58 protein-coding genes, 1 rRNA gene and 1 pseudogene (1 of these 60 only partly in view) are annotated in these 57,090 nt (G+C 52.2%); 24 read left to right on the forward strand and 36 right to left on the reverse strand.

Going from position 1 to position 57,090, the window contains the following annotated elements; all coding sequences use genetic code 11:
* The first annotated feature begins 86 nt into the window (after positions 1–86).
* A 5S ribosomal RNA gene (gene rrf / locus B4923_RS07435) occupies positions 87–202 on the forward strand.
* A gap of 180 nt (positions 203–382) precedes the next feature.
* On the opposite strand, the gene B4923_RS07440 is transcribed toward rrf, so the two are convergent.
* The 12 genes from B4923_RS07440 to B4923_RS07495 all read right to left on the reverse strand — a co-directional run bounded on the left by B4923_RS07440 (position 383) and on the right by B4923_RS07495 (position 11,680).
* Positions 383–1,144, reverse strand: coding sequence for an amino acid ABC transporter ATP-binding protein (locus B4923_RS07440; protein ID WP_109053726.1), 762 nt, complete (start codon positions 1,142–1,144; stop codon positions 383–385).
* Positions 1,145–1,152: 8 nt separating this feature from the next.
* Positions 1,153–2,247 carry an amino acid ABC transporter permease gene (locus tag B4923_RS07445; protein ID WP_170116031.1) on the reverse strand — a complete coding sequence of 365 codons (1,095 nt, stop codon included), beginning with the start codon at positions 2,245–2,247 and terminating at the stop codon, positions 1,153–1,155.
* Positions 2,248–2,255: 8 nt separating this feature from the next.
* Entirely contained in the window at positions 2,256–3,434 is a 1,179-nt protein-coding gene (locus B4923_RS07450; protein WP_109053728.1) for an amino acid ABC transporter permease, read from the reverse strand.
* A 69-nt stretch (positions 3,435–3,503) separates the two neighbouring features.
* On the reverse strand, positions 3,504–4,529 hold the full coding sequence (locus tag B4923_RS07455) for an amino acid ABC transporter substrate-binding protein (protein WP_109053729.1): 1,026 nt from the start codon (positions 4,527–4,529) through the stop codon (positions 3,504–3,506).
* Between the two features lie 406 nt (positions 4,530–4,935).
* Complete coding sequence (locus B4923_RS07460) at positions 4,936–5,601, reverse strand: amino acid ABC transporter permease (RefSeq protein WP_109053730.1); 666 nt, start codon at positions 5,599–5,601, stop codon at positions 4,936–4,938.
* Positions 5,602–5,627: 26 nt separating this feature from the next.
* On the reverse strand, positions 5,628–6,398 hold the full coding sequence (locus B4923_RS07465) for an amino acid ABC transporter substrate-binding protein (protein WP_109053731.1): 771 nt from the start codon (positions 6,396–6,398) through the stop codon (positions 5,628–5,630).
* Positions 6,399–6,693: 295 nt separating this feature from the next.
* Positions 6,694–6,990 carry a DNA-binding transcriptional regulator Fis gene (gene fis, locus B4923_RS07470; protein WP_012883002.1) on the reverse strand — a complete coding sequence of 99 codons (297 nt, stop codon included), beginning with the start codon at positions 6,988–6,990 and terminating at the stop codon, positions 6,694–6,696.
* A 23-nt stretch (positions 6,991–7,013) separates the two neighbouring features.
* Positions 7,014–7,979: a tRNA dihydrouridine synthase DusB gene (gene dusB, locus B4923_RS07475; RefSeq protein WP_109053732.1), complete on the reverse strand. Its 966-nt coding sequence runs from the start codon at positions 7,977–7,979 to the stop codon at positions 7,014–7,016.
* Between the two features lie 439 nt (positions 7,980–8,418).
* The gene (gene prmA / locus B4923_RS07480; RefSeq protein ID WP_109053733.1) at positions 8,419–9,300 is read right to left on the reverse strand and encodes a 50S ribosomal protein L11 methyltransferase; all 882 of its coding nucleotides are present in this window, start codon (positions 9,298–9,300) and stop codon (positions 8,419–8,421) included.
* A gap of 17 nt (positions 9,301–9,317) precedes the next feature.
* On the reverse strand, positions 9,318–10,769 hold the full coding sequence (gene panF / locus B4923_RS07485; protein WP_109053734.1) for a sodium/pantothenate symporter: 1,452 nt from the start codon (positions 10,767–10,769) through the stop codon (positions 9,318–9,320).
* Complete coding sequence (locus tag B4923_RS07490; protein ID WP_109053735.1) at positions 10,759–11,001, reverse strand: YhdT family protein; 243 nt, start codon at positions 10,999–11,001, stop codon at positions 10,759–10,761. The genes panF and B4923_RS07490 overlap by 11 nt, the downstream gene beginning before the upstream one ends.
* Before the next feature lie 100 nt (positions 11,002–11,101).
* Positions 11,102–11,680 (reverse strand): TetR/AcrR family transcriptional regulator, encoded by a 579-nt coding sequence (locus tag B4923_RS07495; RefSeq protein ID WP_170116032.1) that lies wholly within the window; start codon positions 11,678–11,680, stop codon positions 11,102–11,104.
* Between the two features lie 129 nt (positions 11,681–11,809).
* On the opposite strand from B4923_RS07495, the gene B4923_RS07500 reads away from it, so the two are divergent.
* A complete protein-coding gene (locus B4923_RS07500; protein WP_109053737.1) occupies positions 11,810–12,196 on the forward strand; it encodes a hypothetical protein in 387 nt (128 codons plus the stop codon).
* On the forward strand, positions 12,193–12,654 hold the full coding sequence (locus B4923_RS07505; protein ID WP_109053738.1) for a hypothetical protein: 462 nt from the start codon (positions 12,193–12,195) through the stop codon (positions 12,652–12,654). The genes B4923_RS07500 and B4923_RS07505 overlap by 4 nt, the downstream gene beginning before the upstream one ends.
* Positions 12,655–12,774: 120 nt before the next feature.
* Here B4923_RS07505 and accC read toward each other — a convergent pair whose 3' ends face one another.
* The 5 genes from accC to msrP all read right to left on the reverse strand — a co-directional run bounded on the left by accC (position 12,775) and on the right by msrP (position 17,019).
* A complete protein-coding gene (gene accC, locus B4923_RS07510; RefSeq protein ID WP_109053739.1) occupies positions 12,775–14,118 on the reverse strand; it encodes an acetyl-CoA carboxylase biotin carboxylase subunit in 1,344 nt (447 codons plus the stop codon).
* A gap of 11 nt (positions 14,119–14,129) precedes the next feature.
* Positions 14,130–14,600, reverse strand: coding sequence for an acetyl-CoA carboxylase biotin carboxyl carrier protein (gene accB / locus B4923_RS07515; protein WP_109053740.1), 471 nt, complete (start codon positions 14,598–14,600; stop codon positions 14,130–14,132).
* A 25-nt stretch (positions 14,601–14,625) separates the two neighbouring features.
* Positions 14,626–15,078, reverse strand: coding sequence for a type II 3-dehydroquinate dehydratase (gene aroQ / locus B4923_RS07520; protein WP_109053741.1), 453 nt, complete (start codon positions 15,076–15,078; stop codon positions 14,626–14,628).
* 252 nt (positions 15,079–15,330) lie between these two features.
* Complete coding sequence (gene msrQ / locus B4923_RS07525; protein ID WP_109053742.1) at positions 15,331–15,930, reverse strand: protein-methionine-sulfoxide reductase heme-binding subunit MsrQ; 600 nt, start codon at positions 15,928–15,930, stop codon at positions 15,331–15,333.
* An 87-nt stretch (positions 15,931–16,017) separates the two neighbouring features.
* A complete protein-coding gene (gene msrP, locus B4923_RS07530) occupies positions 16,018–17,019 on the reverse strand; it encodes a protein-methionine-sulfoxide reductase catalytic subunit MsrP (RefSeq protein ID WP_109053743.1) in 1,002 nt (333 codons plus the stop codon).
* Between the two features lie 483 nt (positions 17,020–17,502).
* Between msrP and csrD the strand changes: the two genes are divergently transcribed.
* The 8 genes from csrD to tldD all read left to right on the forward strand — a co-directional run bounded on the left by csrD (position 17,503) and on the right by tldD (position 30,013).
* Complete coding sequence (csrD, locus tag B4923_RS07535) at positions 17,503–19,440, forward strand: RNase E specificity factor CsrD (protein ID WP_109053744.1); 1,938 nt, start codon at positions 17,503–17,505, stop codon at positions 19,438–19,440.
* Positions 19,441–19,758: 318 nt separating this feature from the next.
* Positions 19,759–20,802: a rod shape-determining protein MreB gene (gene mreB / locus B4923_RS07540; RefSeq protein ID WP_009114770.1), complete on the forward strand. Its 1,044-nt coding sequence runs from the start codon at positions 19,759–19,761 to the stop codon at positions 20,800–20,802.
* Positions 20,803–21,126: 324 nt separating this feature from the next.
* A complete protein-coding gene (gene mreC / locus B4923_RS07545) occupies positions 21,127–22,092 on the forward strand; it encodes a rod shape-determining protein MreC (RefSeq protein WP_109053745.1) in 966 nt (321 codons plus the stop codon).
* Positions 22,089–22,577 carry a rod shape-determining protein MreD gene (gene mreD, locus B4923_RS07550; protein WP_109053746.1) on the forward strand — a complete coding sequence of 163 codons (489 nt, stop codon included), beginning with the start codon at positions 22,089–22,091 and terminating at the stop codon, positions 22,575–22,577. The genes mreC and mreD overlap by 4 nt, the downstream gene beginning before the upstream one ends.
* Before the next feature lie 10 nt (positions 22,578–22,587).
* Positions 22,588–23,181 carry a Maf family protein gene (locus B4923_RS07555; protein ID WP_109053747.1) on the forward strand — a complete coding sequence of 198 codons (594 nt, stop codon included), beginning with the start codon at positions 22,588–22,590 and terminating at the stop codon, positions 23,179–23,181.
* Positions 23,171–24,640 (forward strand): ribonuclease G, encoded by a 1,470-nt coding sequence (gene rng, locus B4923_RS07560; protein ID WP_109053748.1) that lies wholly within the window; start codon positions 23,171–23,173, stop codon positions 24,638–24,640. The genes B4923_RS07555 and rng overlap by 11 nt, the downstream gene beginning before the upstream one ends.
* Positions 24,641–24,697: 57 nt before the next feature.
* Positions 24,698–28,522: an AsmA2 domain-containing protein YhdP gene (gene yhdP, locus B4923_RS07565; protein WP_109053749.1), complete on the forward strand. Its 3,825-nt coding sequence runs from the start codon at positions 24,698–24,700 to the stop codon at positions 28,520–28,522.
* A gap of 45 nt (positions 28,523–28,567) precedes the next feature.
* The gene (tldD, locus tag B4923_RS07570; protein WP_109053750.1) at positions 28,568–30,013 is read left to right on the forward strand and encodes a metalloprotease TldD; all 1,446 of its coding nucleotides are present in this window, start codon (positions 28,568–28,570) and stop codon (positions 30,011–30,013) included.
* Between the two features lie 63 nt (positions 30,014–30,076).
* Here the strand turns inward: tldD and B4923_RS07575 are convergent, their stop codons facing one another.
* The 3 genes from B4923_RS07575 to aaeR form a co-directional block, all read right to left on the reverse strand.
* Positions 30,077–30,670, reverse strand: coding sequence for a hypothetical protein (locus B4923_RS07575; protein WP_109053751.1), 594 nt, complete (start codon positions 30,668–30,670; stop codon positions 30,077–30,079).
* Between the two features lie 9 nt (positions 30,671–30,679).
* The gene (locus B4923_RS07580) at positions 30,680–30,976 is read right to left on the reverse strand and encodes a hypothetical protein (protein WP_109053752.1); all 297 of its coding nucleotides are present in this window, start codon (positions 30,974–30,976) and stop codon (positions 30,680–30,682) included.
* 197 nt (positions 30,977–31,173) lie between these two features.
* The gene (gene aaeR / locus B4923_RS07585) at positions 31,174–32,109 is read right to left on the reverse strand and encodes an HTH-type transcriptional activator AaeR (protein ID WP_109053753.1); all 936 of its coding nucleotides are present in this window, start codon (positions 32,107–32,109) and stop codon (positions 31,174–31,176) included.
* A 354-nt stretch (positions 32,110–32,463) separates the two neighbouring features.
* Between aaeR and aaeX the strand changes: the two genes are divergently transcribed.
* Genes aaeX through aaeB form a run of 3 tightly spaced genes read left to right on the forward strand, consistent with a single transcriptional unit; the run spans position 32,464 to position 35,586 of the window.
* Positions 32,464–32,667 carry a p-hydroxybenzoic acid efflux pump operon protein AaeX gene (gene aaeX, locus B4923_RS07590; RefSeq protein ID WP_109053754.1) on the forward strand — a complete coding sequence of 68 codons (204 nt, stop codon included), beginning with the start codon at positions 32,464–32,466 and terminating at the stop codon, positions 32,665–32,667.
* A gap of 35 nt (positions 32,668–32,702) precedes the next feature.
* Entirely contained in the window at positions 32,703–33,623 is a 921-nt protein-coding gene (aaeA, locus tag B4923_RS07595; protein WP_425428604.1) for a p-hydroxybenzoic acid efflux pump subunit AaeA, read from the forward strand.
* A gap of 4 nt (positions 33,624–33,627) precedes the next feature.
* Positions 33,628–35,586, forward strand: a complete 1,959-nt coding sequence (gene aaeB, locus B4923_RS07600; protein ID WP_109053756.1) for a p-hydroxybenzoic acid efflux pump subunit AaeB — start codon at positions 33,628–33,630, stop codon at positions 35,584–35,586.
* Positions 35,587–35,628: 42 nt separating this feature from the next.
* Here aaeB and yjgA read toward each other — a convergent pair whose 3' ends face one another.
* The gene (yjgA, locus tag B4923_RS07605) at positions 35,629–36,177 is read right to left on the reverse strand and encodes a ribosome biogenesis factor YjgA (RefSeq protein WP_109053757.1); all 549 of its coding nucleotides are present in this window, start codon (positions 36,175–36,177) and stop codon (positions 35,629–35,631) included.
* A 324-nt stretch (positions 36,178–36,501) separates the two neighbouring features.
* On the opposite strand from yjgA, the gene pmbA reads away from it, so the two are divergent.
* Positions 36,502–37,842, forward strand: coding sequence for a metalloprotease PmbA (gene pmbA / locus B4923_RS07610; RefSeq protein ID WP_109053987.1), 1,341 nt, complete (start codon positions 36,502–36,504; stop codon positions 37,840–37,842).
* Between the two features lie 81 nt (positions 37,843–37,923).
* Here pmbA and rnk read toward each other — a convergent pair whose 3' ends face one another.
* From rnk to B4923_RS07670, 12 genes are all read right to left on the reverse strand, one after another.
* Entirely contained in the window at positions 37,924–38,334 is a 411-nt protein-coding gene (gene rnk / locus B4923_RS07615; protein WP_109053758.1) for a nucleoside diphosphate kinase regulator, read from the reverse strand.
* Between the two features lie 163 nt (positions 38,335–38,497).
* Entirely contained in the window at positions 38,498–38,770 is a 273-nt protein-coding gene (npr, locus tag B4923_RS07620; RefSeq protein ID WP_109053759.1) for a PTS phosphocarrier protein NPr, read from the reverse strand.
* Between the two features lie 15 nt (positions 38,771–38,785).
* Positions 38,786–39,640: an RNase adapter RapZ gene (rapZ, locus tag B4923_RS07625; protein ID WP_109053760.1), complete on the reverse strand. Its 855-nt coding sequence runs from the start codon at positions 39,638–39,640 to the stop codon at positions 38,786–38,788.
* A gap of 153 nt (positions 39,641–39,793) precedes the next feature.
* Positions 39,794–40,267, reverse strand: coding sequence for a PTS IIA-like nitrogen regulatory protein PtsN (ptsN, locus tag B4923_RS07630; protein WP_109053761.1), 474 nt, complete (start codon positions 40,265–40,267; stop codon positions 39,794–39,796).
* A 95-nt stretch (positions 40,268–40,362) separates the two neighbouring features.
* Complete coding sequence (gene hpf, locus B4923_RS07635) at positions 40,363–40,650, reverse strand: ribosome hibernation promoting factor (RefSeq protein ID WP_109053762.1); 288 nt, start codon at positions 40,648–40,650, stop codon at positions 40,363–40,365.
* Between the two features lie 23 nt (positions 40,651–40,673).
* Positions 40,674–42,107, reverse strand: a complete 1,434-nt coding sequence (gene rpoN / locus B4923_RS07640; RefSeq protein ID WP_109053763.1) for an RNA polymerase factor sigma-54 — start codon at positions 42,105–42,107, stop codon at positions 40,674–40,676.
* Between the two features lie 48 nt (positions 42,108–42,155).
* Entirely contained in the window at positions 42,156–42,881 is a 726-nt protein-coding gene (lptB, locus tag B4923_RS07645; RefSeq protein WP_109053764.1) for an LPS export ABC transporter ATP-binding protein, read from the reverse strand.
* A gap of 3 nt (positions 42,882–42,884) precedes the next feature.
* Positions 42,885–43,457, reverse strand: coding sequence for a lipopolysaccharide ABC transporter substrate-binding protein LptA (gene lptA / locus B4923_RS07650; protein ID WP_109053765.1), 573 nt, complete (start codon positions 43,455–43,457; stop codon positions 42,885–42,887).
* Positions 43,438–44,004, reverse strand: coding sequence for an LPS export ABC transporter periplasmic protein LptC (gene lptC, locus B4923_RS07655; protein WP_109053766.1), 567 nt, complete (start codon positions 44,002–44,004; stop codon positions 43,438–43,440). Before lptC ends, lptA begins: the two co-directional genes overlap by 20 nt.
* Entirely contained in the window at positions 44,001–44,567 is a 567-nt protein-coding gene (kdsC, locus tag B4923_RS07660; protein ID WP_109053767.1) for a 3-deoxy-manno-octulosonate-8-phosphatase KdsC, read from the reverse strand. Before kdsC ends, lptC begins: the two co-directional genes overlap by 4 nt.
* A 91-nt stretch (positions 44,568–44,658) precedes the next feature.
* Positions 44,659–45,645 (reverse strand): arabinose-5-phosphate isomerase KdsD, encoded by a 987-nt coding sequence (kdsD, locus tag B4923_RS07665; protein ID WP_109053768.1) that lies wholly within the window; start codon positions 45,643–45,645, stop codon positions 44,659–44,661.
* 89 nt (positions 45,646–45,734) lie between these two features.
* Positions 45,735–46,697, reverse strand: coding sequence for a calcium/sodium antiporter (locus B4923_RS07670; RefSeq protein ID WP_109053769.1), 963 nt, complete (start codon positions 46,695–46,697; stop codon positions 45,735–45,737).
* Between the two features lie 303 nt (positions 46,698–47,000).
* Between B4923_RS07670 and mlaF the strand changes: the two genes are divergently transcribed.
* The 7 genes from mlaF (at position 47,001) to murA (ending at position 51,902) form a co-directional block, all read left to right on the forward strand.
* Complete coding sequence (gene mlaF, locus B4923_RS07675; protein WP_109053770.1) at positions 47,001–47,813, forward strand: phospholipid ABC transporter ATP-binding protein MlaF; 813 nt, start codon at positions 47,001–47,003, stop codon at positions 47,811–47,813.
* A 7-nt stretch (positions 47,814–47,820) separates the two neighbouring features.
* Positions 47,821–48,603 carry a lipid asymmetry maintenance ABC transporter permease subunit MlaE gene (mlaE, locus tag B4923_RS07680; RefSeq protein ID WP_109053771.1) on the forward strand — a complete coding sequence of 261 codons (783 nt, stop codon included), beginning with the start codon at positions 47,821–47,823 and terminating at the stop codon, positions 48,601–48,603.
* Positions 48,604–48,607: 4 nt separating this feature from the next.
* Positions 48,608–49,180 carry an outer membrane lipid asymmetry maintenance protein MlaD gene (gene mlaD, locus B4923_RS07685; protein WP_109053772.1) on the forward strand — a complete coding sequence of 191 codons (573 nt, stop codon included), beginning with the start codon at positions 48,608–48,610 and terminating at the stop codon, positions 49,178–49,180.
* Between the two features lie 12 nt (positions 49,181–49,192).
* The gene (gene mlaC, locus B4923_RS07690) at positions 49,193–49,825 is read left to right on the forward strand and encodes a phospholipid-binding protein MlaC (RefSeq protein WP_109053773.1); all 633 of its coding nucleotides are present in this window, start codon (positions 49,193–49,195) and stop codon (positions 49,823–49,825) included.
* Between the two features lie 13 nt (positions 49,826–49,838).
* A complete protein-coding gene (gene mlaB / locus B4923_RS07695) occupies positions 49,839–50,141 on the forward strand; it encodes a lipid asymmetry maintenance protein MlaB (RefSeq protein WP_109053774.1) in 303 nt (100 codons plus the stop codon).
* A gap of 191 nt (positions 50,142–50,332) precedes the next feature.
* Positions 50,333–50,587 (forward strand): BolA family iron metabolism protein IbaG, encoded by a 255-nt coding sequence (gene ibaG / locus B4923_RS07700; protein WP_109053775.1) that lies wholly within the window; start codon positions 50,333–50,335, stop codon positions 50,585–50,587.
* Between the two features lie 52 nt (positions 50,588–50,639).
* Entirely contained in the window at positions 50,640–51,902 is a 1,263-nt protein-coding gene (gene murA / locus B4923_RS07705) for a UDP-N-acetylglucosamine 1-carboxyvinyltransferase (RefSeq protein WP_109053776.1), read from the forward strand.
* 89 nt (positions 51,903–51,991) lie between these two features.
* Here murA and degS read toward each other — a convergent pair whose 3' ends face one another.
* From degS to zapG, 3 genes are all read right to left on the reverse strand, one after another.
* The gene (gene degS, locus B4923_RS07710) at positions 51,992–53,077 is read right to left on the reverse strand and encodes an outer membrane-stress sensor serine endopeptidase DegS (RefSeq protein ID WP_109053777.1); all 1,086 of its coding nucleotides are present in this window, start codon (positions 53,075–53,077) and stop codon (positions 51,992–51,994) included.
* Between the two features lie 144 nt (positions 53,078–53,221).
* Entirely contained in the window at positions 53,222–54,592 is a 1,371-nt protein-coding gene (gene degQ, locus B4923_RS07715) for a serine endoprotease DegQ (protein ID WP_109053778.1), read from the reverse strand.
* A gap of 223 nt (positions 54,593–54,815) precedes the next feature.
* The gene (gene zapG, locus B4923_RS07720) at positions 54,816–55,220 is read right to left on the reverse strand and encodes a Z-ring associated protein ZapG (protein WP_109053779.1); all 405 of its coding nucleotides are present in this window, start codon (positions 55,218–55,220) and stop codon (positions 54,816–54,818) included.
* Between the two features lie 224 nt (positions 55,221–55,444).
* Here zapG and zapE point away from each other — a divergent pair.
* Both zapE and rplM read left to right on the forward strand, forming a co-directional pair.
* Positions 55,445–56,574, forward strand: a pseudogene (gene zapE, locus B4923_RS07725) (cell division protein ZapE).
* Positions 56,575–56,913: 339 nt separating this feature from the next.
* Positions 56,914–57,090: the 5' end (the start) of a 50S ribosomal protein L13 gene (gene rplM / locus B4923_RS07730; protein WP_109053780.1), read on the forward strand. Its footprint extends 252 nt past the window's final position; 177 of the gene's 429 nt are visible here — the first part of the coding sequence; it begins with the start codon at positions 56,914–56,916; its stop codon lies beyond the right edge, outside the window.

Raw genomic sequence — 57,090 nt, forward strand, 5'->3', positions numbered from 1 at the left:
AGACGGAAAGAGAAGTTCAGCTTGTTCAAAGATTGGTTCCGGTGGTTGCAGAGAAAAGTGCGACGGTTGGAATGAAACAGAATTTGCCTGGCGGCGATAGCGCGGTGGTCGCACCTGACCCCATGCCGAACTCAGCAGTGAAACGCCGTAGCGCCGAGGGTAGTGTGGGGTCTCCCCATGTGAGAGTAGGGAACTGCCAGGCATCAAATAGTGAGAAGCCCTCGTTGAAAGACGGGGGCTTTTTGCGTTGTAGCGCTACTCGGGAGCGGGGGGCTTTGTTAGATAAGCAGTCAGGTACTTATCGGACCCAGCTACAGAAACGGGCAGCTAAAAGCCTGCTCTCTGGCAGGCTTTTGCGGAACGTTGCTTGGTATCTTTTCTATTAGTGAAGGATTTGTGCCAGGAACATTTGGGTGCGTTCAGAACGCGGACTGGAGAAGAAGATATCAGGCGAGGCCTGCTCAACGATTTCTCCTTGATCCATGAAGATCACCCGATCGGCAACAGTTTTTGCAAAACCCATTTCATGAGTTACACACAGCATGGTCATTCCGTCCTCGGCAAGCCCAAGCATGGTATCCAGCACTTCTTTTACCATTTCAGGATCCAGTGCCGAGGTTGGTTCATCAAACAGCATGATTTTGGGTTTCATACACAGTGAACGCGCAATCGCGACACGTTGCTGTTGTCCTCCGGACAGCTGACCTGGGAACTTGTGTGCGTGGGCTGCGATGCGAACACGCTCCAGGTAATGCATTGCCAGTTCTTCAGCCTCTTTTTTCGGCGTGTGGCGTACCCAGCAAGGGGCCAGCGTGCAATTCTGCAATACGGTTAAGTGTGGGAACAGATTAAAGTGTTGGAATACCATACCCACTTCTGTTCTTATTTTTTCGATGTTCCGCAAGTCACCATTTAACTCCACACCATCAACGACAATACGTCCTTGCTGATGCTCCTCCAGATGGTTGATACAACGTATGGTCGTGGATTTCCCTGAGCCTGACGGGCCGCAAAGTACAATCCGCTCACCCTGTTTGACCTGCAGGTTGATGTCTTTCAGTACGTGGAATTGCCCAAACCACTTATTTACATTCTCTAGTGTGATCATGTGATCGGCTGATTGCGTTAAAGAATTCTGATTCATGGATGGCCTCAGTGCGACTTATGTCCGGTGTTAAAACGATTTTCCAGATGTTGGCTATAGCGCGACATGCTGAAACAAAAGATCCAATAGATCATGGCGGCAAAAACATAGCCTTCGGTCGACATACCAAGCCAGGTCGGATCGACAGTTGCCTGCTGAATACTGCTGAAGAGATCGAATAAACCAATGATGATCACCAGACTGGTATCCTTAAACAGAGCGATAATGGTGTTCACCAATCCAGGGATCACCATTTTCAGCGCCTGTGGCAGAATGACCAATCCCTGCATACGCCAATAGCCTAATCCCAGTGACTCCGCTGCTTCATATTGGCCTTTCGGTAATGCCTGTAAGCCACCGCGGACAACCTCGGCAACATAGGCAGACTGAAAAAGAATGACCCCCACCAACGCTCTCAGTAGCTTATCGATACTGGTTCCTTCCGTTAAAAATAACGGGAGCATGACCGAGGACATGAACAATACGGTAATTAACGGCACACCGCGCCAGAACTCGATGAACACAACGGAGAGCATACGAACGATAGGCAATGTGGAACGACGTCCCAACGCCAGCAGAATACCAAGCGGTAAAGCGCCAGCTATACCAACCGCAGCAATGATTAATGTCAGCGTCAGCCCGCCCCATTGACGGGTTTCCACGCGAGGAAGCCCGCCGAAGCCACCGTAGAGCAGCCACCAGGCGATCAATGGATAGGCAACAGCCCAGATTGCAATGTAGCGTCCACGATGCGGAAGATGGCGCAAAAACATTGGCAGGATGCTGAGCAGACCAATGACCAATGCAAAATTAATGCGCCAGATTTCCTCTACCGGATAAAGCCCATACATGAAATGACCGAATCTGGCATGGATAAAGACCCAGCATGCGCCGTCTCGTGTACAGTCGTTACGGGTAGTGCCAATCCAGTTTGCCTGGAATATTGCCCAGTTTAATAACGGAGGAATGGCAATCCATAGCAGCCACAGGCAAAGCAGTGTGAGCAGGCTATTGGTTACGTTGGAAAAAAGATTTTGTCGTGCCCAATGGATCGCTCTGAAAAGAGGGGCCTGACGGTTCTGAATAGGTTGAATCATCGTCATGAGTCCTCTTAACGTTCAACGAGAGCAATCTTGCGGTTATAGATGTTCATCAACAGGGATATCAGCAGGCTGATGATGAGGTAGACCGACATCGTAATAGCGATAGTTTCGATTGCCTGACCCGTTTGGTTCAGCACCGATCCGGCGAACAGTGAGACCATGTCTGGATAACCGATAGCGGCTGCCAACGAAGAGTTTTTGACGATATTAAGATACTGACTGGTCAACGGAGGAATAATCACACGCAGTGCCTGTGGGAGGATAACTTTGCGTAAGGTTACCGGGTTTGGCAGGCCAAGAGAGCGTGCGGCCTCATGTTGACCATGAGAAACGGACTGGATCCCCGAGCGAATGATTTCGGCAATAAACGATGAGGTATAAACCGAAAGGGCCAGCGTCAAAGCCGCCAGTTCAGGAATTAATACCATCCCGCCGCGGAAGTTGAACCCTTTTAATTCAGGTACATCCCAATGAATCGCCCGTCCAAAAACCACGTGACTCAATGCGAGCAGTACGACCAATACGCCCAAAACGACGGGCCAGGTCTTGCGTTGCTGACCTGTTAGGGTGTGGTAGCGTTTATTGGCACGAAAGACAACAATCGCCGTGGCTAACGTAATCATAATGGAAAGGAAAAATGCTATTGCTCCCGGTCCTGCTTCTGGGGAAGGCAGGTAAAAACCACGGTTACTGAGAAAGGCGATATCAAAAGCATTAATGGATTGCCGTGGTCCTGGTAAGTTACGCAGTACGGCAAAATACCAGAAAAAGATCTGCAATAACGGCGGAATATTACGGAAGATTTCGATGTAGATGGTGGAGATTTTCCGCAATAGCCAGTTATCCGATAAGCGTGCCAGTCCAATGATAAAACCAAGGATAGAGGCGAAAACAATACACAAAGCTGACACCAGCAGCGTATTGAATAATCCGACGAGAAAAACGCGTGCGTAGGTATCGCCCTGTTGATAATCAATCAGATGCTGGACAATCCCAAAGCCCGCGGTGTTGTTTAAAAAGGCGAATCCGGACGTGATTCCCCTCTGGGCCAGGTTAGTAACGGTGTTGTGTAACAGGTAACCAGCGGTAGCTAATACGGCGATAACAACAATGATTTGATACAGCCAGGCGCGCACCGCTGGATTAGTTAGTGATAAATCACTTTTCACGGTTGGGCGTTGTAGCATGTTGAAGCCTCGATAACGGGGATACAGAGGGTGCAACCTGTTGTGGCTGCACCCGGTGTCTGCAGGTAATTAGCGTACGGCTGGCGCGTACTGGATCCCGCCATTGTTCCACAGCTCGTTCAGGCCGCGTTTGATTTTCAACTCGCTGCCCATACCGACGTTGCGTTCGAAGATTTCACCGTAGTTGCCGACTTGTTTGATGATTTTGAAAGCCCAATCGTTAGGTAATTTAAGATCTTTACCGTAGTTGCCTTCGTGGCCAAGCAGATGAGACATATCTGGCGTTGTTGGTTTTGCTGCCAGTTGATCGACGTTCTGGGATGTTACGCCCATTTCTTCGGCGTTCAACATTGCAAACAGCGTCCAGCGAACGATAGAGAACCATTCTTCATCACCGCGACGGACAACAGGTCCCAGCGGTTCTTTAGAGATCACTTCTGGTAATACGATGAATTCGCTCGGATTGCTCAGTTTGATACGCAGCGCATACAACTGGGACTGGTCAGAAGCCAGCGTATCGCAGCGGCCGGACTCCAACGCTTTGGCGCTTTCGTCAGAGCGGTCGAAGGTCACCGGGGTGTACTGCATTTTGTGTGTTTTGAAATAGTCAGCAACGTTCAGTTCGGTATCCGTACCAGCCTGGATACAAACGGTTGCGCCATCCAGCTCTTTCGCACTGGTTAACCCAGCTTTATTGTGGGTCAGAAAACCGATGCCATCATAATAGGTTACGCCAGTAAAGAGCATACCCATGCCGCTATCGCGAGAAGAAGTCCAGGTTGTATTACGAGACAGGATATCGACTTCACCGGATTGCAGGGCGGTAAAACGTTCTTTAGCGGTCAGCGGGGTATATTTTACTTTATTTGCATCGCCAAATACCGCTGCAGCTACACCCTTGCATACGTCAACATCAATACCAGAGTATTTGCCGCTGGCATCTGCGTAAGAAAAGCCGGGTAACCCGTCGCTGATACCACATTGTACGAAGCCTTTTTTCTGAATCGCATCCAAGGTTGCGCCAGCATGAGCCTGATTAATCGCGGCAAATAATGAAGCGCCGGCAACCAGAGTAGAAATAATCACTTTTTTCATAATCATCCTAGTAGCTAGATAGTTATATGCTGTTGTGTTGCGGCGCACAATTTTAGGTGCACCATTCCTGTCAGTCGGCTTACTGCCGTGGCAAGAGCTAAGCAAACAAGATGCCAACTATTTATCTATTTGATAATTAATGTAAATGTTATAAATAATCTGTTTTTGGGTGCAATATTCAGGAAATATTGATGCACCAAAATAAATGCAAGGTAGTTACCTTGCCCTGTTTTAGTGCGCAAAAAATGATGGTTTGGGAACTATTGATTCGCGGCGGCGTTGAGTAAAGCGATAGCTAAAGGCAGTGTGATGCCTTTCAGCGCCGCAAGAAAAAAGGATTGTCTTCAGGATATTGAAAATGGGGATAGGCCAGCCAGAACATCGGCGCAGGCTGGCGAACAGAAAATCAATGCACAATATGACGCTGGTAATATTTCTCCAGCTTCACCTGTAACTGACTGAGCACGGTGCTGAACATCAGGTAAATCAAGGCGGCTTCGATGTAGAGAATCAGCGGCTCATAGGTGACGGAAACAATCCGCTGTGCGGACAGGAACATTTCTGGAACGGTAATGACGGCGGCCAGCGATGTGTCTTTAATTAACGAGATGAACGTGTTGGATAAAGGCGGCAACGATACAAAAACGGATTGCGGAAAGATGACCCAGCGGATTGCCTGTGTGCCATTCATGCCAAGAGAGTAAGCGGCGCTCCATTGGCCCTTGGGAACCGACAGGATGGCTCCCCGGACGATTTCAGAGCTGTAGGCGCCGACGCTGATAGTAAAGCCGATTAATGCAGCGGGAAATGCATCAAGCGTGATACCGGCGCTGGGAAGCCCATAAAAGATGAGGAAAAGCTGCACCAACAGCGGTGTTCCACGGATAACCCAAACGTAGAAGTCACCCAGCCACTTCAGCGGTTTTGGACCATAGAGACGAATCAACGCAACGGTCACGCCAACGGCCAATCCAAATATAAAGGAAAGAATGGCGAGGGGAACGGTGAATTTAAGTCCCGCAGACAGCAGACTCCAAAAGGAGTCTGCCATAAGTTGTAGCCAAGGCGGCATGAAAAATAACTCCGATAACAATGCGATTATTGAGATACATCCTGACCGAAGTATCGCACAGCTATCGTTTTATAGGTGCCATCCGCTTTAATTTCATCCAATGCTTTATTCAACGCATCGACCAGCTGTGGCTGGTTTTTGCGGACTAAAATAGCAGAGGGTTCGCCGGTAGGGGAGGTCGCAATGATTTTAACATTGGCATCCGGCTTTTGTTTTTTGAAATCGAGGAAGGACAGATTATCGTTTAACGTGGCGTCGGCACGACCGCTGAGTACCAGATCCAGTGACTGGTTAAAGCCATCTGTCGGGACAATTTCCGCACCGTGGCTGGTTGCCAGCTTGGCGTAATTACTGGTCAAACTTTGCGCGGACTTCTTCCCTTTCAGATCGCCGAAATCCTTGATAGAAGTATTGTCACCACGGGTAATCAAGACGGCTTTTGAATCAATATACGGCTTAGAGAAGTCGTATTTGGCCTGACGCTCTTTGGTCACGCCGACTTGGTTAATCACGGCGTCATAGCGTTTGGCATCAATACCGGCAATCAGGCCATCCCAGCGGCCTTCAATAAACTGGGCTTTGACGCCCAGTTTTTCAGCGACGGCGCGGCCAATTTCCACATCAAAACCAACCAGTTCACCTGATTTGTCATGATAGGTATAAGGCGCGTAGGTGCCCTCTGTTCCGATTTTAATGACACCCGCAGATTTGATAGCGCTGAGGTCATCTTGTGCCTGCGCGAATACACTGGTTGCGAACAATGCGCCAGCCAGTAAAGCAAAACTGATTTTCTTCATTACGGAAACCTCATCAGGACGGCAATCTGCCATTATTAGCTTTAAACCAAGCGAATCTACGTTATGTCATATGGTTTTGCTAATCATATAAAGCGATGGTTTATATCAACAATGAATATAGTTTTCATCCGCTGTTTTGACCATGATTCCGCGGTGGATTAACCAGAGAAAAGCGCGGTGCAGCTGAAAGTGAGAGTGGAGGTGATTAAGGTGGCAACAATCCGTCAGGCACAAGAAAAAGGCGCTTAACCAAAGAGATGGAAGCGCCTTTTTTCAAACAGTTAACTGATTAGTATCAGTTCATGCCGTATTTTTTCAGTTTCTTACGCAGGGTGCCGCGGTTGATACCCATCATCAGCGCTGCGCGGGTTTGGTTGCCGCGGGTGTATTGCATCACCATGTCCAACAGCGGCTGTTCAACTTCAGCCAATACCAACTCATACAGGTCATTAACGTCCTGACCGTTCAGTTGAGCAAAATAGTTCTTCAGTGCCTGTTTAACCGAGTCGCGCAGGGGTTTTTGGGTTACCTGAGCCTGAGAGTTTACGGTGGAAACGGTCAGTACGTCAGAATTCACGCGTTGTTCGAACATAGTTCTGTCAGCTCTTTTTCTGTTTACGCAAGATTTTCAAAATATGCCTTCAACGCCTCCAGCTGCTCGCCGGCATCCTCAATGGCGTTGAACGTGCGCCTAAACTGGTCGTTTGGAGCGTGCTCCTGGAGATACCAGGATACGTGCTTACGAGCAATACGAAATCCCTTGCCTGGACCATAAAAGTCGTGCAATTCCCGTATATGCTCGATCAACAAGCGCTTGACCTCTGCCAACGGCATTGGTGCCAGCAACTCCCCTGTGTCCAGATAATGCTGGATTTCCCGAAAGATCCAGGGTCTTCCCTGAGCGGCTCGTCCTATCATCAGGGCATCAGCCCCAGTGTAATCAAGAACCGCTCTGGCTTTATGCGGGTCAGTAATGTCGCCATTCGCAATGATGGGAATGGAAACGGCCTGCTTAACTGTCCGAATACTGTCGTATTCCGCCGAACCATTGAACAGGCACGCACGGGTGCGTCCATGAACGGTCAGGGCCTGGATACCACAATCTTCGGCCAATCTGGCAATCTCTACGCAGTTACGGTGCTCTGGCGCCCAGCCGGTACGGATTTTCAGTGTCACCGGTACGTCTACCGCTTTCACTACCGCTGAGAGGATCTGTTTAACCAAATCCGGATACTGCAATAATGCAGATCCTGCCATCTTGCGGTTCACCTTCTTTGCCGGACAGCCCATATTGATGTCGATGATCTGTGCGCCGAAATCAGTATTGATTCTGGCCGCCACAGCCATTTCATCCGGATCACAACCCGCAATCTGCACGGCTCGGATACCCGGTTCATCGCTATGTACCATGCGCAAACGTGACTTATCTGAACGCCACACTTCCGGATTGGAAGAGAGCATTTCAGACACGGTCATTCCAGCGCCCATTGTATGGCAGAGTGCTCTGAACGGGCGATCGCTAATACCCGCCATCGGGGCTGCTACCAGGCGATTGGTAAGCTGAAATTGTCCAATGCGCATAGACAAAGAAGTGACCATACTGTGTCTGCAAGGGCGCGTATATTACGCATTTTTTACGTCAGATGAAAGGCCAAACTTTGACCAATTTGCCGCTATCGATCAATGAAAATGCAGTTTGTGAAGTTATAGGGAAATATTATATATATTTAACAATAAGTTGAATGATCATGCTTGTTTTTTGCTCTAAAAAATATTCCTCTGGCAACAGAATTTTATCTGCGCACGGTGCCATTTTTAGCCGGCATTCGTCATCTGAAGTCGGATTTTCCAGAGCAATCCTTTGATGATGCGGCAAAAAAACCACGGTAAATCTTATCCGATTTATTGGCTGTCATCGCAAACTGATCCGACAACAGGCTATGACAGGGTAAAAAGGTGGTAATCAGCGGGCACAGAATCCACTGTAACGCCGGTTACAGTGGATTGCCGGTCTGCGCGATTACTTGCGCCGGCCCGTGATACGACACCATTCTTCACGTTCGGCAACAGGGTCGAGGGTGAATTTCTCTTCGTAGGCTTCTGCCACTCCCTCGGCCTGTGTGGCCAGGACGCCTGACAGGCCGAGATAGCCGCCTGACTTAGGCAGATCACTGATAAGCGGCGCCAGTTCACGCAGGGGGCCGGCCAGAATATTGGCCACGACAACATCTGCCGACAGGTTAGCGGGCTGGTCTTTCGGCAGGTAGAGTTCAAGGCGGTCAGAGACGTTATTTCGTTGCGCGTTATCACGGCTTGCCTGAATCGCCTGAGGGTCGATATCAATGCCGATAGCACGGGAAGCGCCCAGTTTCAGCGCGGCGATCGCCAGAATGCCAGAGCCACAGCCGAAATCGATAATGGTTTTACCCTGTAGGTCCAGTCCATCCAGCCATTGCAAACAAAGTGCGGTTGTCGGGTGCGTCCCGGTGCCAAAAGCCAGTCCGGGATCGAGCATAACATTGACGGCGGTCGGATCGGGGATGTCGCGCCAGCTTGGGCAAATCCATAAACGCTTGCCGAAACGCATCGGATGGAAATTGTCCATCCATTCGCGTTCCCAGTCTTTGTCTTCCAACTGCTCGATTTTGTGTTTAAAACCGACGCCCAGCAACGGTTCCTGTTCCAGCGTGGCGACAACATCGACCATCTCGGTTTCCGCGTCATATAAGCCAATGACGTCGGTATCACCCCATAAACGGGTTTCCCCAGGCAGTGGCTCAAACACCGGCGTATCGTGAGTATCCTGAAACGTAACGGATACCGCACCGCTCTCGATTAGCGCATCACCCAGTTGTTCCGCATGGCTACCAGAGGTATTAATTTTCAGTTGAATCCACGGCATGGCAGTCTCTATTACATTTAAAGTGAAGTTGAAGCGGCAACCGGCTGAGCGGCCTGATGACCGAACCGGTTGCCAACCATAAACGCCATCAGGCTCAGCAGCAGCGATGGCACAATGGGGTGAAAACCGGCCAGTTGGAGATTGAAGCTGGCCAGTAAGGCATAGCAAATGGCGCCGCTGAACATGGCGCTCAGCGCACCTGCGGCATTGGCACGTTCCCAGTAAAGACCCAGCACCAGCGGCCACAGGAACACGGCTTCCAGACCGCCAAACGCCAGCAGATTGAGCCAGATGATCATTTCCGGTGGTCGCCAGGATGCGACCAGTACGAGTAATCCCAGCAACAGCGTCGTCATGCTGGAAAGGCGCTTAATGTGTCGCTCATTGTGTGCCTGCCGCGGTCGTACATTGAGATAGAGATCTTTGATGATTGTGGCCGCGGCCTGAAGCAGATGCGCATTTATGTTGGACATGATAGCCGCCATTGGCGCGGCGAGAAAGATGCCTGCCGCCAGAGGAGGCAAGACGGTCACCATCAGGGCTGGCAGCACCCGATCGGGAATGGTCAGATCTGGCATGACAGCCCGGCCCAGTGCGCCGGCCAAATGCATACCCAGCATAAGAATACCGATCACGATGGTACCGATGATAATCCCCCGGTGCAGCGCTTTGCTGTCACGGTAGGAGATACAGCGTACGGCCGTATTGGGCAGGCCGATCACCCCGAAGCAGACCAGCACCCAGAACGACGCCATAAAGGGCATGGACAGGATCTGACCGCTGCCCTGCGGCGTCACCAGCGCGGGATCGATCTGCTGTAGCTTATCCACGGCGCTGTGTAAGCCGCCTGCGGCATGGATAACGCCCACCAGCAGTATCACCGTGCCTAACAGCATGACGATGCCCTGCATGGCATCGTTTAGTACGCTGGCGCGAAAGCCGCCAAAAGCGGTGTACAGGGCGATAGTGACGCCAAAAATCAACAGGCCGATATCGTAGGGAATATTGGCGGCGGTCTCCAGCAGGCGAGCGCCGCCAATGAATTGTACTGCCATGGCGCCGATAAAAGCGACGAGCAGGCTGAGGCTGGCAAACCATACCAGCAGGCGGCTGCCGTAGCGGGCATACAGCATGTCATTGAGCGTGATGGCATTGTAACGTCTGGCCAGAATGGCGAATTTTTTCCCCAGAATGCCCAGTGACAACAGCATCGTGGGCAACTGAATCATTGAGAGCAGTACCCAGCCCAACCCATACTTATAGGCCGCGCCCGGTCCGCCGATAAACGAGCTGGCGCTGACATAGGTGCCGATAAGCGTCATTGCCAGGACAAAACCGCCCATTGAACGCCCGCCGAGGAAATACTCATTGAGAAAGTTACCGGCCTGACGACGGCGGTAAGCGTATACCGAGAGCCCGAAAACCAGCAGCAGATAGCCTAGCAATGGTAAAAGCACTTCATTTTGCATCGTCATTCTCCAGGGAGATGTCGCGGAAAATGAATCGCACCATCATCCAGCACAATAGCGTAAAAATAAGTGGCAGCAGCAGGCATGCCATTTCAAACCAGTGGGGCAGCCCCGTGATGCCCTGTGCGCTGTCGGGCAGGTAAGCCGCCAGAATCCAGGCGAACAGGTAGGCCAGCGTCAGGAAAAAAGCCCAGCGGGCTTCCCTATGCGCTTGCATGAAACGTGTATCCATTTTTTCCCTATAATAAGCTGGAGTAAGGAGGGTGATAGAAAATTCCCTTTGTTTTTCTCTCTTCCCTGTAGATGAGTTCAAGATTAATCATTGTCGGCCTTCACGCGCTGTCCGTCAGGAGCAGCGCGTCCAATAATCCGGTTAATCCTGTTTGCGTAGTTGCAAGCTGTTGCAGTTCCAGATACTCAAACCCGATCACTGCCGCATACATAGCCTGCCCGAACAAGGTCGCGCGCTCGTCGGAAAAACCGGCGCGCACAAATTGTTTGGTCAGGTAATCCAGTCTTGCAGCGTCGACCTCAAGCAGGGCCTCAGCGACGCAATGGTTGGTGACCGCCCATTGTCTGATGGCGCTTTCGGAGCGTAATCCTCCATTGCTCTCATCACGCAGGTCGGTAATGATGCGCACGAGCGTCCGCAGATCTTCCTGTGGGGATGCTTTTGCCTGTTCTACCGCAGCAATCACCCCTTCGTTCGCCCGTAATCTCCAATAGGCCAGCATGGCCGTTTCAAAGTCAGCGACATCTTTGAAATGCCAGTAAAACGACCCCTTGGTTGTTTTAAGTTCACGTGCCAACGCCTCGGCTTTGAGCGCAGACGAACCCGCTCGGGAAAGCGCGCGAAAGCCGGACAATATCCAATCCTCACGTGACAGTCTGTTTTTCTTTTTTTGCGTCATGTCCGCAACCATACGTTAGCGTATTGACATTTTCAAGAAGATAGGCAATACATACGCATCCGTATGGTTTTGAGTAACCACCGCAATGAAACCTCACTCTGCTCAGAAAGGTTTATAAAAGGCAATGCTATGAATAAACCACTTTTGGTCGCATGCGGCCTGTCGTTCCTCACTTTTTTTATTCATGTATTCAAAGGCGGGCCGAAAATTCATGATGCTATTATCGCAGGCAACGTATCTGACTATGTAAGCGCGGTCGGCTCTGTTGTCTGGCACGCTACCTCCGCCATCTTGTTCATTAATTCAATCGCACTGTGTTACGCAGCCCAAAAACACGTATGGAGAAAGCCGGTTACCCTGCTGGTATTCGCTCAGTACCTCGCTTTTACCGTGCTTTTTCTCGGCTATGGTTTTGCCCGCTTTGGCTCAATCCTCGTCGTGCCGCACTGGATGGCATTTGCCGTTATATTATTTTTAGCGCTTTGGGGACTGAGTTCCTCAAGGGAGAAAACATGACGGGTTCTCATAAAAATTCAGCGCAGGCGCCTGTCAAATATAATGTCTTACTCATTGTCGCTGCGGGGCTGAATGCCATTGCCGCGTTACTCCACATTGCCGTTATGCTTGGCGGAGCGCCGTGGTATCGTTTCTTCGGCGCGGGAGAACGAATGGCATCGGCCGCTGCTGCGGGACAGTGGTATCCGCTGATCGTCACCGCAGGTATCACATTGATCCTCTTACTGTGGAGCGTCTATGCGCTTTCAGGAAGCGGCGTCCTTCGAAAGCTGCCAATGCTTAAACCTGCTCTGTGCGTCATCACAGCTGTTTATTTGCTGCGTGGACTTGCGGTAATTCCGCTTCTTATTACCGCAGGCAGCCAGATCGCTCCCTTCGATACGTGGAGTTCGCTTATTTGCCTCGGCTATGGGGGTGTTCATCTGTTTGGTCTGATGCAGACCTGGCGGCAGCTTTAAGCGCGCAGACATGGCTTAGTGGAGTTATACGGACAATTACCCGCTTTGAATTGACCGAACAGCAAAAAGGTCGGTTTTCACCGACCTTTGACCTTCTTAACGATAGAACACCGGTGATATTTACTGCAAACCGAGTTTCTTCTCCAGATAGTGGATGTTTGTGCCACCTTTCTGGAAGTTTTCATCGTTCATGATCTTCATCTGTAGCTCAACGTTGGTTTTGATGCCATCGATAATCAGCTCTGCCAACGCATTTTTCATCCGGGAAATGGCGACTTCACGGGTTTCACCATAAGTGATCAGCTTGCCGATCATGGAATCATAGTACGGCGGGACGGTATACCCGGCGTAGATATGCGACTCCCAGCGAACGCCGAAACCGCCCGGCGCGTGGAAGCGGGTGATTTTACCCGGACTTGGCAGGAAGGTGTTCGGGTCTTCGGCGTTGATACGGCATTCCACCGCGTGACCACGAACGTGAACGTCTTTCTGCTTGATGGACAAGGGCTGACCGGCAGCAATACGCAATTGCTCCTTGATCAAATCCACGCCGGTAATCATCTCGGTAACCGGGTGTTCCACCTGAATACGGGTGTTCATTTCAATGAAATAGAACTCGCCGTTTTCATACAGGAATTCAAATGTGCCGGCGCCGCGATAGTTGATATCAATACAGGCTTTCGCACAGCGGTCGCCGATAAACTGGCGCAGTTCACTGGTGATGCCCGGCGCTGGCGCTTCTTCCACCACTTTCTGGTGGCGGCGCTGCATGGAGCAGTCGCGTTCCGCCAGATAAATGGCATTGCCCTGACCGTCAGCCAGTACCTGGATTTCCACGTGACGTGGGTTTTCCAGATATTTTTCCATGTAGACCATATCGTTGTTGAAAGCGGCTTTGGCTTCCGCACGGGTCATATTGATGGATTGTTCCAGTTCTTTATCGCTGCGTACAACACGCATCCCGCGACCGCCGCCGCCGCCGGACGCTTTGATAATTACCGGATAGCCAATACGCTTGGCAAAGGCGCGGTTCTTATCCATATCGCTGTCTAACGGGCCGTCGGAACCCGGAACGCAAGGTACACCGGCTTTTTTCATGGCGCTGATAGCGGAGACTTTATCGCCCATCAGGCGAATGGTATCGGCACGCGGACCGATGAAAATGAAGCCTGAACGCTCAACCTGCTCGGCAAAGTCGGCATTTTCTGACAGAAAGCCATAACCGGGATGAATCGCCGCCGACCCGGTAATTTCCGCGGCAGAAATGATTGCCGGGATGTTCAGATAGCTTTTGGTGGACGGCGCCGGGCCGATACACACGGTTTCATCCGCCAGTAATACGTGTTTCAGATCGCGGTCTGCGCTGGAGTGAACGGCAACGGTTTTGATGCCCAGCTCTTTGCAGGCACGCAAAATGCGCAACGCAATCTCTCCGCGATTAGCGATAACGATTTTATCTAGCATGGTAAGCCTCGTTATTCGATGACAACTAATGGCTCGTCAAATTCAACCGGTTGACCGTTGTCGACAAGAATCGCTTTGACCACGCCTGCTTTGTCGGCTTCGATTTGGTTCATCATTTTCATGGCTTCAACGATGCAAAGCGTGTCACCGACATTCACTTGCTGACCCACTTCGACAAACGCTTTAGCGTCAGGGCTTGGGGTGCGGTAGAACGTACCAACCATTGGAGAACGAACGATGTGACCACTGATTGCAGCCGGTGCAGCCGCTGCCGTATCCACGGCTGGCGCTGGCGCAACGGCGGCAGCCAGAGCAGGCTGCTGCTGCATCATCGGCGCATAGGCCTGCTGCATTACTGGATAGCTTGGTGCTGCCGGGGCACGACTGATACGTACTGATTCTTCACCTTCAGAAATTTCCAGTTCGGCGATGCCGGACTCTTCAACCAGTTCGATCAGTTTTTTGATTTTACGAATATCCATGGATGTGGTTCCGTACTCTTCTTGTTTAATTGGAAGTTGACAAGCGTTTTACCGCTGTCTGTAAAGCATGGTTATAACCATCTGCCCCGAGTCCGCAAATCACGCCTACCGCGATATCTGAAAGGTAGGAATGATGACGGAAAGCTTCTCGTGCATGCACGTTGGACAAATGAATTTCGATAAACGGGATGGCTACTGCCAGCAGAGCATCACGCAGAGCGACGCTGGTGTGAGTAAATGCCGCCGGATTAATCAAAATAAAATCCGTGTTTCCTCTGGCCTGATGGATTCGATCGATCAAGACATGTTCCGCATTGGACTGCAGATGGGAAAAACTCACATCCAGCGCCTGTGCCTGTGTTTCCAGGTTACTGACAATCTCGGCCAGCGTCGTACTGCCGTACTTATCCGGCTCGCGGGTACCCAGCAGATTGAGGTTTGGACCATTCAAAAGCAAAATGTGAAACTTTTCTGCCATTGTGCTGCTATCTCCCGCGATTCGCCCAGATTGCAAAAATGGTGTCGCACAAAATAGCGCGAAGCTATTCGTTTGTCACCTTTCGCGTGAAAATTGTCCGGCGTTGAAAAATTAAAGTCGTGCATTATAACCATATCGTAGCAATTAGCAGCTAAATACTGGTCTTATCTGCGGAGATATTCCCGCAGTAGCCCGATATGATCGGCGAAAAGAGCGTGGATTTAACAGCGAGCATGAACGTCGTTGCGCCATTTAGCGCCACCACTGGCGAAACTTTTTATAACGAAATAACAATAAAGCCAACACCGCCAGCGAGTACAAAATGGGTTGTGGTGATAGCGTTTTGACTGACCAAAGATAGTGTATCGGGGCGAGAATGGCGACCAGATAGACGAAGTTATGCAGTTTTTGCCAGCGAGATCCCAACTTGCGCATCATCACCCGTGGCGAAGTCAGGGCCAGCGCCAGTAAAATCAGCCAACTGATGATACCGATCGTTAAATAGGGGCGAGAGATCAACTCTGCTCCCAGCAAGGCCAGATGGTTCAGACCCAGTTCCAACACCGAATAACTGATCAGATGCAACGTGGCCCATGTGAAACACCAGAGGCCGATCATACGCCGACAGCGAATCAGCAGCGGTTGTTTGGCATAGCGGGCCAGTGGGGTAACCAGCAAGGTGGCGATCAACAGCTTAAGCGCCATTCTGCCGGTAAAATGCTGGATATCTTTGGCCGGATCGGCGCTCAGCCATGATTGATCGACGGCTAGGATTAACCATAAAAGCGGTAACGCGGCGGCTATATGGATAATGACCTTGAGCCACTTAATCTGTTGAAGCGTCAGTCGCATGCTCTTTTCCCTGAGATCGTTCGTCTTGATGACAGACGCCTGGGGGCGTAAGGCTGCGTCGGGATCTGTACATCGCACCAGAGCAAGTTAAAAGTTCTCCCGCAGATCCATGCCCCGATACAGTGATGCAACCTGTTCGGCGTAACCATTGAATAGCCGTGTCGGCTGGCGCTGTACATCAAGCAGACCGCCGGCACCAATGACGCGCTCTGTCGCCTGCGACCAGCGAGGATGGTCCACATGCGGATTCACATTGGCGTAGAAACCATATTCATCGGGTGCGGCAAGGTTCCAGGTCGAAGGGGGGCGATCGCGGGTGAGGCTTATCTTCACGATGGATTTGATGTTTTTAAAACCGTATTTCCACGGTGTAATCAACCTGATCGGCGCGCCGTTCTGGGGAGGCAGCGTTTTGCCATACACGCCAACGGTGAGAAGAGAAAGCGGATGCATGGCTTCATCCAGCCTCAATCCTTCGACATAGGGATAACTGAGTCCGCCGCCGATAAAACGATCTTTTTGTCCCGGCATTTGTTCCGGGTCGTGGAGTGTCTGAAATGCAATATAGCGCGCGTTGCCGGTGGGATCGGCAAACTTGATCAGTTTTGCCAGTTCAAAACCAACCCAGGGGACAACCATCGACCAGGCTTCGACACAACGGAAACGGTAAATTCTTTCTTCCAACGGGAAACGTTTAATCAGATCGTCAATATCCAGCGTGATGGGTTTGGCGACTTCCCCGTCGATCTGGATTGTCCAACCTTCGGTTTTCAGTCCTCCCGCATTGGCGGCCGGATCGGCTTTGTCCAGACCGAATTCATAGAAGTTGTTGTAACCCGTGACTTTATCTTCTGGCGTGAGCGGCAAATTGAGCCGCCAGTCGGCTGGCTGAGCAAAGGATAACGGTTTTCCTGGCGGCGCTTTGGGACGATCGTTGCCCTTGAACCAGGCGAACAGATCCGCTTTCGCGGTTAGAGGCAATGACAGCGCTGCCGCTGTTATCCCCAGCGTTTTCAACAGGCGTCGTCGGTCATGAAAAACAGATTCCGGGGTGACATCGGCTTCGGTCAATTTGCGATGTTTATGCATGGTGTACTCCCGCCAGTTTTTATTATTACTGACGTAATGTGGTGTCTTTTACATAGCGGCTTACTTAATTTATAGATGAATTATGTGGGGAACACCGCGCGGGCAAACGAAATACTTCTTTGCAGGGTGTAACAACCCACCTGATTGCGTGATCGGGCGTTTGCGGGCGACGCGGGCCGCGTCTGTTCCGGAGCAATATCCATCCATGAACGCGGCGCAGGATAAAAAAGATGTGGAATTATTTAACGACTATATTTGTAACAGGTAGTATATCCGTCAGGTTGCAGGTGAGCAGGCGTTATGACTCGGTTTCTCTTTGGGTCTCACCCTTTGGGATCATCGCAGGCAGCGTTCCAATCTGCGCCGGACAGGGATGCATTCGGTTGGCGTCGGCCCGCATCTTGAAATCTATTGGGTATAAAGCGAACCGATAAAAATAGAACACGCGCAGAAACGACATTTATCCGGAAATAGGACGCAGGGATGGGATTTACGACCAGGTTCTCCATACTCATGACGCTGCTGACGGCACTGGCGATTTTTCTGATGCTTTCCAGCAGTATCTTTAGCCTCTTCTATTATAGCCAGCAGCGAACTTCACAACAGTTAAGAGAAGTCGCCGCCAGCATCGATCAGGCACTTTTAGTGCAATCGCCCGAGAACATCAAATTCTGGCTACCGGCCATGATGAAAACGGCCGGTATCGTCGCGTTAGAGATTATGGATGCGAATTCGGTTTTGTATTCGGTGCAGCTGCCTGAAGCCGGGGATGTCCGCAGTTATCTCTATAGCGATACTCAACTTGATTTGATGCACCATCTGGATCTGGTGGTGGTTGTCACTTATCTCGATCCTCTGATTGGCGCCCCGCGTTTTCTGATGTCGACGCTGTCGGTGATTCTGGCCATTGGCTTAATGGTGCTGGTTCTTTATTTGTCTATTCAATGGCTGCGCCACCAAACCGCCGGACAGGAGGAGCTGGAAGAACGGGCCCTGCGAATTCTGAATGGCGAACGAGAGTCGGTGATGCATGGTTCTGTAAGGGAATGGCCGGTAAACGCCAGCGGCGCGATCGACCAACTGCTGTCTGATTTAACCGCCGCGCGTGAAGAACGCAGCCGCGTTGATACATTAATCCGCGCCTTTGCGGCTCAGGATGCGGAAACGGGCCTGAACAATCGCCTGTTTTTTGACAATCAGCTGACAACTCAACTGGAAGACATTGAAGATGTCGGTACCCACGGTATTGTCATGATGATCCGGGTGCCTGATTTTGAAACATTACAGGAAACGCATGGTTATAACGGTGTGATCCAGGAATACCGCAATACGTTGGTGAATTTGCTGTCGACCTTTGTCATGCGCTATCCCTCGGCATTACTGGCGCGTTATTTCAATAATGATTTTACGGTATTATTGCCGCACCGCACCCTGAAAGAAGCCGATAATATTGCCGCTCAGTTAGTTAAAGCCATTGATATTCTGCCCGCGACCCCGCTGATTGATCGTGAAGATATCCTGCATATCGGGATTTGTGCTTATCGCAGCGGACAAAGCCCGGAACAGGTAATGGAAAGTGTCGAAGACGCGACCCGTAACGCGGTATTGCAGGGAGGAAACGGCTGGTGCGTGTTTGACCGACAGGTGCCGGATAAAGGCCGGGGCAGTGTGAAATGGCGAACGCTGCTGGAGCTGACGCTGGCAAGAGGCGGCCCGAGGCTGTATCAGAAACCGGCGGTCACCCGGGAGGGGATCGTACATCACCGTGAAATGATGAGCCGTATCTACGATGGTACTCAGGAACTGCTGGCCGCGGAATATATGCCAATAGTTCAGCAACTGGGTTTGACCGCCAGTTACGATCGGCAGCTTATCTCCCGCATTCTTGCGTTATCGGCAGGCTGGCCTGAAGAAACGCTGGCGATGCCGGTAAGTGTTGACTCGCTGCTGCAAAAGCCATTTATCCGATGGCTGCGGGAAACGCTGATGCAATGTCCGAAAAAACAGCGGCAGCGCATTTTATTTGAACTTGCAGAGGCGGATGTTTGTCAATATATCGGCCGTCTGCGCCCGATTCTGGATCTTGTGCTGGGCCTGGGCTGCCGTCTTGCGGTGACCCAGGCTGGGTTAACGCTGGTCAGTACGACTTATATCAAGTCATTGTCGGTGGAAATGATTAAGCTCCATCCGGGACTGGTGCGCAGTCTTGAACGTCGTCCGGAAAATCAGTTATTCGTACAAAGTCTGACGGAAGCCTGTAAAGGTACTCAGACGACGGTTTTTGCCGCAGGCGTTCGTACTAAAGAAGAGTGGCGCACGTTATTGGAGAAGGGCGTGTATGGCGGACAGGGGGATTTTTTTGCTGCTTCGCTTCCGGTGGGGGATGAGTTGAAAAAATATTCACCTCGCTATCGTGTTTAGTGTAAAAGTCCTGGTCAAATTGACGTAGAATGAGTCGGTTGTCGAATGGGTTAGTATGTGCTTACGTTAGCGGCAATCCGATTAAATGTTAGCTTTTATGTCCTGTGTTCGTACTATTCTGTCGGGCGGAACGCGATAGTCTACCTCGCCGCCTGGAGGAAAGACCGCTGTGTGCGGGTTCCTTTTGAAAGCCGAACGGTACAACACAGACTTTTTTCACCGGAGCAGAGCGTTTTCGTGCCTTGTCGCTGCTTCGTGTGGTTGGTAAAGTAGGCGGATTTATTTTTCGCCCCCAGCTTGCAGGATTATCCTTTAGTTATGTTTAAGAAATTTCGTGGCATGTTTTCCAACGACTTGTCCATCGACCTGGGTACCGCCAATACCCTGATTTATGTTAAAGGGCAGGGCATCGTACTGAATGAACCTTCAGTGGTCGCTATTCGTCAGGACCGTGCTGGATCTCCGAAAAGCGTCGCCGCTGTCGGTCATGACGCTAAACAAATGCTGGGTCGAACGCCTGGTAATATCGCGGCTATTCGTCCGATGAAGGACGGCGTGATTGCCGACTTCTTTGTGACTGAAAAAATGCTGCAACATTTTATCAAGCAAGTGCACAGCAATAGCTTTATGCGCCCAAGCCCGCGAGTGCTGGTGTGCGTGCCGGTTGGCGCCACGCAGGTGGAGCGTCGTGCGATTCGAGAATCTGCACAGGGTGCCGGGGCGCGTGAAGTCTTTTTGATTGAAGAGCCGATGGCAGCCGCGATTGGCGCGGGCCTGCCTGTTTCTGAAGCCACGGGTTCCATGGTTGTGGATATCGGTGGCGGTACGACGGAAGTGGCCGTGATCTCCCTGAACGGGGTGGTGTATTCCTCTTCCGTGCGTATTGGTGGCGACCGCTTCGATGAAGCGATTATCAACTATGTTCGCCGTAATTACGGTTCACTGATTGGTGAAGCCACGGCTGAACGCATCAAGCATGAGATCGGTTCGGCATATCCGGGTGATGAAGTGCTTGAAATTGAAGTCCGCGGTCGTAACCTGGCTGAAGGGGTGCCGCGTGGCTTTAACCTGAACTCTAATGAGATTCTGGAAGCATTACAGGAACCGCTGACGGGGATCGTTAGCGCGGTGATGGTGGCGTTGGAACAGTGTCCGCCGGAACTGGCTTCCGATATATCTGAACGTGGTATGGTGTTGACTGGCGGCGGCGCACTATTGCGCAACCTCGATCGTCTGCTGATGGAAGAAACGGGTATTCCGGTCGTTGTGGCCGAAGATCCGCTGACCTGTGTCGCGCGCGGCGGTGGTAAAGCGCTGGAAATGATCGACATGCACGGTGGCGATTTGTTCAGCGAAGAATAATCTGGCTGGGAAAAAGGGGGACCGTATGGATGAACGTGTGCGTTTTTCATCCCGCACGGTTACCCCTTTTTTCGTATGGGCATGCATAAGACTCGCCCTGCGGAACAACGCGTTGCGTTATACAACATCGTCTCCTGACGGTTGCGTATAATTGGGTTTTCCCTGCCTGCTATCCTCCGGGCCTTTGCGTTGCCACGTTGAAAATCGCTTCTGGCGATTTTTGACTCGTCTCATCCGTGCGACTCGCCCTGCGGGCCAACGCTTTGCGTTGTTAAAAATCGCTCTTGGCGATTTTTTATTGTTGTCGAGGAATACACGAATTTTATGAAGCCGATTTTTAGCAGGGGACCTTCCCTGCAGTTACGACTTTTTCTTGCTGTCGTCACCGCGATTTCTGTGATTATTGCTGACAGTCGGCTTGGCACGTTCACTAAAATCAGAACGTACATGGATACTGCGGTCAGTCCGTTTTATTTTCTGGCAAATGGCCCGCGTGAAGTGCTGGATAACGTCTCGGCATCATTGGCAACCCGTGAACAGCTGGGGATCGAAAATACCGCGCTGCGTCAGGAATTGCTGATGAAAAACAGCGATCTGCTGCTGTTAGGGCAATTCAAGCAGGAGAATGCCCGTCTTCGTGAGTTGCTGGGATCGCCGCTGCGTCAGGACGAGCAGAAAATGGTGACGCAGGTGATTTCCGCCGGCACCGATCCTTATAGCGATCAGATGGTGATCGATAAAGGTCGGGTAAACGGCGTATATGAAGGCCAGCCGGTCATCAGCGACAAAGGCGTGGTCGGTCAGGTGGTGGCGGTTGGGCAGTTTACCAGCCGGATTCTGCTGATTTGTGATGTTTCCCATGCGTTGCCGATTCAGGTGCTGCGCAATGATATCCGCGTGATTGCCGCGGGAAATAGCTGTACAGACGACCTGCAACTGGAGCATTTGCCCAATAATACCGACATTCGCGTTGGCGATGTTCTGGTCACGTCTGGATTGGGCGGGCGTTTCCCCGAGGGGTATCCGGTCGCCGTGGTGTCGTCAGTTAAAATTGATACCCAGCGCGCTTATACGATTATTCAGGCGCGTCCGACCGCGGGCTTGCAGCGCCTGCGTTATCTGTTGTTGTTATGGGGCGTGGACAGAAATACCAATACCGTGTTGCCACCGGAAGAGGTTCATCGGGTCGCCAATGAACGGCTGATGCAGATGATGCCGCAGGTATTACCTGCTCCCGATGAAATGGGGCCGCCGCCTCCCGTTACGACATCGCCGGGAGGCCGTCAATGAACCGCTATCGCAGACACGGCAACTGGATTATCTGGCTCTCGTTTTTAATCGCCATGGTATTGCAGATTATGCCGTGGCCGGATGAAATCTATGTTTATCGTCCTTCCTGGCTGACGTTATTTCTGATCTACTGGGTGATGGCGTTGCCGCATCGGGTTAATGTCGGTACCGGATTTGTGCTCGGCATCATTATGGATCTGATTTTAGGGTCTACTCTTGGCGTACGTGCGCTGGCGCTCAGTATTGTTGCTTACCTGGTGGCATTTAAATTTCAGCTTTTCAGGAATATGGCATTATGGCAGCAGGCGTTGATTGTCATGCTGCTGTCGCTGTTGATGGATTTGATTGTATTCTGGGCTGAATTCCTGGTGATTAACATCTCGTTTCGGCCTGAAACTTTCTGGAATAGCGTGGTTGACGGTGTACTGTGGCCGTGGTTGTTCCTGCTGATGCGGAAAATACGTCGTCAGTTTACCGTGCAATAAAAGGTTAATCATGACTCAGCTTTATCTGGCATCCGCTTCGCCTCGCCGCAGGGAACTGTTGTCCCTGCTCGACATTCCTTTTTCCGTGCTGAATATCGCGGTGGAAGAACAGCGTTTGCCTGATGAAACGGCTGAAGCCTATGTTCGCCGACTGGCGCATGAAAAAGCGTCTGCCGGGGTGCTTGCGGCGCCTGCCGATTTGCCGGTGCTGGGGGCGGATACGATTGTGGTATTGAACGGACAGGTATTGGAAAAACCCCGGGATGGCAGACACGCGGCACATATGCTGGCGATGCTTTCCGGACAACAACATCAGGTCATGACGGCGGTGGCATTGGCCGACAGAGACGACAGCCTGAGTACGCTGGTCAAGACCGACGTCGTGTTTCGTACGCTTTCCCGCCGGGATATTGAAACTTACATTGTTAACGGCGAGCCGATGGATAAAGCCGGGGCTTATGGCATTCAGGGCAAAGGCGGATGCTTTGTTCGGTCGCTCAACGGGAGCTATCACGCGGTGGTAGGTTTACCGCTGGTGGAAACACATGAGCTGTTCAGTAATTTTGCTGCGCTGCGACAGGCAAGAGGAAAACATGACTGCTGAGTTACTGGTAAACGTCACACCTTCAGAAACGCGGGTTGCCTATATTGATGGCGGTATCCTGCAGGAAATTCATATTGAGCGTGAAGCCAAACGCGGCATTGTCGGCAATATTTACAAAGGCCGGGTGAGCCGGGTATTACCGGGCATGCAGGCGGCGTTTGTCGATATTGGTCTGGATAAGGCCGCCTTTTTGCATGCCTCCGATATCATGCCGCACACTGAATGTGTCGCCGGTGACGAACAGAAGAACTTCCACGTTCGTGATATTGCCGAACTGGTCCGTCAAGGACAGGACCTGATGGTTCAGGTGGTAAAAGATCCGCTGGGCACCAAAGGGGCTCGTCTGACGACGGATATCACGTTGCCATCCCGCTACCTGGTTTTTATGCCGGGGGCTTCACACGTTGGCGTTTCGCAACGTATCGAAAGTGAAGCTGAACGCGAGCGTTTAAAGAAAACGGTCGCGGATTACTGTGACGATCAGGGCGGTTTTATTATCCGCACGGCGGCGGAAGGTATTGGCGAAGAAGAGCTTTCTCAGGACGCGGCTTTTCTGAAGCGCCTGTGGGGCAAGGTGATGGAGCGTAAAAAACGCAACCAGACCAAATGCAAGCTCTACGGCGAAGTGGCGCTGGCGCAGCGTATTCTGCGCGATTTCGCCGGCGCGGCGTTGGATCGCATCCGCATCGATTCCAGGCTGACCTATGATGCGCTGCTGGAATTTACTGCCGAATATATTCCGGAAATGACCAGCAAACTGGAGCATTACGCGGGCAAACAGCCGATTTTCGATCTGTTCGATGTGGAAAACGAAATTCAGCGCTCATTGGATAGAAAAGTCGAGTTGAAGTCCGGTGGCTATCTGATCATCGATCAGACCGAAGCGATGACGACCATCGATATCAATACCGGGGCTTTTGTCGGCCATCGCAATCTTGATGAGACCATTTTTAACACCAATATCGAAGCCACTCAGGCGATTGCCCGGCAGCTGCGTCTGCGTAACCTCGGCGGCATCATCATTATCGACTTCATCGATATGAACAATGAGGATCACCGCCGGCGCGTATTGCATTCTCTGGAGCAGGCGCTGAGTAAAGATCGGGTAAAAACCAGTATTAATGGTTTCTCCCAACTAGGATTAGTGGAGATGACGCGTAAGCGCACCCGTGAGAGTATAGAGCATGTCCTGTGTCATGAATGCCCGACCTGTCATGGACGCGGTACGGTGAAAACCGTCGAAACGGTCTGCTATGAAATCATGCGCGAGATTGTGCGCGTGCACCATGCTTATGATACCGATCGTTTCCTGGTTTATGCCTCACCTGCGGTAGGGGAAGCGCTGAAAAGTGAAGAATCACACGCGCTGGCCGAGGTGGAAATTTTCGTCGGCAAGCAGGTCAAAGTACAGATTGAACCCCTGTATAGTCAGGAACAGTTTGATGTCGTAATGATGTAAATCGCGATGATATAAGTTCGTGCCCCCGTCGTCAGCGATGAAAACAAGGAGAAATACGTGAGGCGACTGCCCGGAATATTATTCGTCACGGGCGCCACTCTTATTGTGATTGTTGCGCTGTTAGTCAGCGGTTTAAGATTGGTGCTGCCACAGCTCGATCACTTCCGGCCACAGCTGGTGGCATGGGCACAGTCTGTCTCTGGGGTTCCGCTGGAGCTCGGATCGCTAAAAGGGCGCTGGGAATCGTTTGGCCCTACGCTGGAAATTGACAATTTTCGTACCTCGCTGCCGGAATCCGACTGGCAGGTTAAACGCATCACGCTGGCGCTGGATGTGTGGCAATCTCTGCTGCACGGACGCTGGCAGTTCCGCGATCTCACCTTTTATCAATCCCGCCTGGCGCTCAATACGACACTGAACGGACAGCGTCGGGATGGCGGGCTGATGGAATCGGAAAAATTGAACGATCTTTTCCTGCGTCAGTTCGATCATTTTGATCTGCGTGATAGCACCGTCTCTTTTCTTACGCCATCCGGAGCTCGTGCGGAGCTGAGCATCCCTCAACTGACCTGGCTGAACCAGGATAATCGCCACCGTGCCGAAGGGCTGATCAGCCTGTCGAGTTTTACCGGTCAGCATGGCGTGGTGCAGATGAAAATGGATCTGCGGGATAATCAGGGGTTGCTTAATAACGGTACGCTGTATCTGCAGGCCGATGATATTGATATGAAGCCCTGGCTTAGCCGCTGGCTGAAGAGTAATACCGGGCTGGAAAGTGCGGATTTCAGTCTGGCCGCCTGGCTGAATGTGCGTGACGGCAGCATTCACAGCGGAGATGTGTTCCTGAATCAGGGTACGGCAACCTGGAAGGAAGGCGAAAACGGGCACCGTCTGAATATTGATGACATGGTGTTGCATGTCAGTCGTCAGGAAAATGGCTGGCAGTTGGATGTGCCGGTGTTGAACGCTGCGACAGATGGCGTTGCGTGGCCGACCGGGCAATTATCGGCGCTATGGTTGCCGAAGGATGAATCGATGCTGGGGCCGGATCGTCAGGAGGAATTGCGTATTCGGGCCGGGAATCTGGAACTGGAGCGTCTTGGCTCGCTGCTGCCCCTGCTGTCTACCACCACACCCGACTTGAAAACGCGTTGGGAATCACTGCAACCGAAAGGTAAGCTCACGACGCTGGCATTGGATATCCCTCTGCAACAACCGGAAAGAACCCGTTTTCAGAGCAGTTGGCAGGATGTCAGCTGGCGGCAGTGGGAACGGCTGCCGGGAACGAATCATTTTTCTGGCTCGGTCAGCGGCAGTGCCGAACAAGGGCAACTGAATATTGATCTGGCCAAGAGCACGTTGCCTTATGAGGAAATGTTCCGCGCACCGTTGGAAATCAATCAGGTCAAGGGGGGAATTCACTGGCGTTATAACCCGCAGGGCTGGGAACTGTGGAGCCACGGATTGGATGTTCAGGCCCAATCGCTATGGGTTAATGGCGATTTTCGCTATCAACATCCTGAAAAAGGTGAGCCCAGACTGGATATTCTGGCCGGGATTCGCCTGACCGATGCGGCTGATGCGTGGCGCTATTACCCTGAGCCTTTTATGGGCAAAGAACTGGTGAATTACCTGAGCAATGCGCTTAAGAGCGGGCGGGTGGACAATGGTACGTTGATTTTTGCCGGTAATCCGCAGCATTTCCCCTACGAACATAACGAAGGACAATTTGAAGTCTGGGCGCCGGTCAAAAATGCGGTGTTTGAGTTTGAACCCGGTTGGCCTGCCCTGACGCAGTTGGACATCAACCTTGATTTCGCTAATAACGGTCTGTGGATGTTTGCTCCACAAACCTGGCTGGGCAAGGTGGAAGGCAAGAACATCAGCGCGGTTATTCCGGATTATAAAAAAGAGAGATTACTGATTGATGGCGAACTGGAAGGCGCGGGACCGGAAATCGGTAATTATTTTCAGCAGACGCCACTTAAATCATCGGTGGGCGCCGCGCTGGAAGAACTGAAAATTGCCGGCCCCGTGAAAGGTTCCTTGCACCTTGATATTCCGCTGGATGGCGCGAATGTGCACGCCAGCGGCGATATCGTATTGAATAATAACAGTCTGTACATCAAACCACTGGCGGCAACGATAAATAACCTCACGGGGCGCTTCCATTATGACAACGGCAACTTGCGCAGTGAAACGTTGAATGCCAATTGGTTGGATCAGCCCATGCAGGTGAATTTCACGACGGAAGAGCAGGCAAATGCATTTCTGGTGAATGTCGGGTTGCAGGGGGCGTGGCAACCCTCCCGCGTGCCGGGCATGCCGAAGCCGCTTGTCAGTCAGGTCGCCGGGGCGGCGGACTGGAAAAGTACGGTCGCCGTCAGTTTGCCCCATAAGGGAAAAACGACGTATAGCGTAGATATTGATGCTGAACTAGAGAAAGTGAGTAGTCACTTACCTGCTCCTTTAAATAAGGCGTCCGGGGAGCGTTTGCCGTTGCAGGTCAAGGCGAAAGGCGATCTGAACGGGTTTGTGCTGAATGGTCACGTTGGTGAGGGAAACCGGTTTAACAGTCAGTGGTTACTGAAGGGGAATGCTGTCACTCTGGCGCGTGGCAGTTGGAAAACTAACGCCGATACGGTGCCGCCATTGCCGGAAAGTTCGGCGCTGGTGCTCGATCTGCCTGCACTGGATGGCGAAAGCTGGCTTGGCTTGTTGCCATCATTGCGTTCATCGCTGAGTGGCAATGGCGCAGGCAGCCGTTTTCGCTTCCCGACGGAAGTCACATTGCGCACGCCAGAACTGCAATTGCTGGGACAGCAGTGGCATGATTTGTCGATTATCAGTAGAAATAGTCTGAACGGTAACGAAGTGCAGGCTCAGGGACGCGAAATTGACGCCACGCTCGATATTCCGCATCGCGGTATCTGGCGTAGTGATATCCGCTATCTCTACTACAATCCTCAATGGAAAGGTGATGAAGCGACCAATCCGATTGCGCTGGCCGAGAAGAAATCGCCGCTGAACGATCCCAGCATCAGCTTTCAGGATTGGCCTGCGTTGCAGCTCAATTGTCGTCAGTGCTGGATTGTCGGACAAAACTTTGGCCGCGTTCAGGGAACGCTACAGCCTGAGAAAGACAGACTGACCCTGAGTGACGGCGTTATTGATACCGGGAAGGCGCGGCTGACGGTAAACGGTAGCTGGCAGGATAACGCCGAGGGGGTCCGTACCGCACTGAAAGGACGCTTGACTGGCGACAGCCTGGAGCAAAATGCCGACTGGTTCGGCATTAATACACCGTTGCGCGCCGGGGCGTTTGATGTTGACTACGATCTTTACTGGCGTGGCACTCCCTGGGCGCCGGACATTGCCAGTCTGAGCGGTATTCTGCATGCGCGGATAGGAAAGGGGGAAATCGCCGAAATGGGGACGGGTCAGGCCGGGCAACTGCTGCGTCTGGTCAGTTTCGATGCTTTACTGCGTAAGCTGCGGTTTGATTTCAGCGATACGTTTGGCAGCGGTTTTTATTTCGATGGTATCCGTAGTACGGCGTGGATTAAGGATGGCGTTCTGCATACCGACGATATGTTGATTGATGGGCTGGAAGCGGACATCGCCATGAAAGGTGATGTCGATTTGGTACAGCGTCAGGTCAATATCGATGCGGTGATTGCGCCAGAAATTTCTGCCACGGTGGGGGTCGCCACGGCATTTGTCGTTAACCCGGTGATCGGTGCGGCAGTTTTTGCGGCCAGTAAGGTGCTGGCGCCGCTGTGGAACAAGATTTCGCTGATTCGTTACCACATTTCCGGTAGCATCGATCAGCCGAAGATTCAGGAAGTCCTGCGTGAGCCAAGTAAGAAGAAGGGCGAATAGCGCAGTTCGTTCACCCGATTTCATCTAATAAAGAGTGAAAAAAATATGAGTCTGTCGTTTGTCAGTGAGCAATTACTCACCGCTAACAAATTGAACCTTAATGACCTTTCTTCCGTACTGGGATTATTAAATGAACGTCGCCTGGATTATGCCGACCTTTATTTTCAGTCGAGCTACCACGAGTCATGGGTGTTGGAAGACCGTATCATCAAGGATGGCTCCTACCATATCGATCAGGGCGTAGGCATTCGCGCGATCGATGGTGAAAAAACGGGGTTTGCCTATGCCGATCAGATTACGCTGAATGCGTTGCATCAAAGTGCGCAGGCGGCACGCAGCATTGTGCGCGAGCAAGGCAATGGTCAGGCGCACACGCTGGGAGAAGTGCCGCATTCTGCGCTTTACCCACAGCTTAACCCGCTTGATAGCCTGACCCGCGAAGAGAAAATTGCCCTGTTGCAGCGTGCGGATGCGGTCGCTCGCGCTGCTGATGCCAGAGTGCAGGAAGTGACGGCCAGTTTGACTGGCGTGTATGAACTGGTGCTGGTGGCGGCGACTGACGGTACGTTGGCTGCTGATGTTCGCCCTCTGGTGCGCCTGTCGATCAGCGTGCTGGTTGAGGCGGACGGTAAACGTGAGCGTGGCGCCAGCGGCGGTGGTTCGCGCAGCGGCTATCACTATTTCTGGGAAACGCTAGACGGTGAATCTCGTGTGGAAGCCTGGGCGAAAGAGGCGGTGCGTATGGCGCTGGTTAACCTGTCGGCGATTGCTGCGCCTGCGGGCTCAATGCCTGTTGTGCTGGGCGCGGGCTGGCCGGGCGTGTTGCTGCACGAGGCGGTTGGGCACGGTCTGGAAGGCGATTTTAACCGCCGTGGAACCTCGGTATTCAGCGGCCAGATGGGCAAGCTGGTGGCGTCCGAGCTTTGTACGGTGGTGGATGACGGTACGCTGACAGGACGTCGGGGCTCGTTGGCTATGGATGACGAAGGGGTGCCGGGCCAGTATAACGTGCTGATCGAAAATGGAATTCTGAAAGGTTATATGCAGGATAAACTGAATGCTCGTCTGATGGGCGTTGCCCCGACGGGTAATGGACGCCGTGAATCTTATGCACACTTGCCTATGCCGCGTATGACCAACACCTATATGCTGGCGGGTCAGTCAACGCCGGAAGAGATTATCGCCAGCGTTGAATACGGCCTATACGCGCCGAATTTTGGTGGCGGTCAGGTGGATATCACCTCTGGCAAGTTCGTGTTCTCAACGTCAGAAGCTTACCTGATTGAAAAGGGCCGCGTGACCACGCCGGTGAAGGGCGCCACGCTGATCGGTTCCGGTATTGAAGCCATGCAGCAGATCTCCATGGTGGGTAACGATCTGGCGCTGGATAAAGGGGTGGGCGTGTGCGGCAAAGAGGGGCAAAGCCTGCCCGTTGGCGTTGGCCAGCCGACGCTGAAGCTGGGAAGTCTGACGGTCGGTGGTACGGCGTAATTAAACGCGGTTCCCACACTGCATTTTTGAAAAACCGCGTGCTTGCTGACGCGGTTTTTTAATTCAGGAAATGGCGGCGATAATCGATTTCAACCGCCTGATGTGTGCTGGGTTACGTTGTACCAGAACATCATCATTGATCTTCAGGACAATGCCCTTGAGCAGCGCGGTCGTACTGGTAATTTTTGTGGATATTTTTAGCGTATCAATATTCTGAATGACATGCCTGCCTTTAAGCGAGAGTCGCTTCTCGGATTTCCCCTGCGCCAAATCGCTTTGCAACAAACGTGGGATATCCTGTGCGGCCTCTTGGTCGGCTGCCAGACTGTGCAGGTAATATTTTATCAGGCTGGGGACGAAATCAGGCGCGCCGCCTAATTCGCTGCTGGCCAGGTTAAGAATATCGATCATGTGTGCAGGGACGCGGCTTTCCAGCGATTTACGCTGTACATCCAGTGCTTTTTTGATCATTGGCGTGGATTGATGAGGAACGACCGCGACGTTTCCACATTGATCGCATACCCCCACCAGCACTTGCTTCACTATTCCAGTGCCATCGCTAAACGGCACATCTTTGAGCTGAAACGTAACATTTTCACATGACCGGCAGAGGTTGCATAACACGGTCTGCGTATCGCCCACTTTGAAAATTTTCATGCCATAGCCTTAATGATGAACGCTGATAAAAACGCAATTCGGTTCGGTGAAATACCATTTGATATACCACGGTATACAGCGGTGATTGACCCTGATGATGTGGACATCAATGTGTGAAGCGAAATGGTGCGGGGAGCAGGTGTAGGATGAACCATCAGTCCGGTTAATAATATCAATAACATCCTCAAGCGTTACCTGTCCCGTTGCCAGCAAATTCTTGGCACTGATGCTGCCTCTGGCTTCATGTAGCACATTGCCCGTTCGTAAACAGCCAATAACCTGTTTTTTTGCATCCCTGAATCCCATATTATTATCCAATTGTACGTCATGTATCGTACTTTTCCAAAGGTGATTTTACTGACCCTGCCTGTGATGGCATCGCGTCGGTTTCCGCGTGTTGGGGACCGGTACACGTTTGTAAGTCGCAGGAGGAAAGAGATATAACGCACTGTCTGACATAGCGAGAGCGCTAAGTTGGGAAAGGCGGAAACGCTTCGCAAAATTTACTTTTTATCTTCCTCACTATTCTGACGATATCCCTGATACGTCAGGGCGACCTGCTTGAAATACTCAATCAAGTAATTGATACAGACCTGCACTTTCAGCGGCAGATGGTCTTTGCGGGTATATAACGCATACACCGGGCGGGGATCGGAGTGGTAACGGCTGAACAGAATTTCCATTTCGCCACGCTGGATTTCTTCAACCACCCACATCAGGGGAACATAGGCAATTCCTGCCCCGGCTTTTAACCAGCGCACCAGCGTCTGCGGATCGTTAGTGACAAAACGACCCTGCGGAGCCAGCCGGGTAGAAATGCCTTCAGGAGCAATCAGTTCGAATTCACTATCTGGGCGCATGCTATATTCCAGCCAGGAAAAGTTCACCACGTCGGCCGGTTTTTCCGGCGTGCCGTGCTGTGCCAGGTAGCTTTTGGCGGCACAGACCACCATGGGCATCGATCCCAGTCGTTTGGAGAACAGGCTTGAATCCTGTAACGCGCCAACCCGAATGACAATATCCAGACCATCGGCGATTAAATCAGGTGCGGGAATCCCCGTGACCAGATTAACGGAAAGCCCCGGATATTCTTTCAGCATATCGGCGGTCATGACGGACAGAACGTTCTGCGCCATGGTGGACGAACTGCCGATGCGTAATGTGCCGGTGGGGGTACTGTTGAAGGCGTAAAGCTGCTCATGTACCTCATGGGCTTCTTGCAGCATGCGGCGGCAACCGTGGTAATAGATTTTCCCCGCTTCGGTCAGACCAATACTGCGTGTACTGCGGTTAAGCAGTTTGATCCGCAATGCGTCTTCAAGCTTGGTGACGGTCTGGCTGACGGCGGAAACGCTCATCTGGAGCTGGCGTGCGGCGGCGGTAAAGGAGCCGCACTGCACCACTCTGGCGAATATCGACATGCTTTTTAATCGTTCCATTATTAACTCTGGCTTAAAAGTGATTTAGATCACACTATGTAGATAACATAATAATAAACATCCATAATATAGCCTATCCGGTGATTCCGGACGGGTCATATAAAACCTTCAGTCATTCATTGTTATCACCGTAGCGTAAAAAACGCTGATTTAATATCGCTTATCGAATCAGCAGTCAGCATCTGCAATCGCCATGTACATGTCTCAGTTTAATGCCATGTTGGCCTATCGGCTATGGAGCCTGTGGGACGCCTTTGCTGCTGATGCGCCACGCGCTGGTCGGTTGGTCATGAATTAATCACGGTAACGTGTCATTCCGGCTCGTTATACCTAATGAAACATAAGGAAAAGAGGATGAGTTCACTCCCGGTTATGGTGTTGTTCGGCCTGTCGTTCCCGCCGGTCTTCTTTGTCTTGCTGGTTTCACTGACGTTATTTTTCGTTGTGAACCGGCTGTTGCAGCCGACGGGCATTTATGATTTTGTCTGGCATCCCGCGTTGTTTAATACCGCATTATTCTGCTGCCTGTTCTATCTGCTGTTCCGTTACGGTCTTTGAGGTTCTTTGTGAAATCTTTCTTTATCGCCACGCTCATGAAAAAACTGGGTCGTGTGGTTATCACGCTGGCCGTGGTGTTATTCGCCGTTGTGGCGGTATTTCGTATCTGGGCGTTTTATACCGAATCGCCCTGGACGCGTGATGCGAAATTTACCGCGGATGTGGTGGCTATCGCCCCCGATGTTAGCGGGTTGCTCACCGATGTGCGGGTGACAGACAACCAGTTGGTGAAGCAGGGTGATGTGTTGTTCGTGGTGGATCAACCCCGCTATCGTGAAGCGCTGGCGCAGGCGGAAGCCGATGTGGCCTATTATCAGGCGCTGGCGGTGGAGAAAAAACGGGAAGCGGGGCGCCGGGCGCGTTTGGGCATTCAGGCGATGTCGCAGGAGGATATCGACCAGTCGGGCAATGCGCTGGAAACGGCGACACACCAGCTTGCCAAAGCTCAGGCGGTACTGGCGCTGGCAAAGTTGGATCTGGAACGCACGGTGGTGCGCGCGCCCGCCGATGGCTGGGTAACCAACCTGAATGTGCAGACCGGGGAGTTTATTACCCGCGGTTCAACCGCCGTGGCGCTGGTGAAGGAAGATTCATTCTACCTGCTGGCTTACATGGAAGAAACCAAGCTGGAAAGGATACGCCGTGGATATCGGGCTGAAATTACGCCTCTTGGCAGTGAGCGTATCTTCTACGGCACGGTAGACAGTGTGGCTGCCGGGGTGAACAACAGCAGTAGCAGCGTTGACAGTAAAGGTCTGGCAACGGTTGATTCCAACCTGGAGTGGGTGCGTCTGGCACAGCGCGTACCCGTGAAAATCAAGCTGGATCGCCAAATGGGCGAACTGTATCCGGCCGGCACTACCGCTACCGTCGTCATTACCGGCGAGCAGGTCAACAATGATAAAAAGCCGTCGCCGCTGATTCGCTTGTTATATCGCCTGCGTGAGTTCGGCTGATATCATGAAAAGCCCGATATTTGTTCGCTTCCGCTTTGCATTTAAGCTGAGCTTCGCCATTGTCCTGTCTTTGCTGCTGGGTTTCCATTTGCAGTTGGAAACCCCGCGCTGGTCTGTACTGACGGCGGCGATCGTCTCTGCCGGGCCGGCCTTTGCGGCGGGTGGCGAACCGTTTTCCGGCGCTATCCGCCATCGGGGCATGTTGCGTATTATCGGAACCTTTATTGGCTGTATCGGTGCATTAGTCATCATTATTACGACGATTCGCGCACCGGTTCTGATGCTGATGCTGTGTTGTTTGTGGGCGGGAGTTTGTACCTGGATCTCTTCACTCGTCAAAGTTGAAAATGCCTATGTGTTTGGGCTGGCGGGCTATACGGCGTTAATTATTATTGTCTCCACCCAGGGGACGCCGCTGCTGACGCCGCAGTTTGCCGTCGAGCGCTGTAGTGAAATTGTGCTGGGGATCGTGTGCGCCATTCTGGCCGATTTAGTGTTCTCCCCGCGCTCGATAAAACGGGATATTGACCGCGGTATCGAAGCGCTGCTGATGGATCAGTATCGGCTGCTGCAATTATGTATCAATCAGGCGGAAAAAGAGGCGATTGATGCCGCCTGGCATGCGCTGGTGCGTAAAACGACGGCGCTGAATGGCATGCGTAATCATTTGATGATGGAATCGTCGCGCTGGCAGAACAGCAATCGCCGTTTGAAAGCCATGCATACGCAATCGCTGGCGTTGATTACGCAGTCTTGCGAAACCTATCTGATTTTGCAGGATAATCCTTCATGGGTGAAAGGCAGCCTGAAATGGGTTATCGAACAGCCGGTTGAATCCATGCAGGATATCCACCGGCGTCTGAAATCGCTGCGGCGCCTGATTGTTGCCAGCCATAGTCAGGATATGCCGCCCACGGTAAGCGGCTGGGTGGGGACCGCAACACGTTACCTGTTATTGGCCAAAGGCGTACAGACTAACGGGCGTATCAGCAAAGTGGAGGCTGACGTGCTGAACAGCGATGTTGAGGTTAAAGCGTCTTCGGCCGAAACTCACCATGCCATGATTAACGGATTACGGACGGGGGTGGCAACCGCGCTGGGCTGTTTATTTTGGCTGAGTACCGGCTGGACTTCAGGTAGCGTTTGCATGGTCATGATTGCCGTGGTGACGTCGCTGGCGATGCGGCTGCCAAATCCCAAAATGGTGGCGATTGATTTCCTTTATGGAACAATCTTTGCGCTGCCACTGGGGGCGCTGATGTTCATGCTTATCATGCCGTCAACGCAGCAGAGTCTGTTGCTGCTATGCTTCAGCCTGGGCGCGATGGCTTTCATCATTGGTATTGAAGTACAAAAGCGACGCCTGGGATCGCTGGGCGCGCTGGCGAGCACGATCAATATTCTGGTGCTGGATAATCCGATGACGTTCCATATCGGCCAGTTTCTGGATAACGCTATCGGGCAGATTATCGGTTGTTTTCTGGCGCTGCTGGTTATTCTGTTGATCCGGGATAATGCCAAAACCCGTACCGGACGCACATTGCTGAATCGCTTTGTTTACAGTGCGGTATCGGCATTAACGACCAATCAGGCGCGGCGCAAGGAAAACCATTTGCCCGCACTCTATCAGCAGCTATTTCTGCTGTTGAATATGTTTCCCGGTGATATTGCCAAATATCGTCTGGCGCTGTCGTTGATTATCGCGCATCAGCGTCTGCGTTCACTGGATATTCCCCGGGATGAGGAGCTCTCCGCTTTTCATCGCCAGATTCGCGCCACGGCGGAACAGGTGATTGGCGCGCGACGGGATACCATACGCAGCCAATCTTTTGCGCGGCTGTTGGATGAACTTGGGGAGTATCAGCAGAAACTGGCGGAGCGGCGGATGTCACCGGGTATCACGGCGCCAGTCGGACGTTTAATCACCATGTTGCATAAATATCAGCATGCGTTGGGTGATTAGATGCGTTAACTCAGGGTCACCGCGGGCACCCTGAGCCAGCTATCACGCTTCGGTTTCTGACAGCTCACGCAGATACTGGAAGATCTGGCGGGTCGATTTTGGCGGCTTATTCGCAGCCTTCTCTTTTTGCGCATTGCGTACCAGCGAACGTAGCTGCTGGCGGTCTGCATGCGGGTAAAGCGCCAGAATATCAGGAATGGCATCATCCCCTTCGGCTACCAGACGGTCACGCAATAGCTCAAGCTTGTGAAAAAGCACGACCTGCTGATTGTGACGGTTTTTCAGTTTATCCAGCGCGGCCTGAATCGGTTCTGGATCGCGGGCTCGCAGCAGTTTACCGATCAGTTGTAACTGGCGGCGGCGACCCTCTTTCTTGATGCGCTGCGCCAGTTCGACCGCCGCGCGCAGGTCATCATCCAGCGGGATTTTCTCCAACGCGTTCTTACCCAGTTCAACCAGTTCCGCACCGAGATCTTTCAGCGCTTCCGCATCACGTTTTATCTCGCTTTTGCTGACCCAGATAATTTCATCATCGTCGTCTTCATTATTGTCCGGGACGTCATCAAGCCAGTCTTCGGTTTTTTTGCTCATGGTTGGTTCCTAAAAAATTTCCGGTAAAAAAACGCTAGGCGCGTTTTTCAACGTCACGCAGTGTGACGGCCCGTAGGACGGCGGGCAAGGACTGCCGCCATAAAAAGAGGCTGATCCTAACAGGTTTGGGCTTTGTGCGAAATTGTCTGCGGATCCTGTTAGACTCAGGAGCATTATGCTACACCTTTTATGCGGATGGATGACGATGAATTGCGTGGAAATATTCATGCGCGGAGACCTGACCGTGCAGCGGGACTGTGGCTGCACGGGCATTTCCCCGGCGTCACCTATCGAAACGGTTTCCTTACTCATTATGGCAGAACAATGACAATAATCACTCAGGTTGCACAACAGCGTGAAGCGCTGGAACAAGCGGTTGCACAGGCGCTGGAACTGGCGCGAGCGGGTTCTGATGCGGCAGAAGTCTCCGTGTCAAAAACGACCGGTATTGGCGTGAGCACCCGTTATGGTGAAGTTGAAAACGTTGAATTTAACAGCGATGGCGCGCTGGGTATTACGGTGTATTACCAGCAGCGCAAAGGCAGCGCCTCATCAACCGACCTCAGTCCGGACGCTATCGCGCGGACCGTGCAGGCGGCGCTGGATATTGCCCGTTACACCTCCGTCGATCCTTTTGCCGGTCCGGCAGACAAGGATCTGCTGGCTTTTGACGCACCGGATCTGGATCTGTTTCACCCGGCGGAGCTGGATGCCGATCGTGGCATCGAACTGGCCGCCCGCGCTGAACAAGCGGCGATGAAAGCGGATAAGCGCATCACCAATACCGAAGGCGGAAGCTTCAATAGCCATTACGGCATCAAAGTATTTGGCAACAGCCACGGCATGCTGCAAAGCTATTGTTCCAGCCGTCATTCGATGTCCAGCTGTGTGATTGCCGAGATGAATGGTGACATGGAGCGTGATTACGCCTATACCATTGGTCGTTCGCTGGATGATTTGAAAACGCCTGAGTGGGTGGGTGAAGAGTGCGCGCGCCGTACGTTATCCCGTTTGTCGCCGCGTAAGTTACCCACCATGCAGGCGCCGATACTGTTTTCCGCGGAAGTGGCGACAGGGCTGTTCGGCCATCTGGTCGGGGCAATCAGCGGTAGCAGCGTATACCGTAAATCAACCTTCCTGTTGGATAAGCTGGGCCAGCAAATTCTGCCGGAGTGGCTCACTATTGAAGAATTGCCGCATTTACGCAAAGGGCTGGCATCGACGCCGTTCGACAGCGAGGGGGTACGCACTCAGCGGCGTGAGATTGTGAAAGACGGCGTTTTGCAAACCTGGCTGCTGACCAGCTATGCCGCGCGTAAACTGGGCATGAAGAGCACCGGACACGCTGGTGGTATCCATAACTGGCGCATCGCCGGACAAGGGCTGGATTTTGATGGTCTGCTCAAACAGATGGGTAAAGGGCTGCTGGTGACGGGATTAATGGGGCAGGGCGTCAGCGGCGTGACGGGAGATTATTCCCGTGGCGCGTCCGGCTTCTGGGTGGAAAACGGTGAAATTCAGTATCCGGTCAGTGAGATTACCATTGCGGGTAATCTGAAAGACATGTTGCGCAACATCGTCACGGTAGGCAACGACATTGAGACGCGCAGTAATATTCAGTGTGGGTCAGTGCTACTGCCAGAAATGAAGATCGCAGGAGAATAAACAGGAACCGCGTGACGACGGGGGAGTGACCGTCACCGTCGGCATTATCCGACGGTTTGTCATTCTCTGCGTTATCGCCGTTTAGCGGTGGTATTCACCCGCCGCTTCCGGCTGATAAAGCAGTTCCAGCACCTCGATATGCGTTTCTTCACCGTTCGGCAACCGCCAGGCGATGGTGTTTCCTACATGCATTCCCAGCAATGCCGCGCCCAGCGGAGCCATGACGGACAAGTGTTCCCTGCTGTCTTTCACTGCAACCGGGTAAACCAGCGTGCGGATGTGTTCCTCATTAGCGATCAGATCGCGAAAACGCACCCGACTGTTCATGGTTACCACATCCGAAGGGATATTGACGGAAGGTAAAATTTCCGCCCGATCAAGCTCGTCATTCAGGGCCTGAGCGACATCGCTGCCAGCAAAGGCGGGCTGCTCCAGTAACATATCCAGACGTTCCGCGTCCAATTCACTGATTGTCAGGTTAGGTTTCGTCATACTCCTCTCCAGTTTTTATTTCCAGATGACGTAAAAGCAACACCCCCGCGCCAGGGGAGCGGGGGTGTATAAGAAAAAATGATATCAGGAGATAGTAGGGGCTTACGGTCAGAAAGAAAAGCGATCTCTATCACGAAGACGAGCAGAGAGTTTTCGGATCGGGTTACTCTTCATCAAACCCGGCGTCAAAGAGCTCAATCACCGCGGCCAGCGCTTGTTCTTCATCCGGGCCCGTCGCTTCGACTTCAATAAGCCCACCCTTGGCTGAATCCAGCATCAGCATGGCAATAACGCTGCTGGCCTCGGCTTCGGTACCGCTGTCATTGCGCAACATCACTTCCGCGTCAAAACTCTGCACCAGTTCAAACAGTTTCATGGCGGGCCGGGCATGCATGCCCAGCTTGTTTTTGATTTCAACCGTTTGTTTTATCGTCATTATTGGGTCTGACTATCATGATTTACGCTTTTCCAGCGTACGGTGGCGGGACTGCACATTCTTGCCGCGGGAACGAAAGTAGTCCGCCAGCTGTTCCGCAATGTAAACGGAACGATGTTTGCCGCCGGTACAGCCAATTGCCACGGTCAGATAACTGCGGTTATTGGTTTCCAGCATGGGAAGCCAGAGTTCCAGATAGCTGCGCGTCTGATAGATAAAATTATGGACTTCAGTGTGCCGATCGAGGAAGGCGGCGACGGGCTTGTCCAGACCGGTCATCGGACGTAATTTGGGATCCCAGTGCGGGTTGGGCAGAAAACGCACGTCAAACACGTAGTCGGCATCGATAGGAATACCATGCTTGTAGCCGAAAGATTCAAAGACCATCGTCAGTTCGCGTTCCCGTTTGCCCAACAGGCGGGTACGCAGCATTTCAGCCAGTTCATGCACTGACATTTCAGAGGTGTCGATGATCAGATCGGCCCGTGAACGCAGTGGCTCCAGCAGATCGTTTTCTTCATCAATGGCGCTTTCCAGCGACAGATTCTTACTGGATAAGGGGTGCAGACGGCGAGTATCACTGTAACGACGGATCAGCGTATTGCGATCGGCATCCAGAAACAACAACTGTGGTGAAAAACTCTGCGGCAGCTGTTTCATTGCATGCTCAAAGATTTCCGGCGATTCCGGCATATTGCGCACGTCAATGCTGACCGCTGCGGAGATATTGCGTGTCGCAAGCGTATTGGCCAGCTCCGGCAATAAAACCACTGGCAGGTTATCTACACAGTAGAACCCCATGTCTTCCAGCGCGCGCAGAGCGACAGATTTTCCTGACCCTGAGCGACCACTGACAATCATCAGCACCATCTGACGACTCCCCTCTGGCAACGTGACGGCGAACTCTCTATGCCATTATGTTTATAATGAATTGCTAGAAAATGAACAAGTAAAACACGGATTGCAAGTAATCTCCGGTTCCCGATTGGATCACCATACATCGTAAACATGACTGCCACTGACTTAACCGGCTTCCGTCATGATCTGATACAGCTCTTCATCACTTTGCGCCGCCCGCAGACGCCGACAAATCGCTTTATCTGTCAGACGCTTGGCAATAAGCGACAGCGTATGTAAATGGGTTTTACATTGTTCTGCCGGAACCAGCAAGGCAAAAAGCAAATCAACGGCTTGATTATCAATGGCATCGAAAGCGATAGGTTGATCCAACTGAATAAATACCCCGATTGCTCCCAGCGCGTTTTCATCCTCAAGCTTACCATGGGGAATGGCAATACCATTGCCAATGCCGGTACTGCCCATTCGCTCGCGGGTGAGAATGGCATCAAAAATAATCTGTGAGGGGAGATTAAGCTGTTTGGCAGCTAGCTCACTGATAATTTCCAGTGCTCGTTTTTTACTCTGGCAATGGACAGAACTTCGGGTGCACTCTGGACGTAACACGGTACTGAGTTGCAAAACGGGAACGTTATTCATTTTATATTCACTTAACGACACTTTCACTGCTGGTGAGCCCAGCCCATAGGATGCATGGGCTGGGTCTGTTTTCTTGCCCGCGGGCAAGAAAAAAACTAGTGCTGTTTCAGCTTATCCTTATGCTTATTGAGCTGGCGAGCCAGCTTATCGATCAGCAAATCGATAGCGGCATACATATCTTCCGCTTCTGATGTAGCGTGCAGCTCCCCACCGTTGACGTGGACTGTAGCATCGGCAATTTGTTGTACTTTCTCCACTTTCAGTACCACGTTGACCTGATTGATACGGTCGAAATATTGCTCTAACTTGGCAAACTTGGTATTCACGAAATCGCGTAAAGGTTCGGTAATTTCGATGTGGTGTCCGGTAATGTTGAGCTGCATAGTGTCTTCCTTCTCTGTTGAGATCAAACCAGTTGTTTACGCTGATTTGATGGTGGGATAGATAAAGACTCTCGATATTTCGCCACCGTACGCCGCGCCACGATAATGCCCTGTTCAGAGAGCAGCGTAGTCAGTTTGCTGTCGCTTAAAGGCTTGGCGGGGTTTTCTGCGGCGATTAACTTTTTGACCAGCGCCCGGATAGCCGTTGACGAAGCCTCACCGCCGTTGTCGGTATTCACATGGCTGGAGAAGAAATATTTTAGTTCAAAAATGCCGCGTGGACTGTGCAGAAACTTTTGTGTGGTTACCCGGGAGATGGTGGATTCATGCATATCCACCACCTGGGCGATATCGGCCAGCACCATCGGCTTCATGAATTCTTCACCCTGTTCGAAAAAATCCTGCTGTTGTTCGACAATACAGCGAGTCACTTTGAGCAGGGTATCATTACGGCTCTCCAGACTTTTGATTAACCAGCGCGCTTCCTGTAAATGGCTACGAATAAACTGACCGTCGCTATCGCTACGGGCGCTATTGCCCAGCGCGGCATATTGTTGATTGATCTGGAGCCGGGGCACGCTGTCGGTATTCAATTCGACCACCCAATGTCCCTGGATCTTGCGTACCAGCACGTCAGGAATGACGTATTCGGATTCACCGGTATTGATGGATTGGCCCGGACGGGGATCGAGGGATTGAATCAGCGCCAATGCTTCTTTCAGTACGTCTTCTTTCAGACGGGTTGAGCGAATCAGGCTGCGGAAATCATGGTTGGCCAGCAGGTCGAGGTAGTCGCTTACAATCAGCTTCGCTTCCGCGAGGCGCGGCGTATCCTCAGCAAACTGAGAAAGCTGTACCAGCAGGCAGTCGCGCAGGTCGCGCGCGGCGACCCCTACGGGATCAAAACGTTGTACCCGCTTGAGTACGGCCTCTACTTCATCCAGCGTGACGTTTTCATCTCCAATGCTGTCCAGAATATCTTCCAGCGGCACAGTGAGATAGCCGGTATTGTCCACCGCATCGACGATGGACGTCGCTATCGCCGCATCGGTATCTGAAAAAGGCGTCAGTTCCACCTGCCACATCAGGTAGTCCTGAAGGGTTTGTGTCGTTTCTCCCTGATAGATCGGTAACTCTTCATCCCGGTAATCCGTACCGGTACCGGAGGGCGTGCCTGCGGAATAGATTTCGTCCCAGGTCGCATCAAGCGGCAGCTCTTCCGGCATATCTTTTTGTTCCAGTGCTTCACCGGTATCCAGCGAATCACTGTCGGCCATCTCGAATGACTCTATTTCTTCGTGGTTGTCCGTCTGCTCAAGTAACGGATTGCTTTCCAGCGCCAGTTGAATCTCTTGTTGCAGTTCAAGCGTGGACAGTTGCAACAGACGGATTGCCTGCTGTAGCTGTGGAGTCATGGCCAGTTGCTGGCTAAGCCTGAGTTGCAAACCTTGCTTCATAAGTAGCGCCAACTTCCTTATATACTATTCAATGGAAACACTACCCTATCAGAGTCGGAAGCCTTCGCCCAGATAGACGCGTTTTACCTGCTCATCGGCTAAGATTTCGGTCGGGGAGCCGTGGGCGATCAGGTGTCCCTGACTCACAATATAGGCGCGCTCGCAAACATCCAACGTTTCACGGACGTTATGATCGGTAATCAACACACCAAGCCCGCTGTCACGCAGATGCTCAATTATTTTTTTTATATCAATGACCGAAATGGGATCAACGCCGGCAAATGGCTCATCCAGCAGGATGAATTTGGGATTTGCCGCCAGTGCCCGGGCGATTTCAACCCGGCGCCGTTCACCACCGGAGAGCGATTGTCCCAGACTATCGCGTAAATGAATAATATGGAATTCTTCCATTAGTTCATTCGCCCGGTCTTCCTGTTGCTCCGAGGTCAGATCTTTACGGATTTGCAAAACGGCCATCAGGTTGTCATAGACGCTCAACCGGCGAAAAATCGACGCTTCCTGCGGTAAATAGCCGATCCCGCGCAGGGCGCGGTCGTGCAAAGGAAGCAGACTGATATCGTCGTCGTCAATCACAATGCGCCCTTCATCGAGCGGGACAATGCCGACAACCATATAAAATGTTGTCGTTTTCCCTGCGCCATTCGGCCCCAATAGGCCAACAATCTCGCCGGAGTTGACGGTAAGGCTGACGTTTTCCACAACCCTGCGGCCTTTATACGCCTTAGCCAAGTTTTCTGCGATTAATGTTGCCATAAGTTATTCAGTGACTCGTGGTTGCGGTTTTTGAGAGGGGGAGGATGAGCTCTTGTTCGTTTTCTCCTGAAGCTGAGAAGGAACCAATACCGTAGTAACACGTTTACCTTTATCGCTGAAGGCTTCCATCTGCTGTTGCTTCACCAGATAAGTGATGCGGTCGCCTTTCACATTGCTGTCCACCTGCTCCAGATAGGCATCACCGGTCAGCACCAAAAAATCATTAGCCAGTTCATAGCGAACTTTCTGGGCATTGCCTTTTACGGGTTTGCCGTTGTCCTGCATCTGATAGAACGTCACGGGGTTGCCGTAGCCTTCAATAACTTCACGACCCTGTGCCCCCTGTGGCCGGGTAACGACGACTTTGTCGGCTTTGACTTCAATCGTTCCCTGTTTCACGACGACATTGCCGGTGAACGTTACCGTGTTGCCCTGCATGTCCAGAGATTGCTGCTCTGAGTCAATATGAATAGGCTGATTGCTATCCCCGGTGACGGCCAGCGTGGAAACGCTGACGGCTAACAACGAGCTGGCGATCAGGGTGTTACGCATCAGGTTATTGGTTTTGGATTTCATAGGAGGTTTTTACCTTTTCGATCAACTCGGCTGTCTTGTTACGCAGATTTCCGCGCATTTTCATCCCGTTGGAAGTAAAGCTGGCGCCGTACAGGGTGACTTCATCATCGGAAGAGACATCCTGAGTGACCAGATTCACCTGGGCATTGTTTGTTTTGATTCTCTCCAACTGTGAGTCGTTTGTCAGGCTGTTAACCTCGACATGCCCGTACAGATAGAGCATCTTATCTTTTGTCAGCTTGGCGCGATCGGCGCGCACTGACCAGGTTGCCGTTCCCTGTTCGTTAAACAATGTCGCGATAGGCGTCGTAAACCAGCTCAACTGCTCGTCATCGAAATATTCCGCCTTGTCCGCGATCAGACGGTAGCTCAGCTTCCCGGCCGGGCTGTAAACCTGAGTGGTGGTTTTCTCGCTGGTATACACCGGTACCGCAGGGGTAGCGGTGTCTGCCGGTGCCGCCGTTTCGTTATCTGCAATATTCCAGCCGATCAGAATGAGAGCCAGCAATGCCAGCAAAGCTGTCAGCCAACGCTTGGTTTTACTCATATCGACAACCCTTTGGCATGCTCCAGCTTATCCTGCGCAAACAGGATCAAATCGCAAAGTTCACGCACTGCGCCACGTCCACCCGCGATGCGCGTAACGTAATCAGCCCGCGGCAACAGTAACGGATGTGCGTCTGCCACGGCAACGCTCAGGCCGACCTGCGCCATCACCGGCCAGTCGATCAGGTCATCGCCGATATAGGCGGTCTGGCTGGCCGTTACGGATAGTTTATCCAACAGATCGTTGAAGGCCAAAACCTTATCGGATTGTCCCTGATAAAGGTGAGTGATCCCCAGTGTCTTACAGCGATCCGCCAACAGGTTGGCCGACCGACCGGTAATAATGGCGACCTCAATACCGGACGTCAGCAGGCAGCGGACGCCATAGCCATCACGAACGTTAAAGGCTTTCAGCTCTTCGCCGTGATTGCCCATATAAATCAGGCCATCCGACATTACCCCATCAACATCACAGATTAACAGGCGAATTTCACGGGCCTTATCCAGTACCTGCCGATCGACAGGTCCATAGCAGGTATCGGTTTGTGCCCTGGTTTCACTCATTGACGTTTATCCTTGGTTCTTTTGGTCTACAGTGTGTTTACTTCGCTATTGCGTATTTTCCGTGCGATGACGGGTTATCTGCGAGGGCATATTACACCACGCCTGCGCGCAGCATATCGTGCATATGAACGATCCCGACCAGACGATCGTTTTCCGCAACCAGCAGCGAGGTAATATGACGTGACTGCATCAGGTTCAGGGCATCCACGGCCAGCGTTTGCGCTGTGACCCGGATACCGCCGACGGTCATCACATCAGCAATGCGCGCGCTGTTCAAGTCAATCTTCATGTCGAAGATTCGGCGTAAGTCCCCATCGGTGAAGATACCGAGGATTTTCATGTCCGCGTCGCAAATGACCGTCATACCCAAATTTTTGCGCGTAATTTCCAACAGGGCGTCGCGCAGAGAGGCGTCATGGGGAACATGAGGCATTTCTTCACCCGAGTGCATGATATCGCTGACGCGCAGCAAAAGTTTGCGGCCTAGTGCGCCACCGGGGTGGGAGAGGGCAAAATCCTCGGCGGTGAAACCGCGAGCCTGTAATAACGCGACGGCCATCGCGTCTCCCATCACCAGCGTCGCGGTCGTACTGCTGGTCGGCGCCAGGCCAAGCGGACAGGCTTCTTGCGGAACATGGATGCACAGGTGGATATCCGCCGCTTTCCCCATGGTGCTTTCGGGATTACCGGTCATGCAAATCAGGAAAACCCGCAGGCGTTTCAGCACCGGGATCAGCGACAGAATTTCGTGGGATTCGCCGGAATTGGAAATGGCGATCACGATGTCGTGCGGCGTTACCATGCCCAGATCGCCATGGCTGGCTTCGCCGGGATGGACAAAAAAAGCGGGCGTTCCGGTACTGGCGAAGGTGGCGGCCATCTTACAGCCGATATGGCCGGATTTTCCCATCCCCATAACGACCACTTTCCCCTGACAGTGGAAGATTTTTTCACAGGCTTGAGTGAAATGATCGTCAATGTATTGATCCAACTGTGCCAGGCCTTCGCGTTCGGTATTCAGAACCTGTTTGCCTGCCTGCTGAAAATCAAAACCGGGTTGTAGTTCAAAATGTGACATACCTGAGTAATCCTGCTTGTTTTGATGTTTTGGTTAATACCCTGATGTTCTGGTTAATCAAACAATTTGCTAATCAGACCACGGGCTACTCAAACAAAGAACAATACCGAGAGATAAACGACAAACGCGCAGAGCAACAGCGCGCCGGCACCTTGCCCGATACGACGCTTTCTGCTGAGGCACAGCGCCGCCAGCAACGCGCTGGCTCCCAACATGACCCAATAATCACGCCCGAAGGCAAGGGGGTTGAGCGCACCTGGCGAAAGCAGCGCCGGTACGCCCAACACGATGACGATATTAAAGATATTCGAACCGATGAGATTACCCAGCGCAATATCATCTTCCTTTTTCAGCGTACCAACAATGGCGGTGGCCAATTCGGGCAGGCTGGTGCCAATCGCCAGCACCGTGAGGCCGACGGTCAGTTCGCTGATATTAAAATAGCGGGCAAGTACGGTGGCATTGTCGATCACCATGCGGGCGGCCATGGGTAAAATAATCAGGCCGAGAATCAGCCATAAAACGGCGACCATTTGATTGCTGTCGGCCTGCGGCAGTTCGGCTAACTGTTCCCGCGTCAGGCTGTCTACGCCTTCCTGCTGCGCCAGACGGGTCATTCGGATCATCAGGAACAGGAATATCCCGGCGGCGGTCAGGAGGATCACGCCGTCGGTACGGCTCAGATAGCTATCATGAAGTAAAAAGCCACATAAAACGGTGACCAGCAGCATAAGCGGAAATTCACGGCGTAACAGTTCGGAATGCACGGTCAAAGGGCGGATCAGCGTGGCACTGCCGAGAATTAACAGGATATTGGCGATATTGGAGCCCAACACGTTACCGACGGCCATATCGATCTGATGGTTCAGCGCGGCGGTCACGGAGACAATCAGTTCGGGCAGCGAGGTGCCGAAACCAACGATGGTAAGGCCGATAATGAAAGGCGGCAGACCCAAAACGCGCGCCAGAATGGCGGCACCATATACCAGACGATCGGCACCATATACCAGTAATACCAAACCAACGATCAAGAGTACTGTCGCAAAAAGCATGCCGCGTCCTTTATTAAGGTATAATCACTGGTTCACTGATTGATAAGCCAGTATTTCTGGACGAATTTCGAACAAAAAAACGCTTTTCATCATTAGCGTTAATTCTGACTGTGTAGGGCGGAAAAGTAAAACCTATGGCGGTTTTGTTCAGCCATTTGGGACAAGAACTTACGGTAAGTTTTTGTAAAACTCGGGCTTTGCAGGATATCAACCATTAGGATTTAGAGATAGGGCCGCATCACCGCAATTCGTTTAAAACTGACGATCGCAGCTAATACGCTGATCGGTAAGGAATATGAGATAATGAACCATAAGGATACCAATCTGGTTGAGATCCGCGGCATGAGCTTTCGACGCGGAGAGAGGCCGATTTTTACAGATATCACGTTGAACGTTCCCAAAGGGAAAGTCACCGCGATCATGGGACCTTCCGGTATCGGTAAAACAACATTGCTTCGCCTGATTGGCGGGCAGCTTTCGCCGGACAGCGGGGAAATCTGGTTTGATGGCGACAATATTCCATCGCTGTCACGCACGGAACTGTACAATGCCCGTAAAAAAATGAGCATGTTATTTCAGTCTGGCGCGTTATTTACCGATCTGAACGTGTTTGATAATGTCGCCTGGCCGCTGCGTGAGCACAGCCGGTTGCCGGAGCCGCTGCTGCGCAGCACGGTAATGATGAAGCTGGAGGCCGTGGGGCTACGGGGAGCGGCCGACCTGATGCCCGCGGAGCTTTCTGGCGGGATGGCGCGGCGTGCGGCGTTGGCGCGGGCGATCGCGCTCGATCCGCAGCTGATTATGTTCGATGAGCCTTTTGTCGGGCAGGATCCGATCACGTTGGGAACGCTGGTCAAGTTGATTGATGAACTGAATCATGCGCTGGGTGTGACCTGTATTGTCGTATCTCATGACGTGCCGGAAGTCATGAGTATTGCCGATTACGCTTATATTATTGCCGAGCGGCAGGTTGTGGCGGAAGGGACGCCGGAACAGCTGAAAATGAACGATGACCCCCGGGTGCGCCAGTTTCTGGATGGCATTGCCGATGGTCCCGTTCCTTTCCGCTTCCCGGCGGATGATTATAAAACCGCACTGTTAGGTTCAGGGGGTTAACGAACTCATGTTATTACAGGCGTTGGCGTCGTTAGGACGTCAGGGAATTTCTACCTGTGCCTCGTTTGGCCGTGCCGGACTGATGCTGTTTAATGCGTTGGTGGGCAAACCTGAATTCAGGAAACAGTGGCCGCTGCTGATCAGACAACTGTATAGCGTCGGTGTTCAGTCGCTGTTAATCATCATGGTATCCGGTCTGTTTATCGGTATGGTGCTCGGTTTGCAAGGTTACCTTATTCTGACCACCTACAGTGCGGAAGCCAGTCTGGGCATGATGGTGGCGCTTTCGCTGCTCCGTGAACTCGGGCCGGTGGTTACCGCATTGCTGTTTGCCGGACGTGCCGGATCGGCGCTGACCGCGGAAATTGGTCTGATGAAGGCGACCGAGCAGTTGTCCAGTATGGAAATGATGGCGGTTGATCCATTGCGTCGCGTTGTCGCACCGCGTTTCTGGGCCGGATTAATCAGTATGCCGTTGCTGGCGGTAATTTTTGTCGCCGTCGGTATCTGGGGAGGGGCGCTGGTCGGCGTGGACTGGAAAGGCATCGACAGCGGGTTCTTCTGGTCTGCCATGCAGGGAGCGGTTGAATGGCGGCAGGATGTACTGAACTGCGTGATTAAAAGTATCGTCTTCGCGATTACTGTGACCTGGATTGCGCTGTTTAACGGCTATGATGCGATTCCTACTTCAGAAGGAATCAGTCGGGCGACGACCCGTACCGTTGTGCACTCATCGCTCGCGGTACTGGGATTGGATTTTGTGCTGACAGCACTGATGTTTGGGAACTGATTCAATGCAAACAAAGAAAAATGAAGTTTGGGTTGGCGCATTCATGCTGATTGCGCTGTGCGCCATCATCTTTTTGTGCCTGAAGGTCGCCGATCTCAAATCAATCGGTAGTGAACCTACCTATCGCCTGTACGCGACGTTTGACAATATCGGCGGTCTGAAAGCGCGTTCACCAATTCGAATCGGCGGTGTGGTCATTGGGCGGGTAGCGGATATCTCGCTTGATGAGAAAACCTACCTTCCCCGCGTAGCGATGGATATTCAGGCGCGCTATGACCATATCCCCGATACCAGTTCTCTGGCAATCCGCACCTCCGGCCTGCTGGGCGAACAGTTCCTGGCATTGAATATCGGTTTTGAAGATGAAGAGATGGGAACCTCAATACTGAAAGACGGCGGTGTTATTCAGGACACCAAGTCAGCGATGGTATTGGAGGATCTCATCGGTCAATTCCTATATAAGAGCGGTGGCGCCAGCGAGGATAATGCCGGTCAGACAGGTTCTGGCCCGGCGACTGACGAGGCGGTGACGCCCGAAACTCAGAGCCAGCCCGTTACTTCACATTCACATCCATAAGAGGATATCTGCATGTTTAAACGTTTACTGATGGTGGCTTTACTGGTGGTTGCGCCATTGGCCAACGCTGCCGATCAAACGAACCCTTATAGCTTGATGAATGAAGCGGCGGAAAAAACTTTTAACCGCTTAAAAACCGAGCAGCCGCGCATCAGACAAAATCCAGACTATCTGCGTAATGTCGTACGCGAAGAGCTTCTGCCGTATGTGCAGGTCAGATATGCCGGTGCGTTGGTTCTTGGCCGTTACTATAAGGATGCGACACCCGCTCAGCGCGATGCCTATTTCAAGGCATTTGAAGCCTATCTGGAACAGGCATACGGTCAGGCTCTGGCGTTATATCACGGGCAAACCTATCAAATCGCACCCGATCAGCCGTTGGGCGATGCCAACATTATTGCCATTCGCGTGACGATTATCGATAACGGCGGCCGGCCGCCGGTACGTCTGGATTTCCAATGGCGTAAAAATAGCCAAAGCGGCAACTGGCAGGCCTATGACATGATTGCGGAAGGCGTCAGCATGATTACGACCAAGCAAAATGAATGGGCGGCTACGCTGCGTCAAAAAGGCGTTGACGGCCTGACCCAACAGCTTGCCGCCGCGGCGAAGCAGCCGATCACGCTGGATAAGCAAAACAACTAATCTGGGTAGAGACATGGCGAATGCACTGAGCTGGCAGTCACTGGAATCGACGTTGGTATTAACCGGCGATCTGGATCGCGAAACGCTGTTACCGCTCTGGGAGCAGCGTGATACGTTGCTGTCAGGTAAAACGGCGTTGGATGTTTCTGGTCTGGAGCGTGTTGACTCGGCGGGGCTGGCTTTGCTGATACATTTTTATCACCAGTCCGCTTCGCAGGGAGGCGGACTGAAGATTATTGGGGCTGGCGATCGGCTAAAAACGCTGATTGCATTGTATAACCTGAATGAAATCATCCCTGTGTCTCAAACGGCATAGCGCGCATCGACAATTCGTTGTCAAATCCCCCTTTTTTGCGTTATGTCTATACCAATAGATTTCAAGCCGCGGGACACGCGCCTGCGGCTTGAAAGATGAAGGGTAGGGGGATTTCTTTGTTTAAGATAATGCCGTATTCATCTAAGATACCACCCTGTTTATCATCCCCCCTGACATAGAAATCGAGAGTGATGGAAAATAATGAAATTAAAGATGTGCTGATGAAGGCATTGGCACTCGAGGAAGTCCATGTTTCTGGCGATGGCAGCCACTTTCAGGTCATCGCTGTCGGTGAGCTTTTCACTGGCATGAGTCGGGTGAAAAAACAGCAGGCAGTGTATGCTCCGCTGATGGAGTACATCGCGGATAACCGTATTCATGCGCTGTCGATTAAGGCGTATACGCCGGAAGAGTGGCAGCGCGACCGCAAGCTGAATGGTTTTTAAGCTTGTCGTCATATGACGCCATATTGAATTGAAACATTGAGAAACAGCGACTATGGATAAATTTCGTGTGCAGGGGCCAACCCGGCTAACTGGTGAAGTCACCATTTCCGGAGCCAAAAATGCCGCACTGCCGATCCTGTTTTCTGCCCTGCTCGCAGAAGAGCCGGTAGAAATCCAGAATGTGCCGAAGCTGCGGGACATTGATACAACAATGAAGTTGCTTACTCAACTGGGGGCGCGTGTTGAACGTAATGGTTCAGTACACGTGGACGCCAGCGAGGTTAATATTTTTTGCGCGCCTTACGACCTGGTGAAAACCATGCGCGCATCAATATGGGCATTGGGACCGTTGGTGGCGCGCTTTGGGCAAGGTCAGGTTTCTTTGCCCGGTGGTTGCGCGATCGGCGCGCGTCCGGTGGATTTGCACATCAATGGCCTTGAGCAATTGGGGGCAAAAATCACGCTGGAAGAAGGCTATGTGAAGGCTTCCGTCGATGGCCGTCTGAAAGGCGCCCACATTGTGATGGATAAAGTCAGCGTGGGCGCCACCGTGACCATTATGAGTGCGGCAACGCTGGCTGAAGGTACCACCATTATTGAGAACGCTGCGCGTGAGCCGGAAATTGTTGATACGGCGAACTTTCTGAATACGCTGGGCGCCAAAATTAGCGGCGCGGGCAGCGACAAAGTGATTATCGAAGGTGTGGCGCGTCTGGGCGGCGGGGTTTATCGCGTGCTGCCTGATCGTATTGAAACCGGGACCTTTCTGGTTGCGGCAGCCATTTCCGGCGGGAAGGTCGTTTGTCGCCAGACCCACCCGGAAACACTGGATGCGGTGCTGGCTAAACTGCGTGAAGCAGGGGCCGATATCGAGATCGGTGAGGACTGGATCAGCCTGGATATGCACGGAAAACGGCCGAAAGCGGTAACCGTTCGTACTGCGCCACATCCGGGTTTCCCTACCGATATGCAAGCTCAGTTCAGCCTGCTGAACCTGGTGGCGGAAGGAACGGGCGTCATTACCGAAACGATTTTCGAGAACCGCTTTATGCACGTGCCGGAACTCATCCGCATGGGGGCACAGGCGGAAATTGAAAGCAATACGGTAATTTGCCACGGCGTGGAAAAACTGTCCGGTGCGCAGGTCATGGCAACCGATTTACGTGCTTCAGCGAGTCTGGTGCTGGCAGGTTGTATCGCCGAAGGCGTAACCATCGTTGACCGTATTTATCATATCGATCGTGGTTACGAGCGCATTGAAGATAAATTACGGGCGCTAGGGGCGAACATTGAGCGTGTAAAAGAACACGATTAAGCGTGAGCGCGGCGTCGGTATTATGATTAGCAGCCGGGTGGATAATCCACCCGGTTTTTTTATGGCAGGGGCAGCCCTGCCCGCCGAATTCAGTTGACCGGAAACTCCTGAATCGTCATGTCTAACTTGATTTCTTTAGGGCCGCGCTTGATCACCACGGGAACGACGGTTCCGGGCCGTATTTCTGCAATTTGATCCATGGTTTCGATAACCGAACGTGTCGGTTTATTGTTAACGCTGACTAATATATCTTCGACCTGAATCCCTGCTTTATCCGCGGGGCCTCCAATATCGACGGTTCTAACCTGAATACCGTTAGGGCGTCCCTGACGGCTGCCGTTTTCGATACTTTCGAGATCTTCTATCTGTACCCCGTTGATGCCGATATAGCCGCGAATGACGCGGCCATCGCGGATAAGTTTTTCCATCACCTTGGTCGCCAGCTCAACGGGAATGGCGAAACCAATCCCTTCTGGCGTTTCGCCGTCGGCACTCCTGTCAAAGGACAGCGTATTGATGCCGACCAGTTCCCCCAGCGTATTCACCAGAGCGCCGCCGGAGTTTCCATGGTTGATGGATGCATCGGTTTGCAAAAGATTTTGCCGGCCATTTTGTTGGCTGTCCTGTCCGACCGCGCTCAGCCCGACACGCCCTGTCGCACTGATGATCCCCTGGGTAATGGTTTGTCCCAGGTTGTAGGGATTGCCGATAGCCATGACGACATCGCCCACGTGCGCGATACGACTGGTATTGATCGGGATAACGGGCAAATTGACGCCGTTAACTTGCAGAACCGCCAGATCGGTCAGGCTATCTGAGCCGACAACCATTGCTTCATAGAGCCTGCCGTCCTGAAGCGCGACCAGAATTTGCTGTGTGTTATTAATGACGTGCTTGTTGGTCAGGATATAGCCTTTGTCACTCATGATGACGCCAGAGCCCAGCGTGCGGATATTGAGTTCGGTTGTCTGATCCGTATTGGGGACTTTGTCATAGATGTTCACCACGGCCGGTGCTGCACGGCGGACCCCGTCGTAATAGCTGACGGGTGTGGCGGAGGCTGATGTGTCATCGGTCTTCTGCCATGCCGCAGGGCGCAGCGTGGGAACCGCGGCCAACAGGATGCCTGCGGCGATCACGCCGAGTAGGGTGGAACGTAATAACTTAGCAAGCATAAGCGTGTTTTACTGTGCAAGATGGATATGATGCCGAGAATAACACGAGATTACCGGACACAGCAGGATACTGTGTCCGATTCTCAGACCGGGCGGGTGTCCGTTGTTCGGCAAAACGGCACGCCGCGATCTTCCCGGTGGCGATTAACGCAGAAGCAGGTAAATCGTTTCGTCGCCGCGAACGATGTTCAGAGCCAGCACGGATGGTTTGGCTTCCAGCAGCTTACGGAGCTGGGTAATGTTTTCCACTCGCTCACGGTTAACACCGATGATGATATCGCCTTTCTGCAAACCGACCTGCGCGGCTGGAGAGTCTTTGGTGACATTATCAATCTGTACGCCTTTGCTGCCGTCTTTCAACTGGCCGTTGGTCAGAGAAGCGCCTTGCAGGGCGGGAGATAAGGTTTCCGCGCTGGTGGTGGACGTTGCGCTGTTATCCAGCACGACGGAGACTTCCTGCTGTTTACCTTCACGCAGTAAACCGATTTTCACGGTTTTACCCGGCGCGGTGGTGCCTATCTTGGCGCGCAATTCGGCAAAACTGCTGATGGGTTTCCCATCCAGCGAGGTCAGTACGTCACCCGCTTTGATTCCGGCCTTGGCCGCAGCAGATTTTGGCAGCACTTCGCTGACGAACGCGCCGCGCTGTGCATCGACCTTAAAGGCTTTCGCCATTTCGGACGTCATCTCGCTGCCTTTGATCCCCAGAACACCCCGTTTGACTTCGCCAAATTCAACCAGTTGCTGAGCCAGGTTCTGCGCCATGTTGCTGGGAATGGCAAAGCCAATGCCGATATTCCCGCCACCCGGGGCCAGAATGGCCGTGTTAATCCCGATCAGTTCACCGTTAAGGTTGACCAATGCGCCACCGGAGTTGCCGCGGTTGATGGAGGCGTCGGTCTGAATAAAGTTTTCTAACCCTTCCAGATTCAGCCCACTACGACCCAGTGCGGAAATGATGCCGGAGGTGGCCGTCTGTCCAAGGCCGAACGGATTACCCACCGCAACGGCAAAATCACCGACGCGCAGCTGGTCGGAATCCGCCATTTTGACGGCAACCAGATTTTTGGCGTCCACTAACTGAAGCAGGGCAATGTCGGATTGTTCGTCGCGCCCAATCAGTTTGGCTTCATATTCGCGTCCATCGTTCAACTGCACGCGAATTTTATCGGCATTGTTGATGACGTGATTATTGGTCAGGACATAGCTTTTGGCTGCATCGATAATCACACCAGAGCCCAGTCCTTCAAAAGGACGTGAGCTTTGTTTGTCGGTTGGGAAATTGGGACCGAAGAAGAATTTAAACTCTTCCGGTACACGTTGGCGTTGTACCTGCGTACCTTCCACATGCACGCTGACGACCGCAGGCAAGACTTTTTCAAGCATTGGCGCCAGGCTTGGTATCTGCTGTCCCTGAACCACGGCGGGCAGCGCGGCATTCGCCGCCGGGAGCGTGGACAGGGTTAAGCCGATGCTCATTGCTAATGCACTAAATAATAAAGATTTTTTCTTCATTGTTGATTAACTCTCTCACGACCAGCGGATGAATAAAATGATGATATATAAACTTAAACATGCGGTGAAGAGTCAGACTGGCGATTAGTGTGTAAAGTTCACTGATGTTTCGTCAGTAGTTTGTAACTATAGCCTACGGCGCGGGATTTTAGGCGGGATACTGCGGGGACAGGGAAGGCGTGAGGCCCGATGAAACCTCACGCAGAAATCCTCCTCGTCACGTCTACTTGCGGGTTGGGCGTTCTCCCCGCAGTAAACCTGACGCGCCATCCGAATAGTCACGTGGTGGCATATCAACCGGCGCCTGATCGTTATCGGCTTCGGCTTCCGTCAGACGATATTTGAACGGATTATCCTGGCCGGGAACATTAGGCAGCAGGTTATTGGAACTCTTCGCCATATGCTGATAAAGCTGGCGGTAATCGTGCGCCATGTTATCCAGCAGCTCAGCGCTACGGGCAAAGTGTCCGACCAGCTCCTGACGATATTCTTCCAGTTCGGCTTTGCTTTTTTCAAGCTCGTTCTGCAGAACCTGTTGTTGCCGCAGCTTACGGTTGCCAAAACGCATGGCGACAGCACCAATAATGATACCGGCAACTAAACCAATCAGCGCATACTCCCAGGTCATAATGACTCCTATTTTGACTTCGTTGTCCACGTAGGGTTTTTTCACTTAATAATAGCCACTATAACCGCTAACCTTGTCTGAGTGGAATCCTGAAGCGTGATGACTTAGGGTAATGTTGATGCATCTCAGGCATCAAGGCAGTTAACTGCTACGATTACGGTTCAAATCGACGACAACTCGCGACAAAACACAATTAACTTTTTTTCTCAGGGATTGCGATCATTATGCAGCGAACGACACCATTGGCGCTTTACCAGCAGGCACTTTCCGCCGGAGAGTATCAACCTGATGAGGTACAGCATCAAACCGTCATGCGGTTGGAAACCATACACCAGGCATTGTGTGAGCGAGCGGCGCAGGCGTCGGACGAGACAGCCGGCCGGCTGACGAAATGGCGCTCCTGGCTCGGCCTAAGCGATAAGCGTTCGTTGATCCCCGTGCAGGGATTGTACATGTGGGGCGGGGTGGGCCGGGGGAAAACCTGGCTGATGGATATGTTTTTCCACAGCCTGCCCGAGCCGCGCAAACTCCGGCTGCATTTTCATCGTTTTATGCTGCGGGTTCATCAGGAACTTAACCAACTACAGGGACATGAAAATCCGCTGGAAAAGGTTGCCGATGGGTTTAAAGCCGAAACGGATGTACTGTGTTTTGATGATTTTTCGTCTCTGATATTACGGATGCCATGCTATTGGCCGAGTTATTGCGTGAGCTGTTTTCCCGGGGCATTACGCTGGTGGCGACCTCGAATATTCCTCCGGATGAGTTATATCGCAATGGGTTGCAACGCGCCCGTTTCCTGCCCGCCATTGAACTGATTAAACAGCACTGCGACGTGCGGAATGTTGATGCGGGGATTGATTATCGATTGCGGACATTAACGCAGGCCCATCTTTATCTGACGCCGCTTGACGCGCAGACCGAAGAAACCATGCAGCAGATGTTTACCCGCTTATCGGGAAAAAAGTGGGTCACTCCGGGACCCACGCTTGAAATCAATCATCATCCCCTGCCGACGCTCGGTGCGAGCGATGGTGTGCTGGCCATTGACTTTGTCACGCTGTGTACCCAGGCGCGCAGCCAGAACGACTATATTGCGCTTTCACGCCTTTACCATACGGTGCTGCTGCATAACGTGACGGTGATGGGGACGAAAGAGGAAAATAGCGCCCGCCGTTTTCTGGCGTTAGTCGATGAGTTTTACGAACGGAGAATTAAGCTTATCATTTCCGCACAGGCCCCCATGTTTGATATTTATCAGGGTGAACATCTGAAGTTTGAATATCAACGCTGCCTGTCCCGCTTGCAGGAAATGCAAAGCGAAGCGTATCTGCGCCAGCCGCATCTGGCGTAGCCTCATAGTCTGCGTTTGGTCACAGATCGTGAGGATGGTGCGAGATGGTGAAAGTAAGCGGCCGCTTTCTTGCCGTGTTCTCCAGATACCAGACGAGAGTCCGCCATGAATGGCGGTTTTTCTTGGTTTACGCGTGAAAAAAGGTCGATCTTTGGGGGCGACTTCTCTATAATCCTGCGACCCCACGTTACAACAAAGTTTTTTTCCCAAAAACTTTATAGTGCCGGCAATGGCTATTCGAAGGGGTAGGTTTGCTGGACTTGATGGTCGTGTGAGCCTCAACTGTTTTTGAGCGTTGGGTGAACACCTGCGTGTAACTAATTATTGGGTAAGCTTTTAATGAAAACTTTTACAGCTAAACCAGAAACCGTAAAACGCGACTGGTACGTTGTTGATGCAGACGGTAAAACTTTAGGCCGTCTTGCTACTGAACTGGCTCGTCGTCTGCGCGGCAAGCATAAAGCGGAATACACCCCGCACGTTGATACCGGTGATTACATCATCGTTCTGAACGCC

This window comes from Brenneria roseae subsp. americana (assembly GCF_003115815.1).
In the GTDB taxonomy this organism is placed as follows: Bacteria; Pseudomonadota; Gammaproteobacteria; order Enterobacterales; family Enterobacteriaceae; genus Brenneria; species Brenneria roseae.

Bases quoted from the DNA above. Each gene is read 5' to 3' on its own strand.
- accB (WP_109053740.1), bottom strand. From the start codon at position 14,600: ATGGATATTCGTAAAATCAAAAAACTGATCGAACTGGTTGAAGAGTCC.
- B4923_RS07465 (WP_109053731.1), bottom strand. From the start codon at position 6,398: ATGAAGAAAATCAGTTTTGCTTTACTGGCTGGCGCATTGTTCGCAACC.
- tldD (WP_109053750.1), top strand. From the start codon at position 28,568: ATGAGTCTGTCGTTTGTCAGTGAGCAATTACTCACCGCTAACAAATTG.
- lptA (WP_109053765.1), bottom strand. From the start codon at position 43,457: ATGAAATCCAAAACCAATAACCTGATGCGTAACACCCTGATCGCCAGC.
- degQ (WP_109053778.1), bottom strand. From the start codon at position 54,592: ATGAAGAAAAAATCTTTATTATTTAGTGCATTAGCAATGAGCATCGGC.
- mlaC (WP_109053773.1), top strand. From the start codon at position 49,193: ATGTTTAAACGTTTACTGATGGTGGCTTTACTGGTGGTTGCGCCATTG.
- B4923_RS07455 (WP_109053729.1), bottom strand. From the start codon at position 4,529: ATGAAAAAAGTGATTATTTCTACTCTGGTTGCCGGCGCTTCATTATTT.
- fis (WP_012883002.1), bottom strand. From the start codon at position 6,990: ATGTTCGAACAACGCGTGAATTCTGACGTACTGACCGTTTCCACCGTA.
- msrP (WP_109053743.1), bottom strand. From the start codon at position 17,019: ATGCATAAACATCGCAAATTGACCGAAGCCGATGTCACCCCGGAATCT.
- pmbA (WP_109053987.1), top strand. From the start codon at position 36,502: ATGACAATAATCACTCAGGTTGCACAACAGCGTGAAGCGCTGGAACAA.
- aaeX (WP_109053754.1), top strand. From the start codon at position 32,464: ATGAGTTCACTCCCGGTTATGGTGTTGTTCGGCCTGTCGTTCCCGCCG.
- B4923_RS07450 (WP_109053728.1), bottom strand. From the start codon at position 3,434: ATGCTACAACGCCCAACCGTGAAAAGTGATTTATCACTAACTAATCCA.
- rpoN (WP_109053763.1), bottom strand. From the start codon at position 42,107: ATGAAGCAAGGTTTGCAACTCAGGCTTAGCCAGCAACTGGCCATGACT.
- B4923_RS07460 (WP_109053730.1), bottom strand. From the start codon at position 5,601: ATGCCGCCTTGGCTACAACTTATGGCAGACTCCTTTTGGAGTCTGCTG.
- dusB (WP_109053732.1), bottom strand. From the start codon at position 7,979: ATGCGCATTGGACAATTTCAGCTTACCAATCGCCTGGTAGCAGCCCCG.
- kdsC (WP_109053767.1), bottom strand. From the start codon at position 44,567: ATGAGTGAAACCAGGGCACAAACCGATACCTGCTATGGACCTGTCGAT.
- B4923_RS07580 (WP_109053752.1), bottom strand. From the start codon at position 30,976: ATGGGATTCAGGGATGCAAAAAAACAGGTTATTGGCTGTTTACGAACG.
- kdsD (WP_109053768.1), bottom strand. From the start codon at position 45,645: ATGTCACATTTTGAACTACAACCCGGTTTTGATTTTCAGCAGGCAGGC.
- rng (WP_109053748.1), top strand. From the start codon at position 23,171: ATGACTGCTGAGTTACTGGTAAACGTCACACCTTCAGAAACGCGGGTT.
- mreD (WP_109053746.1), top strand. From the start codon at position 22,089: ATGAACCGCTATCGCAGACACGGCAACTGGATTATCTGGCTCTCGTTT.
- mreC (WP_109053745.1), top strand. From the start codon at position 21,127: ATGAAGCCGATTTTTAGCAGGGGACCTTCCCTGCAGTTACGACTTTTT.
- B4923_RS07670 (WP_109053769.1), bottom strand. From the start codon at position 46,697: ATGCTTTTTGCGACAGTACTCTTGATCGTTGGTTTGGTATTACTGGTA.
- rnk (WP_109053758.1), bottom strand. From the start codon at position 38,334: ATGACGAAACCTAACCTGACAATCAGTGAATTGGACGCGGAACGTCTG.
- prmA (WP_109053733.1), bottom strand. From the start codon at position 9,300: ATGCCGTGGATTCAACTGAAAATTAATACCTCTGGTAGCCATGCGGAA.
- B4923_RS07445 (WP_170116031.1), bottom strand. From the start codon at position 2,247: ATGACGATGATTCAACCTATTCAGAACCGTCAGGCCCCTCTTTTCAGA.
- lptC (WP_109053766.1), bottom strand. From the start codon at position 44,004: ATGAGTAAAACCAAGCGTTGGCTGACAGCTTTGCTGGCATTGCTGGCT.
- mlaF (WP_109053770.1), top strand. From the start codon at position 47,001: ATGAACCATAAGGATACCAATCTGGTTGAGATCCGCGGCATGAGCTTT.
- aaeR (WP_109053753.1), bottom strand. From the start codon at position 32,109: ATGGAACGATTAAAAAGCATGTCGATATTCGCCAGAGTGGTGCAGTGC.
- ptsN (WP_109053761.1), bottom strand. From the start codon at position 40,267: ATGAATAACGTTCCCGTTTTGCAACTCAGTACCGTGTTACGTCCAGAG.
- accC (WP_109053739.1), bottom strand. From the start codon at position 14,118: ATGCTAGATAAAATCGTTATCGCTAATCGCGGAGAGATTGCGTTGCGC.
- yjgA (WP_109053757.1), bottom strand. From the start codon at position 36,177: ATGAGCAAAAAAACCGAAGACTGGCTTGATGACGTCCCGGACAATAAT.
- mlaD (WP_109053772.1), top strand. From the start codon at position 48,608: ATGCAAACAAAGAAAAATGAAGTTTGGGTTGGCGCATTCATGCTGATT.
- B4923_RS07505 (WP_109053738.1), top strand. From the start codon at position 12,193: ATGACGGGTTCTCATAAAAATTCAGCGCAGGCGCCTGTCAAATATAAT.
- csrD (WP_109053744.1), top strand. From the start codon at position 17,503: ATGGGATTTACGACCAGGTTCTCCATACTCATGACGCTGCTGACGGCA.
- panF (WP_109053734.1), bottom strand. From the start codon at position 10,769: ATGCAAAATGAAGTGCTTTTACCATTGCTAGGCTATCTGCTGCTGGTT.
- aroQ (WP_109053741.1), bottom strand. From the start codon at position 15,078: ATGGCAGAAAAGTTTCACATTTTGCTTTTGAATGGTCCAAACCTCAAT.
- mreB (WP_009114770.1), top strand. From the start codon at position 19,759: ATGTTTAAGAAATTTCGTGGCATGTTTTCCAACGACTTGTCCATCGAC.
- aaeB (WP_109053756.1), top strand. From the start codon at position 33,628: ATGAAAAGCCCGATATTTGTTCGCTTCCGCTTTGCATTTAAGCTGAGC.
- B4923_RS07440 (WP_109053726.1), bottom strand. From the start codon at position 1,144: ATGAATCAGAATTCTTTAACGCAATCAGCCGATCACATGATCACACTA.
- lptB (WP_109053764.1), bottom strand. From the start codon at position 42,881: ATGGCAACATTAATCGCAGAAAACTTGGCTAAGGCGTATAAAGGCCGC.
- B4923_RS07490 (WP_109053735.1), bottom strand. From the start codon at position 11,001: ATGGATACACGTTTCATGCAAGCGCATAGGGAAGCCCGCTGGGCTTTT.
- msrQ (WP_109053742.1), bottom strand. From the start codon at position 15,930: ATGCGACTGACGCTTCAACAGATTAAGTGGCTCAAGGTCATTATCCAT.
- B4923_RS07495 (WP_170116032.1), bottom strand. From the start codon at position 11,680: ATGACGCAAAAAAAGAAAAACAGACTGTCACGTGAGGATTGGATATTG.
- degS (WP_109053777.1), bottom strand. From the start codon at position 53,077: ATGCTTGCTAAGTTATTACGTTCCACCCTACTCGGCGTGATCGCCGCA.
- mlaB (WP_109053774.1), top strand. From the start codon at position 49,839: ATGGCGAATGCACTGAGCTGGCAGTCACTGGAATCGACGTTGGTATTA.
- B4923_RS07555 (WP_109053747.1), top strand. From the start codon at position 22,588: ATGACTCAGCTTTATCTGGCATCCGCTTCGCCTCGCCGCAGGGAACTG.
- mlaE (WP_109053771.1), top strand. From the start codon at position 47,821: ATGTTATTACAGGCGTTGGCGTCGTTAGGACGTCAGGGAATTTCTACC.
- B4923_RS07575 (WP_109053751.1), bottom strand. From the start codon at position 30,670: ATGAAAATTTTCAAAGTGGGCGATACGCAGACCGTGTTATGCAACCTC.
- ibaG (WP_109053775.1), top strand. From the start codon at position 50,333: ATGGAAAATAATGAAATTAAAGATGTGCTGATGAAGGCATTGGCACTC.
- aaeA (WP_425428604.1), top strand. From the start codon at position 32,703: ATGAAAAAACTGGGTCGTGTGGTTATCACGCTGGCCGTGGTGTTATTC.
- npr (WP_109053759.1), bottom strand. From the start codon at position 38,770: ATGACGATAAAACAAACGGTTGAAATCAAAAACAAGCTGGGCATGCAT.
- murA (WP_109053776.1), top strand. From the start codon at position 50,640: ATGGATAAATTTCGTGTGCAGGGGCCAACCCGGCTAACTGGTGAAGTC.
- B4923_RS07500 (WP_109053737.1), top strand. From the start codon at position 11,810: ATGAATAAACCACTTTTGGTCGCATGCGGCCTGTCGTTCCTCACTTTT.
- zapG (WP_109053779.1), bottom strand. From the start codon at position 55,220: ATGACCTGGGAGTATGCGCTGATTGGTTTAGTTGCCGGTATCATTATT.
- rapZ (WP_109053760.1), bottom strand. From the start codon at position 39,640: ATGGTGCTGATGATTGTCAGTGGTCGCTCAGGGTCAGGAAAATCTGTC.
- hpf (WP_109053762.1), bottom strand. From the start codon at position 40,650: ATGCAGCTCAACATTACCGGACACCACATCGAAATTACCGAACCTTTA.